Annotated in this window: 39 protein-coding genes, 2 tRNA genes, 1 pseudogene and 1 other annotated feature (2 of these 43 cut by a window edge); of the genes and pseudogenes, 32 read left to right on the top strand and 10 right to left on the bottom strand. The window is 45.7% G+C overall.

All coding sequences use genetic code 11. The annotated features are described in order from the left end of the window. The 3 genes from NSS87_RS25120 to NSS87_RS25110 form a co-directional block, all read left to right on the top strand. Positions 1-122: the final stretch of an SPFH domain-containing protein gene (locus NSS87_RS25120; RefSeq protein WP_042191323.1), read on the top strand. Its footprint begins 814 nt before the window's first position; the window shows 122 of its 936 coding nt (coding positions 815-936); its start codon lies beyond the left edge, outside the window; it ends in the stop codon at positions 120-122. A gap of 101 nt (positions 123-223) precedes the next feature. After that, positions 224-679: a cupin domain-containing protein gene (locus NSS87_RS25115; protein ID WP_042191321.1), complete on the top strand. Its 456-nt coding sequence runs from the start codon at positions 224-226 to the stop codon at positions 677-679. 157 nt (positions 680-836) lie between these two features. Continuing rightward, complete coding sequence (locus NSS87_RS25110; RefSeq protein WP_339243341.1) at positions 837-1,673, top strand: aldo/keto reductase; 837 nt, start codon at positions 837-839, stop codon at positions 1,671-1,673. 63 nt (positions 1,674-1,736) lie between these two features. Here the strand turns inward: NSS87_RS25110 and asnB are convergent, their stop codons facing one another. Then, positions 1,737-3,581: an asparagine synthase (glutamine-hydrolyzing) gene (gene asnB / locus NSS87_RS25105; RefSeq protein ID WP_076300472.1), complete on the bottom strand. Its 1,845-nt coding sequence runs from the start codon at positions 3,579-3,581 to the stop codon at positions 1,737-1,739. A 145-nt stretch (positions 3,582-3,726) separates the two neighbouring features. Between asnB and NSS87_RS25100 the strand changes: the two genes are divergently transcribed. Beyond that, positions 3,727-4,083 (top strand): hypothetical protein, encoded by a 357-nt coding sequence (locus NSS87_RS25100; protein ID WP_042130688.1) that lies wholly within the window; start codon positions 3,727-3,729, stop codon positions 4,081-4,083. A gap of 170 nt (positions 4,084-4,253) precedes the next feature. Beyond that, a tRNA-Arg gene (locus tag NSS87_RS25095) sits at positions 4,254-4,327 on the top strand. Between the two features lie 758 nt (positions 4,328-5,085). Here NSS87_RS25095 and NSS87_RS25090 read toward each other — a convergent pair. Further along, positions 5,086-5,994 (bottom strand): serine hydrolase, encoded by a 909-nt coding sequence (locus NSS87_RS25090; RefSeq protein ID WP_339243340.1) that lies wholly within the window; start codon positions 5,992-5,994, stop codon positions 5,086-5,088. Between the two features lie 402 nt (positions 5,995-6,396). Here NSS87_RS25090 and NSS87_RS25085 point away from each other — a divergent pair, with 402 nt between their 5' ends. From NSS87_RS25085 to NSS87_RS25070, 4 genes are all read left to right on the top strand, one after another. After that, positions 6,397-7,410 carry a LacI family DNA-binding transcriptional regulator gene (locus NSS87_RS25085; RefSeq protein ID WP_076120813.1) on the top strand — a complete coding sequence of 338 codons (1,014 nt, stop codon included), beginning with the start codon at positions 6,397-6,399 and terminating at the stop codon, positions 7,408-7,410. A gap of 62 nt (positions 7,411-7,472) precedes the next feature. After that, positions 7,473-8,222, top strand: coding sequence for an alpha/beta hydrolase family protein (locus tag NSS87_RS25080; RefSeq protein ID WP_339243339.1), 750 nt, complete (start codon positions 7,473-7,475; stop codon positions 8,220-8,222). 44 nt (positions 8,223-8,266) lie between these two features. Further along, positions 8,267-10,435 carry a glycoside hydrolase family 3 N-terminal domain-containing protein gene (locus NSS87_RS25075; protein WP_339243338.1) on the top strand — a complete coding sequence of 723 codons (2,169 nt, stop codon included), beginning with the start codon at positions 8,267-8,269 and terminating at the stop codon, positions 10,433-10,435. Positions 10,436-10,482: 47 nt separating this feature from the next. Continuing rightward, on the top strand, positions 10,483-13,827 hold the full coding sequence (locus NSS87_RS25070) for a cellobiose phosphorylase (protein WP_339243337.1): 3,345 nt from the start codon (positions 10,483-10,485) through the stop codon (positions 13,825-13,827). A gap of 53 nt (positions 13,828-13,880) precedes the next feature. Here the strand turns inward: NSS87_RS25070 and argS are convergent. Continuing rightward, a pseudogene (argS, locus tag NSS87_RS25065) lies at positions 13,881-15,746 on the bottom strand (arginine--tRNA ligase). A 40-nt stretch (positions 15,747-15,786) separates the two neighbouring features. Further along, positions 15,787-16,003 (bottom strand) — a binding site (T-box leader). 282 nt (positions 16,004-16,285) lie between these two features. Between argS and NSS87_RS25060 the strand changes: the two are divergent. The 3 genes from NSS87_RS25060 (at position 16,286) to NSS87_RS25050 (ending at position 21,108) form a co-directional block, all read left to right on the top strand. Next, positions 16,286-16,645, top strand: a complete 360-nt coding sequence (locus tag NSS87_RS25060; RefSeq protein WP_339243336.1) for a hypothetical protein — start codon at positions 16,286-16,288, stop codon at positions 16,643-16,645. A 14-nt stretch (positions 16,646-16,659) separates the two neighbouring features. Beyond that, entirely contained in the window at positions 16,660-19,206 is a 2,547-nt protein-coding gene (locus tag NSS87_RS25055) for a calcium-binding protein (protein ID WP_339243335.1), read from the top strand. Positions 19,207-19,587: 381 nt separating this feature from the next. Beyond that, entirely contained in the window at positions 19,588-21,108 is a 1,521-nt protein-coding gene (locus tag NSS87_RS25050; RefSeq protein ID WP_339243333.1) for an exosporium glycoprotein BclB-related protein, read from the top strand. A gap of 80 nt (positions 21,109-21,188) precedes the next feature. On the opposite strand, the gene NSS87_RS25045 is transcribed toward NSS87_RS25050, so the two are convergent. The 5 genes from NSS87_RS25045 to NSS87_RS25025 all read right to left on the bottom strand — a co-directional run bounded on the left by NSS87_RS25045 (position 21,189) and on the right by NSS87_RS25025 (position 28,294). Further along, positions 21,189-24,533 carry an SNF2 helicase associated domain-containing protein gene (locus NSS87_RS25045; protein WP_339243332.1) on the bottom strand — a complete coding sequence of 1,115 codons (3,345 nt, stop codon included), beginning with the start codon at positions 24,531-24,533 and terminating at the stop codon, positions 21,189-21,191. An 82-nt stretch (positions 24,534-24,615) separates the two neighbouring features. After that, on the bottom strand, positions 24,616-25,305 hold the full coding sequence (locus NSS87_RS25040; RefSeq protein ID WP_081383057.1) for a TetR/AcrR family transcriptional regulator: 690 nt from the start codon (positions 25,303-25,305) through the stop codon (positions 24,616-24,618). A gap of 58 nt (positions 25,306-25,363) precedes the next feature. Then, entirely contained in the window at positions 25,364-26,419 is a 1,056-nt protein-coding gene (locus tag NSS87_RS25035) for an ABC transporter permease (protein ID WP_339243331.1), read from the bottom strand. Beyond that, a complete protein-coding gene (locus tag NSS87_RS25030) occupies positions 26,416-27,153 on the bottom strand; it encodes an ABC transporter ATP-binding protein (RefSeq protein ID WP_156113179.1) in 738 nt (245 codons plus the stop codon). Before NSS87_RS25030 ends, NSS87_RS25035 begins: the two co-directional genes overlap by 4 nt. A 256-nt stretch (positions 27,154-27,409) precedes the next feature. Then, positions 27,410-28,294 (bottom strand): helix-turn-helix domain-containing protein, encoded by an 885-nt coding sequence (locus NSS87_RS25025; RefSeq protein ID WP_042191291.1) that lies wholly within the window; start codon positions 28,292-28,294, stop codon positions 27,410-27,412. Between the two features lie 125 nt (positions 28,295-28,419). Here NSS87_RS25025 and NSS87_RS25020 point away from each other — a divergent pair, with 125 nt between their 5' ends. From NSS87_RS25020 to NSS87_RS25010, 3 genes are all read left to right on the top strand, one after another. Further along, the gene (locus NSS87_RS25020; RefSeq protein ID WP_339243330.1) at positions 28,420-30,510 is read left to right on the top strand and encodes an alpha-glucuronidase family glycosyl hydrolase; all 2,091 of its coding nucleotides are present in this window, start codon (positions 28,420-28,422) and stop codon (positions 30,508-30,510) included. Between the two features lie 96 nt (positions 30,511-30,606). Further along, positions 30,607-34,047, top strand: a complete 3,441-nt coding sequence (locus NSS87_RS25015) for a glycoside hydrolase family 2 TIM barrel-domain containing protein (protein WP_339243329.1) — start codon at positions 30,607-30,609, stop codon at positions 34,045-34,047. Between the two features lie 43 nt (positions 34,048-34,090). Next, complete coding sequence (locus NSS87_RS25010; protein WP_339243328.1) at positions 34,091-35,146, top strand: NAD(P)-dependent alcohol dehydrogenase; 1,056 nt, start codon at positions 34,091-34,093, stop codon at positions 35,144-35,146. A gap of 334 nt (positions 35,147-35,480) precedes the next feature. Here NSS87_RS25010 and NSS87_RS25005 read toward each other — a convergent pair whose 3' ends face one another. Continuing rightward, a complete protein-coding gene (locus NSS87_RS25005) occupies positions 35,481-36,134 on the bottom strand; it encodes a GntR family transcriptional regulator (RefSeq protein WP_339243327.1) in 654 nt (217 codons plus the stop codon). A gap of 222 nt (positions 36,135-36,356) precedes the next feature. Between NSS87_RS25005 and uxuA the strand changes: the two genes are divergently transcribed. From uxuA to pstA, 6 genes are all read left to right on the top strand, one after another. Continuing rightward, complete coding sequence (gene uxuA / locus NSS87_RS25000; RefSeq protein WP_076300702.1) at positions 36,357-37,433, top strand: mannonate dehydratase; 1,077 nt, start codon at positions 36,357-36,359, stop codon at positions 37,431-37,433. After that, the gene (locus NSS87_RS24995) at positions 37,434-39,056 is read left to right on the top strand and encodes a mannitol dehydrogenase family protein (protein ID WP_339243325.1); all 1,623 of its coding nucleotides are present in this window, start codon (positions 37,434-37,436) and stop codon (positions 39,054-39,056) included. A gap of 244 nt (positions 39,057-39,300) precedes the next feature. Then, positions 39,301-40,737 (top strand): stalk domain-containing protein, encoded by a 1,437-nt coding sequence (locus tag NSS87_RS24990; RefSeq protein WP_339243324.1) that lies wholly within the window; start codon positions 39,301-39,303, stop codon positions 40,735-40,737. A gap of 55 nt (positions 40,738-40,792) precedes the next feature. After that, positions 40,793-41,653: a phosphate ABC transporter substrate-binding protein gene (locus NSS87_RS24985; RefSeq protein ID WP_042191274.1), complete on the top strand. Its 861-nt coding sequence runs from the start codon at positions 40,793-40,795 to the stop codon at positions 41,651-41,653. Positions 41,654-41,735: 82 nt separating this feature from the next. Continuing rightward, positions 41,736-42,683, top strand: coding sequence for a phosphate ABC transporter permease subunit PstC (gene pstC, locus NSS87_RS24980; RefSeq protein ID WP_042191272.1), 948 nt, complete (start codon positions 41,736-41,738; stop codon positions 42,681-42,683). Then, positions 42,680-43,561: a phosphate ABC transporter permease PstA gene (pstA, locus tag NSS87_RS24975; protein WP_339243323.1), complete on the top strand. Its 882-nt coding sequence runs from the start codon at positions 42,680-42,682 to the stop codon at positions 43,559-43,561. The genes pstC and pstA overlap by 4 nt, the downstream gene beginning before the upstream one ends. Before the next feature lie 848 nt (positions 43,562-44,409). Here the strand turns inward: pstA and NSS87_RS24970 are convergent. Continuing rightward, positions 44,410-44,483, bottom strand: a tRNA-Arg gene (locus NSS87_RS24970). A gap of 280 nt (positions 44,484-44,763) precedes the next feature. Here NSS87_RS24970 and NSS87_RS24965 point away from each other — a divergent pair. The 11 genes from NSS87_RS24965 to NSS87_RS24915 form a co-directional block, all read left to right on the top strand. Next, complete coding sequence (locus NSS87_RS24965; protein WP_339243322.1) at positions 44,764-45,609, top strand: hypothetical protein; 846 nt, start codon at positions 44,764-44,766, stop codon at positions 45,607-45,609. Between the two features lie 98 nt (positions 45,610-45,707). Beyond that, positions 45,708-47,039: a trigger factor gene (gene tig / locus NSS87_RS24960; protein ID WP_339243321.1), complete on the top strand. Its 1,332-nt coding sequence runs from the start codon at positions 45,708-45,710 to the stop codon at positions 47,037-47,039. A gap of 284 nt (positions 47,040-47,323) precedes the next feature. Beyond that, positions 47,324-47,914: an ATP-dependent Clp endopeptidase proteolytic subunit ClpP gene (clpP, locus tag NSS87_RS24955; RefSeq protein WP_036685049.1), complete on the top strand. Its 591-nt coding sequence runs from the start codon at positions 47,324-47,326 to the stop codon at positions 47,912-47,914. Positions 47,915-47,926: 12 nt separating this feature from the next. Next, positions 47,927-49,183, top strand: a complete 1,257-nt coding sequence (gene clpX / locus NSS87_RS24950; RefSeq protein WP_042130648.1) for an ATP-dependent protease ATP-binding subunit ClpX — start codon at positions 47,927-47,929, stop codon at positions 49,181-49,183. A 109-nt stretch (positions 49,184-49,292) separates the two neighbouring features. Beyond that, positions 49,293-50,420 (top strand): flavodoxin-dependent (E)-4-hydroxy-3-methylbut-2-enyl-diphosphate synthase, encoded by a 1,128-nt coding sequence (gene ispG, locus NSS87_RS24945; RefSeq protein ID WP_060621818.1) that lies wholly within the window; start codon positions 49,293-49,295, stop codon positions 50,418-50,420. A 133-nt stretch (positions 50,421-50,553) separates the two neighbouring features. Next, positions 50,554-51,225 (top strand): type IV toxin-antitoxin system AbiEi family antitoxin domain-containing protein, encoded by a 672-nt coding sequence (locus NSS87_RS24940; RefSeq protein ID WP_339243320.1) that lies wholly within the window; start codon positions 50,554-50,556, stop codon positions 51,223-51,225. 95 nt (positions 51,226-51,320) lie between these two features. After that, on the top strand, positions 51,321-51,446 hold the full coding sequence (locus tag NSS87_RS24935; RefSeq protein ID WP_269321776.1) for a hypothetical protein: 126 nt from the start codon (positions 51,321-51,323) through the stop codon (positions 51,444-51,446). Between the two features lie 571 nt (positions 51,447-52,017). Continuing rightward, on the top strand, positions 52,018-53,727 hold the full coding sequence (gene lonB / locus NSS87_RS24930; protein ID WP_042191261.1) for an ATP-dependent protease LonB: 1,710 nt from the start codon (positions 52,018-52,020) through the stop codon (positions 53,725-53,727). Between the two features lie 293 nt (positions 53,728-54,020). Continuing rightward, positions 54,021-56,384, top strand: a complete 2,364-nt coding sequence (gene lon, locus NSS87_RS24925) for an endopeptidase La (RefSeq protein ID WP_339243319.1) — start codon at positions 54,021-54,023, stop codon at positions 56,382-56,384. Between the two features lie 12 nt (positions 56,385-56,396). Then, positions 56,397-57,053, top strand: coding sequence for a ribosome biogenesis GTP-binding protein YihA/YsxC (yihA, locus tag NSS87_RS24920; protein WP_042191256.1), 657 nt, complete (start codon positions 56,397-56,399; stop codon positions 57,051-57,053). A 104-nt stretch (positions 57,054-57,157) separates the two neighbouring features. Further along, a protein-coding gene (locus tag NSS87_RS24915) for a CpsB/CapC family capsule biosynthesis tyrosine phosphatase (protein ID WP_076300707.1) crosses the window boundary here: on the top strand, positions 57,158-57,671 show its 5' portion. It continues 269 nt past the right edge of the window; only the first 514 of its 783 coding nucleotides appear in the window; it begins with the start codon at positions 57,158-57,160; its stop codon lies beyond the right edge, outside the window.

The raw sequence follows: 57,671 nt of genomic DNA, 5'->3' as shown, positions 1-57,671 counted from the left end.
CTCTGGCTGAAATCGCCAAAGGTCCTGCAAATAAAGTATTCTTGCCAACAAGCGCTGTTGAAACGCTGGGAAGTCTTGGGGCGATTGCTGAGGTATTCAAAGCGAGCAAGGATAGTAAATAGATTTTACAATTCGTGCTTCTTCCGTTAAAGTAAAAGCAAAAACAACCCTATGCATACGAAGCTATTGTTGCTCATGCAAACTTTGAAGGAGAGAAGCTACCGTGACACAAAAAGAAATCTCACCGTTAGTTGAACTGCTCGGATTACAACCCCATGTTGAGGGCGGTTGGTACAAAAGACTTTGGAACTCCGAATTTGAAATTCCGCAGGAAGTGCTTGGGGATAGCTATTCCGGATCGCGCCATTCGGCATCTTCGATTTATTTTTTGCTACACGAGGGGGAACAATCTGATTGGCATACTGTTTTGTCCGATGAAGTTTGGTTCTGGCATTCCGGTAGTCCAATAGTGCTTAGTCTCGGAGGTAATGGAGATAAGCCTGAGGATGTGCAGGAAGTTATTCTGGGTCTCGATATTGCTGCAGGTCAACAGCCGCAGGTCGTAGTTCCAGCAGGCGTATGGCAGGCAGCTCGTCCGTTAGGATCAGAACCAGTACTGGTATCCTGTATCGTTTCTCCTGAATTCCATTTTGATGATTTCAAACTGATTGAGAAATAAAGAAGAGCGGGGGCTTTATATATGCCTCCGTTTTTTTATGAGGATTTTGGGAATGATGAAGCAGTCTGCTATACTTTTGTGGTAGCGCTTGCTTCTGAAGCGTGAATTTAGGTTAAGTAAGATTAATGAAATAACAATAAGCTTGGAGGGTTAAGCGATGAGTGAATTGAATGCACCGTTCTCGGGAGGTCCGACTTTAAATGATGGAGTGACCATGCCGTGGCTAGGCCTTGGCGTGTATCAGACTAAAGATGGGGAAGAGGTTATTCACGCGGTCAAGACCGCAGTGGAGCTTGGATATCGCAGTATTGATACGGCTGCTGGTTACAATAACGAAGAAGGTGTAGGTCAGGCTATTCGTGAATGTGGAGTGGCCCGTGATGAACTGTTTATTACGACGAAAGTGCGCAACCCTGATCAAGGCTATGAATCAACGCTGAAAGCGTTCGAAGTTAGCCGGCGCAAGCTGGGGCTGGACTATATAGATTTGTATCTCATACATTGGCCGGTGGCAGGAAAGTATCGGGAGACATGGAAAGCTCTAATTCATCTGCAAAAAGAGGGTCTCATCAAATCTATCGGCGTGAGCAATTTTCAGATTCATCATCTGAAGGATATCATCGAGGACACTAGCGTGGTTCCAGTGGTGAACCAGGTGGAATTCCATCCGCTATTGACTCAGCGCGAGTTGCTGAAGTATGCCAATGAGCAAGGGATCCAGCTTGAAGCTTGGAGTCCACTAATGCAAGGAAACCTAGATCTCCCCCTTCTTAATGAGCTGGCTGGAAAGTATGATAAGACCCCTGCTCAAATTGTACTTCGTTGGGATTTGCAGCAAGGCGTAATTACGATTCCAAAATCGGTACATGCGGATCGAATCAAGGAGAATGCGGGATTCTTTGACTTCACGTTAAGTGATGAGGATGTTAAAGCCATCGAAGATTTGAACAGAGACCATCGTTTCGGTCCGGATCCTGACAATTTTAATTTCTAAAAATTACGAATACAAGCCAAACAGCAAGCCACCGATACGGGGACTTGCTGTTTGGCTTGTCGCTTACTGGATGGAGACGTTATATTTACGCAGCCAGAGATCTACTTGAGCTAGGTAAGCAAACAGCTGAGGACCGGACATGAGCTGACCGAACCAAGGCAGATTGGTTGAGGACTCTGGGGAGGCAGCGATCTCACGGATTTTGGCGGCATCGATTAAAGGAAGTATTGGCGAAGTAGAGTCATCTAGAATGTTCAATACTTGTGTTCGTACTGCGTTTAAATAGGCTGGATTGTGGGTTTTCGGGTAAGGACTTTTTTTACGATATAGCACATCATCTGGAAGAATTCCCTCAAGCGATTTGCGCAAAATCCCCTTTTCACGACCGTTCAGGTTCTTGATTTCCCAAGGAATATTAAAGACATATTGAACGAGCCGATGATCACAATAAGGAACACGTACCTCTAGTCCGGCGCCCATACTCATTCGGTCCTTACGGTCGAGCAAAGTAGGCATGAAGCGTGTGATGTTTAAATAGGACATTACGCGCATTTGTGCTTGTTTACCTGTCTCCCCATCCAATGTTGGGACTTCCGCTACAGCATCACTATATCTGTCACCCAAATATTCCAGCGGCCGAATCCATTCATTAACTTCAGGGGATAATAGACTTGCACGCATTTTAGGAGCAACTGACCAAGGGAAAGTACCCGAGGAGAGCATCTCCTCCCGATGGAACCAAGGATATCCGCCAAAAATCTCATCTGCAGCTTCGCCGGAAATGGCTACAGTAGCATTCTTTTTGATCTCACGGCAAAATAAATACAAAGAAGAGTCCACATCGGTCATCCCAGGTAAATCGCGTGTGTACAGCGCATTATCAAGTGCTTCTACAAGCTCTGGCGTATCAAATGAGATATAGTGATGGTTCGTATTTAATTCATCGACCATTCGCTTAATCCATGGACCATCTGCTCCGGGCTGAAAAGTATGGCTCTTGAAGTGCTTGTCGTTGTCGACATAATCGACAGAATACGTATCCACTCGTCCCTGGCCGTTTCGGTTGTAGTAGTCCACTGCAAGTGCTGTCAGCGCACTGGAGTCCAGCCCTCCTGACAAGAGCGAGCAGACAGGAACATCTGAAACCAGTTGGCGTTCGAGCGTATCCTGCAGCAGTTCACGTACTTTAGCGGCTGTCTCTGCTTCATTGTCAGTATGTTTTGCGCTTTCCAGCTTCCAATAAGCGTAACTACGCAGACCTTCGCGACTATAGATCATGGCATGCCCCGGACGAAGTTCCTGCATATCCTTATAAACACCGTGTCCTGGTGTACGGGCTGGACCGATAATAAAAATTTCCGCTAACCCTTCGGGTCCGACTATTGGCTGTACCTTGGGGTGCTGCAGCAGTGCCTTAGGCTCTGATCCGAAAACTAAGACGTCATCCACTTTACTATAGAACAGAGGCTTCACACCTAAGCGGTCACGTGCAAAAAAGACCTGATCCCGAAGTCCGTCCCACACTGCAAAGGCAAAGATCCCATTGAGCTTCTCTGCACAATCCGGTCCCCATTCGATATAGGCATGCAGCAGAACCTCGGTGTCACATTGGGTACGGAATTGATGACCCCGCTGCTTAAGTTCTTGTTTGAGCTCGGGTGCGTTATATAATTCGCCGTTGTACACAATCGCGTATACCTGTTCTTCATGGCGGGTGATCATAGGCTGCGCGCCGTTCTCTGGATCGATAACGCTAAGTCTGCGGTGACCGAATGCGCAAGGACCTGAAATCCAAGTTCCAGCTGCATCGGGTCCGCGGTTTGCTAAAGTTTCAGTCATTTTGACCAGCAACTGCGAGTGCTGCGTGAGATCTCCGCGCCACTGGATAAATCCGGTTATTCCGCACATGATGGTTCATCCTCTCTTTTTGTGCGATTGTTGTCCTTACTTTTTTGCCAAGTAATACAGATATATGCCGAAGGAAGGCATAAAATGTATGTCCTTATCCGAACACTAGGGGAGAGAGGAATTTGCCAGGAGGGAAGGATGACAGGTGTATTATATTAAAGATGCCAAAATTCGCAGAATGATGGAGTATGACGGTGCGCCTTGTGCAGAAGTAGGTGTATTGCCGGGTGCTGTTAGTGATCCTGCGCTTTTGGTGTATATCGTAGAAGATCAGCGCGAAGAAGGCTATGAGATTGTCCGTATCCTCACTAACGACGCAGACACTTCTACCGATTGGTTTGATAACAATATGCATGATGCTTTTAAAGATGTGACTTCGAGCGCGTTTACAGGCAGTATGATTATGTCGCCAGAAGATGAACGTTCCAAGTTTCAGAGAGAATTAATGACTTACGGAGATTTAAAAAAGCAGCTGGAGCAGCATTTTCGGAATCTGGAGTAATATGAGTAGAAATGAGGGTATCCGTAAGCTATGAAAATAGCTAGGATACCCTCGTTATTATCAAATTAGGATTAAGATTACTTATTTTCCAAAATGTTTGATCTTGAAAATTCTGCTGAATAAGGTATAATAAATATCGTTGCGTCAATACATATCATTAATTCTTATGTGTCCCGGTAGCTCAGCTGGATAGAGCATGCGCCTTCTAAGCGCACGGTCAGGGGTTCGAATCCCTTCCGGGACGTCAAGTAACAGCCTTCCTTCGGGAGGGCTGTTTTTGCGTGCAGAGAAAGAGAAGCCCGGGTGATCGTCGGAGCATAAGCATCGATAGGATCAGCTTCGCAGTCAGCCCGAAAGGGCTGTATCCCGCTCGGGGCAAGAAACAGCCTTCCTTCGGGAAGGCTGTTTTTGCGTGCAGGGAAAGAGAAGCCCGGGTGGTTCGTCGGAGCATAAGCATCGATAGGATCAGCTACGCAGTCAGCCCGAAAGGGCTGCATCCCGCTCGGGGCAAGTAACAGCCTTCCTTCGGGAAGGCTGTTTTTGCGTGCAGGGAAAGAGAAGCCCGGGTGGTTCGTCGGAGCATAAGCATCGATAGGATCAGCTACGCAGTCAGCCCGAAAGGGCTGCATCCCGCTCGGGGCAAGTAACAGCCTTCCTTCGGGAGGGCTGTTTTTGCGTGCAGAGCATCCTCGCCAAAGTAAGTAAACTGAAGCTCTGACAGATAATTAGGGAAAATCTCCCTATAATTCAGAGCTTTCTGCTCAATAGACCAATAATTAGGGAAATCCTCCCTGTAATTTAACTAATTCGTTGGCGAATATAGATATTCCCCCGATTTTTAGGGAGGATTTCCCTCTTTTCATTCCTTTCAAGCAAATATCGGCTAAATAGAGGGAGCTTTTCCCTAATTACACGAAAAGAAGGTGCCGAGAAAGTAGCCTCCACTACTTTCTCGGCACCTTGAGCCTTCCCGTGAGAAGGCTGTCTTGCATATGCCTACCGCTAAAGAAGCGGCCAGATCTCCTCCCAGACAGTGTCTAGAATAGCCTGCATATTATCTTCCATACTGTTAATAGCGATTACCACTTGTGGATCCGGTGCAACAATGCAGAATTGACCATGAGCACCATCGGCACGATATGCATCGTGCGTGCACAGCCAGAATTGACAGCCGTACCCTTGGCCCCAATCACCAGCTACGTTATTTTCGATCTGCTTTTGTGTAACAAAATCAACCCAAGCTGCGGGAATAAGCTGCTGTCCCTTCCACATTCCTTTTTGCAAAAGAAGCTGTCCAAATCGGCTTAGTTCTTCCGTATTGATCTGAAGTCCGGCACAACCGAGGGTGATCCCTTGAGGTGCCGTTTCCCAATCGACGTTTTCTATGCCTAGTGGGGCAAAGAGACGGGGAATGAGGTAATCCTTTACGGTTTGTCCGACACGGGCCTGAACCATTGCAGAGATCATAATGGTATCCCCGCTGCTGTAGGTAAACTGTTCCCCCGGGGGTCTGTCTAAAGGTAGCGATAGATAATGTTGTATCCAATTTACATCCTTCAAGGCCAATCTTTCTTCAATCCAAAACGGTGGGGAATCATGCCCTGTACTCATACGTAGTAAATCGAACAAGGTCAACTCCCCAGGTTGCATGGAAGGAAGGGCCTCTTTATGAGCAAATGCATAATCTGGAAACACATCCTTAAGTGTTGTATTTAGTGATAGTTTTCCTTCTTCGATGGCTAGACCCACCGCCATGCATGTAAAAGATTTGCTGACCGAATGCTGCAAGCGCCGAATATCCTCTGCGAAATCCACTTTTCCCACTAACGTTCCATTTTGAAGCACACGAACATTGAACACATTCAATCCACGTTCGCGGATCTGGGCTTCGAAGAAAGTCATGTTTAACATAAAATGTAGCCCTCTCTCTCTTAGATTCCAAGCTGGGATTAGGAAGTTTGGTAGTCGAAATGATTGAAAATGATGTGGAAACGTTTCCTCTGACTAGATATTAAATAGCTAAATCGATGCTATTCTATTCTTATTTTAAAGTCAATGCAAGCAGAAAGACTACTATTTAACATCAAAACAATTAAAATTTAAAACGAATTTGAGATACGAATCATTTTTAGTCAAAAATCATAGGTTGACTTCTAAAAAATATCTGTCCATAATGAACGTATTAAGCGATTTAGATCCGAAAACAGTCAAAATGACGTCATGGGAAACGTTTCCCATCATTTTATGCGTTTCCACCAAGCTGATTTCATCAGGTGCAGGGGAGCTCATTATAGGGGTGAAACAGGGGGAATTATGAATATCAAGGATATTGCAAGGCTATCAGGCGTTGGTATCGCCACGGTCTCCAGGGTAATTAATAACTCCGGTGTCGTAAGTGATGCAACCAGAGCTAAAGTAATGGCTGTTGTAAGAGAACATAATTACATTCCAAATGGAAATGCAAGCAATCTGAAAAAAACGCGTTCTAATACGATAGCACTTATGGTTAAGGGGATTGCAAATCCGTTTTTTGCAGACATGATTAAAGAAGTAGAGCGTCAAGTGAATCTGCGCGGCTGCCCGCTTCTGATCCAGCATGTTGAAGATGGAGTGGATGAGATCAATGCTGCTCTTCAGCTTGTGAAGGAAAAGAATTTATACGGGGTAATCTTTATGGGTGGTACATATGACCATTCTGAAGAAAAATTCAAACAATTGCCGATCCCATTCGTTTTGACTACCATCACGACTACGAAGGATGTTGATCCTGCCGTATTCTCTAGTGTGATCATTGATGATATGCAAGAGTCTTATAAAGCTGTGAGCTATCTAATTTCACTCGGACACCGGAACATTTGCTTTTTGGCCAGATTTCCTTTGGTTCAGCATACTACCGGAAACCGTCGTCTTATGGGTTATATTAAGGCCCTTGAGGATCATGGGATTGAGTATGATGCTTCCTTGGTAGAGGATTGTGAATACAGTCCAAGTTCTGGTTTTACGGCTACGAAAAGACTGCTTAATAAGAAAAAAGATATCACCGCTGTATTTGCCGCATCAGATACCATCGCTATCGGAGCTGCCAAGGCTTTATTGTCTTTGGGTCTATCGATTCCAAATGATATTTCGATCATCGGATTTGACGGTATAGAGATGGCAGAATACTATCACCCATCGCTGGATACGATTAGCCAACCTGGGGTGGATATGGCGAAAGCCAGTGTTGAAATTCTGTTTGACCTGATTTCGGGACAATCGGAGAACAAACATGTGGTATTCGAGTCTGTTTTGGTTAAGCGGGGATCTTGCAAGAAGATTAATAAATAAGCATAAACGCCTTCGGCATAATTTCTTATATTTTAAAAAAAGGTTCCGTAAGGAGATGACATATGGCACTTCTAACCGTTGAGACTGGTTCTCCTACCTTAAGAATGACAACGTCCATCAGCATCATCTCCCCCGTTGATTCGGGCAATACCACCGGAGGAACGCTCTATCTGTTACATGGTGCTGGCGACAATGCTAGCACATGGTACAGGCTGACCACCATTGAGCAGTATGCTAACAAGTATGGCTGTACAGTCATAATGCCTCAGGTAGGAAGAAGCTATTATACAGATATGGAGTACGGATTGGATTACTTCCACTATGTTACGCAAGAGCTTCCTGAGCTTTGTGGCCGAATGATGAGACTGGATGATGATCCGCAAAAGACGTATGTTGCCGGACTATCGATGGGCGGATATGGGGCACTAAAATGTGCACTTACCTATCCTGAGCGTTACAGCAAAGTAGTTTCCTTATCAGGCGTTACAGATATTCAGAAAAGATTGAAAGACCCGCAAATGTCTTCGGATATGGCGAGGGAGATGGCAGGTACTTTCGGAAAACGCTTACAAGTTAAGCCGGATCAAGATCTGTATGCTTTAGCGGCTAAATTGGTCGACGATAAACGTAAGCTGCCTTCAATTTTGACCTGCTGTGGCTCGGAAGATCCATTTGTGGAGATGAACCGGGAATTTGCTTCTCATATGCAAGCGAGTCCCTATACATTTCAATATGTAGAGACTCCGGGAACACATGAATGGAGATTCTGGGAGGAGCATCTGAAGACAACTTTTGATTTCTTGAACAACTAAGAGCAATGAGCAATTGCAGAAAGAGATATTATGGAGGATTTGAGATGAAAGACCAGCAACTGACGTCCCTGTTGAACCAGATGACGCTTGAAGAGAAAATAGCACAATTGCAGCAGCTAGCTGCTAATTTCTATGAAGGAGCGGAAGAAGGAGGGCAAATCACTGGCCCTATGGCATCCATGGGGATTACGGATCACATGATTGAGAACAGTGGTTCAGTACTTGGACTTTCGGGCGCAGAGCAAGTCATTGCCGTCCAAGAAGCTCATTTACGTAAAAATAGATTGGGTATTCCACTGCTGATGATGGCGGATATCGTGCATGGCTTTAAGACGATTTTCCCGGTGCCACTGGCGATTGGTTGCTCTTGGGATATGGAACGGGCGGAGCTAAGCGCTGAGATTGCTGCTAAAGAAGCGGCAGTATCTGGTGTACACGTTACTTTTGCACCTATGGCGGACCTTGTTCGGGACCCGCGTTGGGGAAGAGTGATGGAGTCTACCGGCGAAGATCCTTATTTGAATGGTAGGTTTGCCCGTGCATTTGTACGCGGGTTTCAGGGAAATGACTTGACGGGTGATGTAAGTCGTCTGGCGGCTTGCGTTAAGCACTTTGCAGCCTATGGTCTATCCGAAGGCGGACGGGATTATAATACGGTCGATTTATCAGAACGTCAGCTACGGGAATATTATCTGCCAGCCTATCGTGCAGCACTGGATGAGGGTGCAGAAATGGTTATGACTTCGTTCAACACGATTGATGGGATTCCAATAAGCGGAAACGTTAAGCTGCTTCGTCAGCTGCTGCGTGAGGAATGGGGCTTTGACGGCGTGTTGATCTCGGATTGGGGCGCGGTGAAGGAACTGATCCCACATGGTGTCGCCGAGGATGAGGCTGAAGCAGCACTTAAAGCTATCAAAGCTAGCGTGGATATCGAGATGATGACAGAGTGTTATGTGCACCAACTGCCAGTTCTTGTAGCAGATGGGCAAGTGGATGAAAGTATCATTGATGAAGCCGTACTTCGTATTTTGAAATTGAAGCAAAGACTGGGCTTGTTTGAGAATCCGTTACGTGGGGCAGATATAGAGAAAGAGCGCGAGGTAATTTTCTGTGATGCTCACCGGACAGCAGCGAGAGAATTAGCGGTTAAATCCTGCGTTCTACTGAAGAATGATCAGGTTCTGCCGCTTGCGACAGAGCAGCGGATTGCGCTAATCGGACCGTTTGCTAATAACGGAGATATTCTTGGACCATGGTCCTGGTTGGGTTCAACAGAAGAAGCTAGCCGTCTTGCTCCAGCTTTTGAAGCTCGTGCAGCTGCAGGTAAGGTTACCGTTGCAGAAGGCTCCGGGATTGAGAGCTTTACAGAAGAGCAATGGCTGGAGGCGAAAGCGGCAGCGCTGGAAGCCGATGTGATTGTGCTGGCGCTTGGAGAACATTCAGATATGAGTGGAGAAGCTGGAAGTCGTTCAGATATCCGCTTGCCGGAAGCGCAGCGTGAGCTTTTGCAACGTATGAAGACGCTGGGTAAGCCTGTTGTGGTGGTGTTGTTTAACGGACGCCCGCTGGATCTTAGTGGTGTGATCGAGAACGCGGATGCTATTCTGGAAGCCTGGTTCCCAGGAAGCGAGGGCGGCGCGGCGATTACCAGTCTACTGTATGGTGACGAGAATCCGTCAGGAAGATTAACGATGTCTTTCCCTGTATCTGTTGGGCAAATTCCGGTCTATTACAATCATTTCAATACAGGACGTCCTCTTCATGTACCGGGTGCTGACAAGCGTTATGTCTCACAATATCTGGACATTCCTAATGAGCCGTTCCTGCCATTTGGCTTTGGTCTTAGTTATACGACATTTAGCTACAGTGAACCGATCCTTTCCGGTGAAATAATGACGAAGGATCAGCCTATTAAAGTAACTGTTACGGTGACTAATACGGGTAATGTACAAGGTGAAGAGGTAGTGCAGCTCTATATCCGAGACATTTCAGGAGAAGTTGTCAGACCAATGAAGGAACTGAAAGATTTTGCTAAGATCAGCCTCTCCCCGGGAGAAAGCCAGGAAGTGAGCTTTACGCTTACGGAAGAACAGCTTCGTTACTATCATAGCGACTTAAGCTTTAGCAGTGATCCGGGACAATTCAAATTGTTTGTGGGTCCAAATAGCCAAGAGGTTAAAGAACGCGATTTTCGCTTAACATTAGCTTAAGTAGAATATATACGACACAGGTTGTCGTAATAGAGGAGTGCAAGAATATGACTACTAATATGAATTCTAACATCCATTTAAACGCTGGAGACTTATCATTCACTTTTACAAACAGCGGGGACTTGTTCCAAGTTCTCCATGAACGGACAATGATCAATCAATTGCTGCCTAATATTGTGGATGGCTCCTTATCCAATCTATATTTACGTATTCATAGTAATGGAAGCATTCAAGCTGTTCCTTTGCTGGGCATTCATTCTTCAAGCACTGTACGTAAGGCTGGGAACCGCTTGGTTTGGGAAGGTACTGCGGAAAATATCGAGTATCAGGTTATTTTTACTCCGACGGCTCAAGGCGCTTGGTTCTGGGACGTGAAGCTTAAAGGGCAAGATGCAGATGTGGATCTCGTGTACGGACAAGATGTGGGTATTGCCGATATCGGTGCTGTTCGCAGTAATGAAGCCTATCTGTCACAGTATATTGACCACGCCGTATTCGAGGATCAGTCAAAGGGATATGTAGTATGTTCCAGACAGAATCAGCCGCAAGGTGGCAAATTTCCATACCTACAACAGGGTGCAATCACTAAGGCAGCAAGCTTCTCAACAGATGGTTTCCAATTCTTTGGATTGTCTTATAAAGAGACCAATCAACCAGAAAGCCTGAGACGTGAGCAATTAAGTAATGAAATCTATCAATATGAATTCGCTTATACTGCGCTGCAATCGGAGCGGGTGAAGCTGAGTGGGGAAGCCCGGTTTGTATTTTATGGATTGTTCAAGCAAGATCATCCAGAAGCGATTACCTCGTTAGAATTCACGAAGGATGTTACTGCGGCTTGGGAAACGGTAAAAGAGTTGCCTTTAGAAGCTGAAGCACCGCTCGAGCGTTCTTTCTTGACGAAAGAGCTGGGAGCACCACTAGCTGCAAATTCTCTGACGAGCGAAGAGATCGAAGCCTTGTTCCCGGTTCGCTATCAAGAGGAAAAAGAGGGAGACCAGCTTCTGTCTTTCTTCACGGAAAATTATGAGCATGTTGTATTGAAAGAGAAGGAACTTAAGGTAGAGCGTCCTCATGGTCATATTCTAATGAGTGGGGATAATGCCCGACTTAACGATAAGGTCATCACTACGACTTCCTATATGTACGGAATATTTAACTCACAAATCGTTATTGGCAATACCAATTTCAACAAGCTCATGACCAATGCCAGAAATGCACTTAACATTCCAAAGGCTTCGGGACAAAGAATCTATGTACAGTGGAATGGCGAATATCGCCTCTTGACCATGCCTTCATTGTTCGAGGTTGGTTTCAACTATGCCCGTTGGTATTACAGAACAGATGGCGAATGCTTTATTATTACGAACTACACTACTGCAGATTCTCCGGAGATATTCCTGAATGTGCGTACGGAAAGTGGAAAAGCTTATCGCTATCTAGTCACTAATCAAATCACTATGAACGTTAACGAATACGAGCTTCCATATCAATTCAAACAAGAAGAGGGAACCGTAACCTTCTCGGCTGATAGAAGTGCACTAAGTGCAGGAGAATATCCTGATCTGCAATATAAATTCCAGGTACAGGGAGCGGATTTCACTCTTCAAAATGAAGGTAGGCTCGTCTCTCATGCTGACCAGTCAGATGCGCCGCTAGCTATTCTGGAACTGTCGGAGAGCAGTGAATGGACATTGAACATTCAAGGTCTTCTGGATGGTAAGGAGATTCAATCGAGCAGCCGTACAGCCGAAGAGGAGATTTCCGCATACCGCGAGTTCTACAGCGGGGTTATGAATGGCTTCCGCTTGACGTTAGGTGATGGGTCCGAAGGTGAGTTGTTTAAGGTAAATGCTCTAGCTTGGTGGTATACACATAATATGCTCGTCCATTATTCAGTCCCTCACGGATTGGAACAATACGGCGGCGCTGCTTGGGGAACCCGTGACGTGTGTCAGGGACCAGTGGAATACTTCATGGCTACGCAAAAATACGATCAGGTTCGCGAAATATTGCTGACCCTGTATGCTCATCAATATGAAGATGATGGTAACTGGCCACAGTGGTTCATGTTTGATAAATATACGAAGATTCAGCAAGAGGAGAGCCACGGAGATATTATTGTATGGCCACTCAAAGTGCTTGGAGACTATTTGGCGGTAACGCAAGACTACAGTATTTTGCAAGCGACTGTGCCTTATACTCGTAAGCATAGCTTTGATTTTACAGAGGAAAAAGCGACGCTGCTGGATCATGCACGGAAGGAAGTTGCTTATATTAAGAATCACTTCCTGCATGACACGCATTTGTCTTCTTACGGTGATGGTGACTGGGATGATACACTCCAACCGGCTAATCCACAGCTGAAGCAGTACATGGTTAGCAGCTGGACAGTGGCGCTTACCTATCAGACATTGAATCAGTTCTCAGAAGTGCTTCATAAAGTTGATCCAGCAGGTTCGGAAGAGTTGAAAGCGATGGTGGAGGGAATCCGTGAGGATTTCAACACACATATGCTTCAATCTGAGGTAATTCCAGGCTTCTTGTATATGGAGGACCCAGAGCAAGTGAAGCTTATGGTACATCCAAGTGATACGGAAACAGGGATCCAATACCGTCTGCTGCCAATGACGCGCAGTATGATCAGTGAGCTGCTTACACCAGAACAAGCCGAAGCCCACTATGAAGTAATCCAAGATAAACTGTTCTGTCCAGATGGCGTTCGTTTGATGAACCGTCCAGCTCAATATGTTGGCGGCGTAAGCACCCATTTCAAACGTGCGGAGCAAGCTTCTAACTTTGGTCGGGAAATTGGACTTCAATATGTACATGCACACATCCGTTATGTAGAAGCTATGGCTAAGCTAGGGAAAACCGATCAGGTTTGGAATGGCCTAGCGGCGATCAATCCGATCGGAATCCGCGACGTGGTGCCAAACGCTGAACTACGTCAGGCTAACTCTTATTTCAGTAGCTCGGATGGTAAATTTAACACCCGTTACGAGGCACAGGAGAATTTCGATAAACTGCGTAATGGTGACGTAGCGGTTAAAGGTGGCTGGAGAATCTATTCAAGCGGTCCTGGGATCTACATGAACCAGTTGATCTCGAATGCACTGGGGATCCGTACGGAAGGCGGAGATTTAATCGTCGATCCAATTCTGCCGGAGTCGCTGGACGGAATGCGCTTTAGCTTTGAATATGCAGGCACTAAGGTAGACTTTATTTATCACCTTACGGGCTCTGATAACAGTCGGATTACTGTTAACGGTACAGAAGTTCAAGCCGAAGGTACGCTTAATCGCTACCGTAGTGGTGGTATCCGTATCAAACGTGAGGACTTTGATCGTCTCTGCGTAGAAGCTGGAAATGTGATAGACATTTATAAGTAAGATAATAAAAAAGGGCAATCTCCGCGATAAGCGTGGAGATTGCCCTTTTTTTACTACATACGGCTCGGTGTCGGTAACCCAAGCACCTCTAGCACTTCACCTAAAGTGTCCTTAAATCTCGAAGTGAGCCAGAGGCGGAACGCGATGGTAGCCTCCGCACCTTTTAAAATCGGACATATAGAATAGAAGTTATTGAAAAGTGTGGCTAAGGTATGCGCGTATGTGCAGAGTATATTCGGCGTCAATTCTATGCTGGCAGAATACAATGTCTCCTGCCAGAGGCTAAGCTGTCTCAGCAAAGCGAGCTCTGCTTTTTCCATTTCGAGTGGAAATTGAAGCTTTGAGGCATCTGTGCTGAATGGGATTGTAGATTTGCTCAAAACACTGCTGGCACGGGCATAGGTGTACATCAGATAAACCCCGGTATTACCGGATATTTCGGTAGCCTGTTTGAAATCAAACACGATTTCCGTTCCCAGGTTAAACCGCAGCAGATAATAACGAATAGCAGCAGCTGCAATGATATGGCTGGAAAGACCCTCTTTATCAGAGCGCGAATGTTCTATGTTCTGTTCCATAAGCTTTACTAAATCGCTCACCTTAACGCCGATTCATTGGCGCCCGGACATGGCATAAGAAGATTTTCCTTCTGAAGTATCTATCCCCAGCTCAGCAGCAGAGGCCGGACTAAGAGAAACAACGCCATAACTTACATGATGGAGCTTCTCAGCCTGCTCGTTATATCCTAGTGCTCCTAAAGCCTGCTTAACCATTTGTTGCGGATATTCCTGTCTATAATCGATCACGTTAATAACACGGTCGGCATGTCCATAAGGCTCATGGGTTCCAGTTAAACCTGTGGTCCATAAACCAGACGAGAATTCACTGTAGGTGAAATCTTTGGATAGTAGACCGAATTTCCAGAGATGATAAGCAATGTCTTTGGCTGTATACGTCAAAATCCCATTCGAACGAACAAGCACCTTATCCATCTGATGATCCTCTGACTCCGCTCCACTGCTAACCTCTGTCCCTTGCTTTAGCACCCAGCAGCCCGCAAGTTTGCCTTCAGTCTCCTGTACAAAAACTGCCGTTTGCTTCAATAGCTCAGATGCGGCTGTCCAGAATCCCTCTTTTAAAATATTGCTCTCCCACACCAGCAGGTCATAGTGAATACCAAAACGCTTCATTTCCGCTACATGTTCTCTCACAATACGTTCAGCGACTAAGTTGCCCAGCCACGCCTCATTACCATCACCCTGTTCAAGGGCATGCAGCATATCCGTGCGCTTGTGAGTGATCTCTGGATTCCGTGCATATTCTTTGTTCACTTTGGCATATAGATCCCAGCAATAATCACCGAAGCGTTGATGTTCCCCTTCTAAAGGTACATTTAATAAACCAACGACTGTATCTGCCAGCTGGTTGCCCAGATCATCCACGTAGTTATGGACCTCTACGGTATGTCCGGTTCTTTTCATGATTCTGACCAGCGCATCGCCGATGCAAGCATTTCTCAGATGACCTACATGAGCAGCTTTATTTGGATTGATTGAAGTGTGCTCTATGATGACCTTTTCCCTTGTGCTGTCAGGCAGATTAAAGGAATGTTTAGCCCACACCTGCCAATCCATATACAAATTAATAAATCCAGGAGCAGCTACTTCGACTTTTTGTAAAAGACCCGTGTATCTCTCTTGTAATTTAATTTCTGCTTTTACTAACTCTGCTATGACGAGAGGGGATTTACGCAGGAGTTTGGCTAGCTGCATAGCAATATTGCAGGAATAATCACCATGCTCTAGATTAGCTGGCTGTTCGATCAGAATTGCAACATCGTTTGGGTAGGCAACTTCTAAGGTGTGGAATACTTTTTTTACACTTTGTTCAATGCTGTGTTTGATGATTTGACTTAACATTTTATACCCTCCTTTGAAAATACAAAAAAGCCCTCGTCTCAAAAGAGACGAGGGCTTTAGCGCTCGCGGTACCACTCTCGTTGCTAAACAGATCTTTAGCCACCTTACAGGATAACGGTCTTCAGCCGGGACTTCCTACTTAGGTTCAGAAGTCCATCTCACGGGTGCGCTTCATTAGGTGATCTGTACCGGCTTGCACTTACCCGGCTCGCTGTGGACTAGAACACGTTAACTACTCTCCCGCTCATCGATGCTTGAATAATTTTTATCAGTATAACGAATATTTCGAAAAAAGCAATAGGGTGTTGCTCAGTAAAGTCTAGAAGATGCTTGAGTTTTAGATTGTCCGATTAGTAGATTACAAATTCAAAGAATAGAAGGTTGCCTTTTTTTCGGGTGGCAATTCCTTTGCTTAAATGTCCACACATTAATTTTAAATACAGAATATTACTATATAGAGCTATTAGTTATGAACCATGTTACTAGTGTTGTAGTTTTTAATCTTTCAAACTGCTGGTGGAAGGGAGGAGTGAATAAAGATGGCTTTATTTTCAACTGGACCTATAGATAATAGTCCAATTCTGGGGATCAGACAGACGCAAATAGTAACGGTAAAAGTAGTTAATCGTGATTCTCTTAATTCTTATAATCTCGTCATTCAAGGCTTCTTACTAAATGGGTCAAGAACGATGTATGTGAATGAAATGGTAAGTCTCGCACCTAACCAAGTTCTAACTAGGAACTATTTTGCTGATTTAGACGCATTTGAATTTGAGTTTGTAACATTAGAAGAAGTTGAAGCAGAGATAGGGATCTCAGTCTGGGGAAAACAGGCTTCGGGAGAAATGGTAGATTCTCATCGTATAGTAGCGTGGGAAAAACATACAGCAATAATCTAAAGGAGTGTTGAAAATTGAGTTATTTATCTACCGGGCCGATAGATAATACCATGGTGGGAGGTATACGACCTACTCAACATGTTACGATCAAAATCGATAACCGAAGCGATGTTGTTTCTTCTACAGTTCTCGTCCAAGGATATTATATGGATGGGACAAGAACTTTATATGTTAGTGAGCTTGTTAACGTTATGCCTGATCAAGTTATAACAAAGGACTATTATGCGGATTTTGATGCGTTTGAATTTATTTTTACGACTTTAAGCCTGGTAGATGATCCTATTCAAATTTCAGTCTGGGGAAAAAATAGTGTAGGTCAAATTGTGACTGCTCACCGACTTGTCCATGCTGAATTACTTGGAGCAACGGTAGGGGCAACTGGTGCTACAGGGGCAAATGGAGCAACAGGGGCAACGGGTGCGGATGGAGCGACTGGAGCAACTGGGGCCGACGGAGCGACTGGAGCAACTGGAGCCGACGGAGCGACTGGTGCAACAGGGGCCGACGGAGCAGACGGGGCGACTGGAGCGACAGGAGCAACTGGAGCCGACGGAGCGACTGGTGCAACTGGCGCAGCCGGAGTGACTGGCGCAACAGGGGCAGCCGGAGGAGCGACAGGAGCAACGGGAGCGGACGGAGCGACAGGGGCAACAGGAGCCGACGGAGTGACAGGGGCAACAGGAGCAACAGGAGCAGATGGAGTGACTGGAGCAACGGGAGCGGACGGAGTGACCGGAGCAACGGGAGCAACGGGAGCGGATGGAGTGACAGGAGCAACGGGAGCGGACGGAGTGACCGGAGCAACAGGAGCAGATGGAGTGACTGGAGCAACAGGAGCAGATGGAGTGACTGGAGCAACGGGAGCGGACGGAGTGACCGGAGCAACGGGAGCGGACGGAGTGATTGGAGCAACGGGAGCAACGGGAGCGGATGGAGTGACCGGAGCAACAGGAGCGGACGGAGTGACTGGAGCAACAGGAGCAGATGGAGTGACTGGAGCAACAGGAGCAGATGGAGTGACAGGAGCAACGGGAGCGGACGGAGTGACCGGAGCGACTGGAGCGGATGGAGTGACCGGAGCAACAGGAGCGGACGGAGTGACTGGAGCAACTGGAGCGGACGGAGTGATTGGAGCAACGGGAGCAACGGGAGCGGATGGAGTGACCGGAGCAACAGGAGCGGACGGAGTGACTGGAGCAACAGGAGCAGATGGAGTGACTGGAGCAACAGGAGCAGATGGAGTGACAGGAGCAACGGGAGCGGACGGAGTGACCGGAGCGACTGGAGCGGATGGAGTGACCGGAGCAACAGGAGCGGATGGAGCAACAGGAGCGGCAGGTGTAACTGGAGCAACTGGAGCGGATGGAGCCACTGGAGCAACTGGAGCAGTTGGAGTGACTGGAGCAACAGGAGCGGCAGGTGTAACTGGAGTGACTGGGGCAACGGGAGCAGCTGGAGTGACTGGAGCAACAGGAGCGGCAGGTGTAACTGGAGCAACGGGAGCGGATGGAGCCACTGGAGCAACAGGGGCAGCTGGAGTGACTGGAGCAACAGGAGCGGCAGGTGTAACTGGAGCAACGGGAGCCGACGGAGTGACTGGAGCAACAGGGGCAGCTGGAGTGACAGGGGCAACGGGAGCAGTTGGAGCGACTGGTGCAACAGGAGCCGACGGGGTGACTGGAGCGACGGGAGCGGCAGGTGTAACTGGAGCAACAGGAGCGGCAGGTGTGACTGGAGCAACAGGGGCAGCTGGAGTGACCGGAGCAACAGGAGCCGATGGAGTGACCGGAGCAACGGGAGCAGTTGGAGCGACTGGAGCAACGGGAGCCGACGGGGTGACTGGAGCAACGGGAGCGGACGGAGTGACTGGAGCAACAGGGGCAGCTGGAGCGACTGGGGCAACAGGAGTGGCAGGTGTAACTGGAGCAACAGGAGCGGCAGGTGTGACTGGAGCAACAGGAGCGGCAGGTGTGACTGGAGCAACGGGGGCAACTGGAGTAACTGGAGCAACCGGAGCGACTGGTGTAACGGGAGTAACAGGAATAACTGGTGTGACTGGAGCAACAGGGCCGAATATTCAAGCTGAGGGATTCTCAGCGTTCCTATCAGCTTTGTCAGTTTCTACTTCTTCCCAACTGACTGGATGGTCTGTGGCTTCTCCTTTCTATTCTGATCCTTCCTTTAACCCTGTTACGGGTAATTACACAGTTCCGACAACGGGTAGATATTCTATTGAAGCGACCATTAACTATTCCACAACTGCCTCAATCTCAATTAGTCTTGGTAGTGGGGTTAATCCAGCTTTCGTAGTTCAGAGAACTTCTCCTACTTCAACAAATCTGGTAAGTGGATTATTCCCTGTGTTGGATGTGAATGTTGCGCTTATTCTAGATTTGAGAGCTATTTTGGGAAGCGGGACTGTAACGCTGGTTGGAGAATTTGCACTAACAGCAGGTGATGTTATTGGTTTGTTCTATGTTTCTAATGGCTTGACGGTTCCTTTGAATCTGGGCGGTGCCAATACTTCGGGTATAGTTTGGTCTGTTCATGAATTGACGTAAATTTATCTCTGAGTTTGATTGTGAAAATAGAGGATGCACAGTAGCCGTAAGGATGGCTTCCTGAGCTATCCTCTATTTTGTTAACGGGACAAGTTTTGGGCAGAACAGAATAATGCTCCTAAGAGTTACAATCTATTGAATATTGATAGATTTATAGATTTTTCCAATAGCACTCAATATGTATAGTAGTAGCTTTTGATAGATGTCCACACATTAAAAAGAGAAAAGAATATTACTATAAAGAGCCGAAAATTTCCAACTGAAAAATATAATAGGCTCATTGTTAGCGAATTTAGAGTAGATCGGAGGAATGATTATAGTAACGCTACTATTTAGAATTTTTTGCAGGCAATCTATTTAAAAATAAAAGGAGTTGATAACTTGAGTTATTTATCTACTGGACCTATAGAAAACAATCTGGTAAGCGGTGAAAGACCCACTCAGCTTGTTACTATTAAACTTGTTAATCAGAGTGATGTCACTGCGTCGTTGATTCAAGTCGAAGGATATTATATGAACGGTACAAGAACACTATATGTTAGTGAACTTCATACTGTGGGACCTAATGAAGTACTAACAAATGATTATTATGCAAATTTTGATTCATTCGAATTTTCATTTACAACACCAACTTTGATAGACGATCCAATTCAAGTCTCAGTTTGGGGAAAAAGCAGCACAGGTCAATTAGTGACTGCTCATCGGCTTGTCTACTCTGAATTGTATGGTGAAAATATAGGTTATTCAGGAGCCACTGGAGCCACCGGAGCCACTGGAGCCACCGGAGATACCGGAGCGACAGGAAGTACAGGTGCAACAGGAGCAACGGGAAGCGCAGGTGCAACAGGAGCAACGGGAAGCGCAGGTGCAACAGGAGCAACGGGAAGTGCAGGTGCAACAGGAGCGACAGGAAGCGCAGGAGTTACCGGAGCAACGGGAAGCGCAGGTGTAACAGGAGCGACAGGAAGCGCAGGTGTAACAGGAGCAACAGGAAGTGCAGGTGCAACAGGAGCGACAGGAAGCGCAGGAGTTACCGGAGCAACGGGAAGCGCAGGTGTAACAGGAGCGACAGGAAGCGCAGGTGTAACTGGAGCAACAGGAAGCGCAGGTGTAACAGGAGCAACGGGAAGTGCAGGTGCAACAGGAGCAACGGGAAGCGCAGGTGTAACAGGAGCGACAGGAAGCGCAGGTGTAACTGGAGCAACAGGAAGTGCAGGCGTGACTGGAGCAACAGGAAGTGCAGGTGCAACAGGAGCGACAGGAAGCGCAGGTGTAACTGGAGCAACAGGAAGCGCAGGTGTAACTGGAGCAACGGGAAGTGGAGGCGCAACTGGAGCGACTGGAGTGACAGGAACAACCGGAGCAACGGGACCTGCTGGTTCAGGTGCAATCATTCCTTATGCTTCTGGTCTTCCTGTAGCTATGACAACTGTATTAGGAGGCTTGCTGAATACTTCAAGTATCGTAGGATTCGGAAGTAGTGCGACGAATATTAGTGCTGCTGGCGGTACGATAGATCTCACCGGAGCGGCTGGAACCTTGCTGAACTTTGCATTCTCAGTTCCACGCACCGGAACAATTACCTCTTTGGCGGCCTATTTCAGCACAACAGCAGCGCTTAGCTTATTAGGTTCTACAGTAACAATCACTGCTCAATTATTCAGTTCTTCTACACCTAACAATACCTTTGCTGCAGTCCCTGGTGCTGTAGTCACATTAAATCCTCCATTTACAGGTGTCCTTTCACTTGGCACAATTAGCAGTGGTATTACTACAGGCTTGAGCATTCCTGTAACCACTGGAGAGCGGTTGCTGTTGGTCTTCACTTCAACAGTAACGGCCGGAGTCGACGTTGCGACAACCATTGCTGGATACGCTAGTGCAGGAGTTACAATCACTTAATACGATGAATTTGAAAAAGGGATATCCCAAAAGCCATTTGGCTGAAGGATATCCCTATTTTTCTCCAAACATCATTACACCTAGATCATCAGAATTTCTCGGATGTCTTGTTCTGTAAGGGTAGATAACCCTTCCTGACCTGGCTGGATCACTTCATCGATTAAGTTCCTTTTCTTCTGTTGCAGCTCATACATCTTGTCCTCCACAGTGCCTTGGGTGACGAGTCTGATCACTTGCACTACTTTTTTCTGTCCGATTCGGTGAGCCCGATCTGCAGCTTGCTGTTCGACGGCAGGGTTCCACCATAGATCGTATAGAATGACAGTGTCTGCCCCTGTTAAATTGAGTCCGGTTCCGCCAGCTTTTAAGGAGATCAGGAAAATATCCCGCTCTCCTTCATTAAATTGATTACATAAATCTACGCGCTGAGACACAGGCGTTTGACCGTCTAGGTAAAAATATGGAATACCTTGATAGCCGAGTTCACGTCCAATCAAACCGAGCATTTCTGTGAACTGGGAGAATACTAGCATTCGTTTACCTGAACTGCGGCATTCCTCTATGATTTCAAACAGCTGCTCGAACTTGGCAGAGCTTCCTTCATACCCATCCACAAATAGAGCCGGGTGACAGCATAGCTGGCGCAGACGGGTGAGACCAGCAAGGATTTTAATCCGATTATTATTACCGAAGCTATCCTGGGTCAGATGCTTAAGCGCCTCTTTTTTCAAACGGGCGAGATAAGCGACATATAACTTCTTCTGCTCAGGGAACAGCTCACAGGCTTGGAGTGATTCGATTTTCTCAGGCAATTCTTTTAACACATCACTCTTTAAGCGCCGCAGCAAAAAAGGACGTGCCCGTTTAGCGATTGTTTCCCTCGGCAAATCGTGAAAAGCCTTCTTACCTGGAAACAACCCGGGAAACACAGTACCGAAGATGGACCATAGATCTTCTAGCGCATTCTCAACAGGAGTCCCAGTAAGTGCAAAACGATGCCGGGCTTGAAGAGCCATAACTGCTTGAGCGGTCTGCGTCGTATGGTTCTTTATGGTTTGCGCTTCATCGAGAATCAGGGTGTGAAAAGATTTCTTAGCATACAACTGAACATCTCTTCGAAGCAGCGGGTAAGAGGTGATAATTACATCCGCCTTCGCTGCATTTTTTAAAATTCGACCGCGTTCCGTTAAGCTTCCATCTGCAATAACAGCCTTAATCTCAGGCGTGAATTTTTTAAGCTCATTATGCCAGTTGTAGGTGAGAGAGGCAGGAGCGACAATAAGAGCGGGCAGACCACTCTGACGAATATCCGGAAGCTCAGAGAGCAGAAAAGCGATACTTTGCAGCGTTTTGCCAAGACCCATATCATCCGCTAAAATCCCCCCGAAACGGTAATGGGCCAGCGTCTTCAGCCACTGAAATCCATACTGTTGATAATCCCGGAGCACAGGAGCCAGACTATCTGGTATAGGGAAATCAAGGTTCTCAGGATTGTGCATATTCGCAAGTAATCTTTTAAAGGATCTGCTTAGCTTGACTGAGTCACTTTGAGAATCGGAAGAGGTTAAGTGTAACCCACGAACGACTGGTAAAGAAAATTGCGCACCTTTAATCTCACCTTCTCGAATGCCCATCTCGTTCATAAAGGTGATGATTTCTTGGAGCTCCTCGCTCTCCAGAGGTAGCAGTGCCCCTTCGGGCAATCGGTAGTATTTACGTTTATCCTGAAGTGATTTTAAGACCATCACAATCTCAGATTCTGGAATACCACCCATGTCGAATTTAAAATCAAGCCAGTCGGTTTTCTCATTCCAACTAATACTCACTTTTGGTGGCGTGGTTCCCGTGAACAGTCTCTCTTTAACAGCGGTGGTCGCATAGACCGTTAGTAGTGGCTCAAGCAACGGAATCGTGTGGTATAAAAAATCGTACTCACCGTCCTCATCCGTCATAATATACCCGCCTTCGGTTTTGGCGAAGGATTCATGCTCCATCAGCTCCAGAATTCGGGCCTCTCCTTCACCGTCGCGTATAAGAATCAAGTCCGTACCGCGAACATGGGCTTTTTCATCCAAAGGATTGATGATAATGTCGCCATACTGAAACTCTAGCCCGGCGAGCAGTCGATCACGCACACGGTCCAGATAGAGCCTCGCTATAAGCTTATGTTGCACAATTCGATCAGCAATAGATTCGGCAATATGCACGTTTCCCAGTTTTTTCAAACCAGGAATAACCTTGTCCATAAAAGGCTCCATTTGTTCGGGGGCAATGTCGATGCCATCTCGACGAGAGGATTCCAGCATTTTCTTCATCTCAGATAGGCGCATGCATTCCTGAGCAGTTAGCTTCAACAGCTTACCTTCAGACAGCACGAGTCCGTAATCTTCCAGAACTGAGATCTGCTCCAGTCCTTGAATATCCAGATGGTAGCCTTCACCTTCGGCTTGCTCGAACGCAAAGCTAAGGGGCGGTGCTTCATTAGACATATGAATGCCTTCGTACAACACCTCTTCTTGTTGCAGATATACCGACTGAACCTCTGAAAGTGCGGGCTGAAGCGTCTCCCAGAAAAAAGGAGGGATAGCCAGCAGGCGATCTCCCCCCAGGTTGCCACCATATGGAGAGTAGTTAGTGACGTTATCGCGATACATTTTTTCATTTAAGACAATTTCAATTAGCTTCTGAAGAACGATGTTATCTTCCTTCCGAAAGCTGTGAATGGAAGGGTCATAGACGAAATGCTTCGAGAATTCGAAGGTTTCTCCACGATGTACACGTTCCAGAAAACCTCTTATTCTATGAACGACATATAGTCGTTTCGAGCCGATTTTCATTTCTATTCCCAGCATGGTAGTGCTATAGCTGTAAGTGAATGGCTTGCAGATGAACTCGACATTTAAAGGGATCCTATTATCTACAAAAGCCCCAGTACCGCTCGGACGCGGCTTATGGTTACTGAACATGCCTAGCAGGCTGCTCACAAGATGCTGGTCTCTGGACCTTCCTCCCATGTCTCGCGTAGAATCCGTAACATTACGTGGGGTTAAGACTCCAGTATCTTCAATAGTAGAATGGCTGGAAGTTCCGATACGGTCTGGCCGTTCTCCAGCAGTTTCAAGGGCATCAATGCTGATCAGTACGGCTGCGATATGTTTGCAGAAAGGCCCTCCATGCGTGTAAGCAGGACAAGTACATTCTGCCGTGACATCACCGTCGATATCGATGACAACCATGACTTCGTAGCCAATGCCCCCTTGAACGAGCGCTTCATAACGAGAGCGGGGAAGATCTGGGATGGATTCATTACGTTCTTCAACATCTATTATATCGACGCTTCCTGACTGGTAATAAGCTAATCCTTTTTCAAAAATAGACTTGCCGCACAGCAGCTTAATTACCCGTTCTGTCACACTAAAGCCCATAACATAATTCCTTCCTCGTAACTTGTTCTTCGAAAAGTCCGATTATTATATAGTCCTTATGATAACAGAACGGGCGTGCGCATCAAATAGGGGCTGCTACTCCACTAATCCCGTGCATAATAAAACGGATCGTCAGGTCAATCTCTTCCTCATCGTTCCAGTCCTTCTCCGGTTGTAGCAGCAGGCGATTAAGCAGATACCCACCAATGGATGAAATAGTGAAACGTAGAATAGCGGGTGTGGGTAATTCAATGACTTCACCTTTTGCCTTGAAGTGTTCAACAATTTCGATGACGCGCTCCAGCACCTTGCTTAGAATATTTTCTGCGAACTGTTCTCTGAGCAACGGTTGGAAAGGAATCTCCTGTATCAGAATCTTTAGCATTTTAAAATTTCTACGGGCGAACTCCAGACGATTGACGATAAATGACCGTAGGAATTCTTCAAAGCTGTCATATGGAACATCGAGTACCCCGTTGAAATTCCGCAGTACAAAAGGAGCGAGCATACGACTCATGGTGGGGCCAATGATGGAGAGCAGTAAATCTTTTTTGGTTTTGTAATATCGGAAAATCGTCCCCTCTGCTACGCCTGCCTTTTGAGCAATTTCACTAGTCGCAGCAGCAGCGTAACCTTTTTCGGAAAACACCTCAATCGCCGCATGCAAAATGGAAATCTGCTTCGGTGTCAGTTTATCCTCTTCACTTATGGCCAGCAGCTCTTCAATCCACTGCTCTTCTATATTTTGTTCCGTAGAATCATATTCTTTCATTACAATTATCCTCCAAACTTGGTTCATTCCGTTCAACCGATGAAAGTTCTTAGTGAGGCTACATTTTCCGGTGTTTGCGCAGTGCCAATACATTCAGCACCATGAATAATAGTGAAAACCCGATCAGCACATAGACATCCAGAGCGATGGAATTCCATCCTTTGCCACGGATCATGATGTTCATAAGCGCTTCTGATCCATAATAAATTGGGGTTGCGTAGCCGATGCGCTGTAGCCATAGCGGTAGGGTGTCGAGTGGGAACAGTCCGCTGAGGAAAACTTGTGGCACGATAATAAGCGGGATGAACTGAATCATCTGTAGCTCGTTGGCTGCAAAAGCAGATAGTAGCGTGCCCAGCGTCAAAGCTGTCATTGACAGGAGTAAGGTGATCAGCATTACGTAACCAAAGCTTCCCGTCATCATAATGCCAAGAATCTGAATGGAAAACCACGAGATCAACAGCGCTTGAAATACGGTAAAAATGCCGAAGCCACATACATACCCGAGTACAATCTCCCATCTTTTTAAAGGAGTAGAAAGTAAACGTTCAAGGGTGCCTGTAGTCCGCTCTCGCAGGAAAGAAACACCGGCAATCAGGAATACGAAAAAGAAAACAAATACGCCAATCATAATCGGACCGAAGCGGTCAATCGTCTTCATATTCTCAGAACCGTATAAGTAGCTGATCTGGGGCTGTAATTGCAGCTGTTTCTCTGTACTTGGAAGAAGCTTCTGAGAAAGCTTTTGAAGCGTCATAATTACTGCCTTGTTGGCTGTAGGATTGCTACCCTCTAACAACACTTGAGGGATGACTCCTGAATTCCCAACGTTTCCGTCCAAAGTGATTAAAGCGTCAATCTTTCCTTCTACTAGAGCACTTTTCCCTAGCTCTTCGCTGGCATACTCTTTAATTGTGGTATTTTCTTCTTTTAACGCAGCTGAGATATTTAGTGGCACACCGGATACTCCGATTTTTGGCTCATAGGCGTCCCCGTTGAATACCAAGCTCATTAAACTTAGAACGATAAGCGGTGCAATGAACATTAAGGCCATCGTTCTTTTATCATGAATAAATTGTCGCAAAATCCGTAAGGTGATCGCTCGAATTCTCATGAACGGACACCTCCATAATATAGAAAGGCTTCTTCAATAGAAGCTGAGCCAGTGGCTTCAAGCAATCCGGCAGGTGTGTCGGCGGCAAGCAGTTTGCCATCACGGATCATTCCAAGGCGATCACATTTCTCAGCTTCATCCATGACATGCGTAGTGAGTACAATCGTGGTACCTTTCTCGTTCAGAGCTTTTAGTTCTTTCCAGATGGATAGTCGGAGTACAGGATCGATACCAACTGTTGGTTCATCAAGAAGAAGTAGCGGAGGCTCATGGAGCAGCGCAATCGCCAGGGATAGGCGGCGTTTCATTCCGCCAGAGTATTGATCTACTCTTTTGCGCAGATGCTCCTGAAGATCTACTAGTTCCATAACAGCTTTGATGCGTTTTCCGCGCTCCGCACCTTTTAGTCCATATAGCGCAGCGAAGAACTCCAGATTTTCTTTTGCGCTGAGTTCCGTATATAGGGCATCAGATTGAGCCATGTATCCAATTTGCTGCAGCATGGATAACTTAGGCATGGTGACACCAAGCACCTTTACCTCACCTGAGGTCACCTCATCGATACCTGTAAGCAGCTTTACTAGCGTTGTTTTTCCGGAGCCAGAGGGCCCTAATATGCCGAAGGTTTCCGCACGCTCCACTTGAAGTGAAATATCTTCGAGCACCTGTTTGTCTCCAAAGGCTTTACTAACATGGCTCACTGAAATGACTGGAACTTCCGAACCCATATTCATCTCCTCGATTCTGAATAGTCTGGGATACAGTGTGGTGTGACTGAGTGCTCTGCACAACAATAATGAGTGAGCGCTCACTCATTATTGTGCTCCGGAATCCAGTAAATGTAAAGTGCTAGATTTCCGCTACTTGAAACTAACTTACAATTAGGTGTAAATCGCAAAGTAGCGGCATTTTTGCACAAGATGCGAATACCTGCTCACGAATCAACTTGATATGATGTTAATAAGGAATCCAGCTGGGATGTTCGACAACTCAATGATGCAAATGCCATTGCTTCCGAAATTGATTAGGCGTTGTGCCGAAATGGGTTTTGAACAATTTGCAAAAATGAGAGCAATTTGTGATCCCCACTTCCTCGGCGATGTGTGCAACTGTGTATTTGCTTGAAGTCAGAAGATGAACGGCTTCCTGCATTCTTTTGACCGTTAAATAATCGGAAATACTGCTGCCTGTACATTCCTTGAACAAGTGGGATAAATGATGGGGTGAAAGATGCAGAGCCTTGCTCATTTGATCAAGCCGCAAAGGTTCCTTGTAATGCAACTGCAGCCATTCCATAATACGTTCTGCCTGATGTGGTTTACGAAGCAATTGTTCCATGGAGGCCGGCTTCTGCTGTGTATCCCAAAGCGGCTTTAAAGTACGTAGGAACGTGATGAGAAACAATGAGACCTCTTCCATGAAATCATTTTTGTGCAAAGTTGGAAGCGCTTTATCCAGATCCTTCAGAAGAGCTATCAGGGATTGCAGGTCCTGCTGTTCATACCATCGAGGTGAGGCAGAATTGCCGCTGTGAATATGATTGAAAAAGCTCTGTAGGATGGGCCACTTTTCAAAATAAGCTTTAAATATGCTGGGCTCATAATGCACGATCGAACGCACGAACGGAACCGCCTCATTAATTTCAATTTGAATATGATGCAGTTGATACGGCTGGAAAATACAAATCATCCCTGGCTTTATTTCATAGCTATTTTGATCAATAATCAGCGTCCCTTTACCTTCATGAACAATAAGAATTTCAACACCCTGATGAGCATGGAATGTACCTTGATAGTCGTCTGTATTTGTACTTGTTCTTTTATATACAAAATAGAGATGGAACGGTTGTAAGTCCTGCTGCTCATGGTACGTCACATTCGTGTTCCTCCTATTAGTAGGGATGCGGATAACCTATCGTTTACAAAAGTATAAGAGAACCATTGCACAGCTAGCAACATCTAGATTAAAAAGTCTTACTCACTAATGGAGGACATCGAATTATGGCAGAACAAAAGACAGAATTACATAACGCAGGGTATAAAGCTTGGCTCGAATATCCTTATATTCAATCGAGTACCGTAAGAGAGCGCTATGCTTCTTGGTGCAATAACATTTTGATCCCCGAACAGGATCATCCAGTGATCAAAAGTGCTGTGCAAGAACTAACACGTGGCATACAAGGAATGCTGGATATAGATGCTACCATTGCTGAATCTCAGGATAAAGATAAACAAGCTTGTATTGCAATCGGTACGTTTGATAGTAATCATCCGTTGATTACGCATACCTTTAGCGAGGCTACAAGGACAGCAATTGGATCAGAAGGATATGCCATTCGAACAAACACGGAGAAGGACTGTATTGCAATTGGTGCTTCCACACCCGTGGGTTTACTGTACGGTGTATTTGCATTCCTACGCTTGCTTGGAACGGGTCAATCGATTAAGGCGTTGGATATGTTGGATCAGCCGGTAAATACGCTCCGCATGATGAATCAATGGGATAACATCGATGGAAGCATCGAACGTGGTTACGCAGGGAAGTCCATATTTTACTCAGACAACGAAATCACTAAGGACTTTGCTCGATTGGAAGATTATGCGAGAATGCTCGCTTCGATTGGAATCAATGCGATTGCTATAAACAATGTCAATGTACATCGGTTTGAAACGATGTTTATTACGGAGCGCTATCTGCCTGACATCGCGAAGATTGCCGATATCTTCCGTACCTACGGGGTGAAGCTATTCCTAAGTATTAACTATGCTAGCCCGATCGAAATCGGTGGATTGAATACAGCTGATCCGTTAGATACTGATGTACGCCAATGGTGGAAGGCAAAGGCGGTAGAAATTTATAAATTGATTCCAGATTTCGGCGGTTTCCTCGTAAAAGCTGATTCAGAGAATCGTCCAGGTCCATTCACTTATGATCGTGATCATGCAGAAGGTTCGAACATGCTGGCTGAAGCTTTATTGCCTTTCGGGGGAATCGTCATCTGGCGCTGCTTCGTTTACAATTGCAAACAGGATTGGCGGGATCGCTCCACCGATCGTGCACGAGCGGCATATGATCACTTTAAACCGCTGGATGGCCAGTTCATGGAGAATGTTATTTTACAGGTGAAGAATGGTCCTATGGATTTCCAAGTACGGGAAGGCGTATCTCCGCTGTTCGGTGCCATGGAGCATACGAATATGATGATTGAGTTCCAAATTACGCAGGAATATACAGGCCAACAGCGTCATGTCTGCTACCTCGTCCCTCAATGGAAGGAAGTTCTTGATTTTAATACGTACGCAACGGATTCGGAGTCATCGGTGAAACGGGTCGTCGATGGATCCATGTACGGTTATAAATATAGCGGCTTCGCTGCTGTTTCAAATATTGGCAATGATCATAACTGGACGGGGCATTTGTTAGCGCAGGCCAATCTATATGGTTACGGTCGTCTCGCTTGGAATCCGGAATTAAGTGCAGAGCAAATCGCGAAGGAATGGACAATGCTCACGTTCAGTGCAGAGGATGAGCAGTTAATAGATACGATTCGTGAGATCTTGTTAACCTCCTGGAATATCTATGAATCTTATACTTCGCCGCTTGGGGTAGGCTGGATGGTCAATCCTGATCATCATTACGGTCCAAATGTGGATGGATATGAATATTCGAAATGGGGAACGTATCATTTTGCAGACTTACAAGGGATTGGCGTAGACCGGACAATAAAGACGGGTACGGGATATGTTGCTCAGTATCAAGGAGCGAATGTAGATTTTTATGAATCGGTAGCTACTTGTCCAGATGAGCTATTACTGTTCTTTCATCATGTACCGTATACGCATACTCTTAAATCTGGTAAAACGGTCATCCAGCATATTTATGATACGCATTTTGATGGCGTGGATCGCGCAGCAGGGCTGAAAGAGAAGTGGGAATCCCTTGAGGGGAAAATGGACGACAGCAGGTATGGGCAGGTGGCAGACCGTCTGCATGAACAGGTACTACATGCCCGCGAGTGGAGAGATATCATCAATACGTATTTCTATCGAAAAAGCGGTATCCCAGACCAGCATCAACGTACAATATACTAAATATTAGCAGTAGGAGGAGTGTGTCCAGCAGGGCCACTCCTTCTATTGCTCCATCCCTTTGTTTCATAGTCCTATGAGAAGAAAGGAAGATACACCTTGAATCAGAAAAGATTATTTAATGAGGGCTGGGAATTCGCCAAGAGTACTTTAGAAGTGACGAATGCTGAGTCCTTGGATTTCCATCCCGTCGATCTCCCACATGATTGGTTGATTTATAACACGTTAGACTTATATGAGAATAGTATTGGCTGGTATCGAAAGTATTTTATAAATACTAAGAACGATGAGCAGCTATTGCTGTGTTTTGATGGTATTTATATGGACTCCACGATTTATGTGAATCATCAATGGGTTGGGGAGTGGAAATACGGTTATTCTTCCTTTGAATACGAGATTACAGATATGCTCATAGACGGGGAAAATGAAATTCTAGTGAAGGTTGTGCATCAGAGTCCGAATAGTAGATGGTATTCAGGAGCGGGTATCTACCGGAATGTATGGCTCAAGACAAGAGATTGTAATCATATCGTGACAGATGGAATTTACATTCATACGGTACAAAAAAATGACGTTTGGCGAGTGGAGATCGACACCGATGTGAGCATTACAGGAGATATGCGGCTTTCCCAAACCATTCTGTACAAGGATCGAGAGATAAAGACCTGTGTTGAGAAAATCTCGGCTGGAGATCAAACACAAGCCACCTCACGTGTAAGTCAGGTGCTGACTGTAGAGAATGCTTTATTATGGAGCCCCGGTGAGCCGCATTTATATCAGCTAAAAACGGAATTGCAGCATAAGGCACCTGATCAGGGCTCTGATGATGTGTGGACAACAATAGAAGAAGTAACACAGTGTATAAGCTTTCGAACGATTGTACTGGATCCGCAAGAGGGAATGCTTCTGAATGGGTTAAAGATCAAGCTTAACGGAGTTTGTGAGCATCATGATCTTGGAGCATTGGGTTCGGCGTTTCATACAGCAGCATTGCGAAGAAGACTTGAGATCTTAAAGGACATGGGCGTAAATGCAATACGCACCGCTCATAATATGCCTGCTGCAGAGCTTATGGATCTGGCGGACGAAATGGGGCTGCTTGTGGTTTCAGAAGCCTTTGATATGTGGGAGCGATCGAAGACCACATATGATTACGCAAGATTTTTCAAGGACTGGGCGTTAAAAGATGTAAAAAGCTGGGTCATGCGAGATCGTAATCATCCAAGCTTGTTAATGTGGAGTATTGGCAATGAAATTTATGATACGCATGCTGACAAGCGAGGGCAAGAATTGACGAGCATGTTGATGGAAGCCGTGCTTCAATATGATCCGAAAGGCAACGGGAAAGTAACCATTGGATCGAACTATATGCCATGGGAGAATGCTCAGAAATGTGCGGACATCGTAAAGGTGGCAGGCTACAATTATGCGGAAAAATATTACCATCAGCATCACGCGGAACATCCTGACTGGATTATCTATGGTAGTGAAACCGCCTCTATTGTGCAGAGCAGAGGAATATATCATTTCCCATTCGAGCAATCCACCCTGGCTGATGACGATGAGCAGTGCTCTGCGTTAGGCAATAGCTCTACAAGCTGGGGAGCGAAGTCAGCAGAAGCGTGTATTATCGCGGAGCGAGATGGAGCGTTCTCATTAGGGCAATTTATATGGACGGGTTTTGACTATATTGGTGAACCTACACCGTATCACACGAAGAATTCGTATTTTGGGCAGATTGATACAGCGACCTTTAAAAAGGATTCATATTACATCTATCAATCGGCTTGGACAAATTACAAGGAGCATCCGATGGTGCATATTTTTCCCTATTGGGATTTCAATCCCGGTCAAATGATCGATGTTCGAGTCTGCTCGAATGCTCCCAAGATAGAATTGCAGTTCAATGGTGAGACTGTTGGGACCTATGAAATCGATCATGTGCATGGAACGCAGCTAGCGGGCTGGTGGAAGATTCCTTATGAAGCAGGCGAGCTCAAGGCAATCGCTTATGATGAGGCTGACCAAATCATTGCAGTAGAAATCAGGAAATCGTTCGGGGATGCGAGTCGAATCTGCTTAAAGGCTGATAAGGGTACACTCCTTGCGAACGGCACAGATTTAATCTTCATCGAAATTACGATGGAGGATGAGCACGGTAATGCTGTTGAGAATGCAAACAATCGCGTTCAGGTTCAGGTGGGCGGAGCAGGCCGTTTGATCGGTTTAGATAATGGAGACAGCACGGACTATGATCCATACAAAGGAACGAGTAGACGCTTGTTCAGCGGCAAGCTTATGGCGATTGTTGCTGCGAGTTTAGAAGCGGGTACGATAACAGTTGAGGTTACCTCGAAAGGTGTGGTAGGTAGTAAGCTACAGCTTCAATCGCTCCCTGTGGCAGATCGTGGAATAGGCATTTCAGCTAACACTAGAAATCTAGAGTTGCCCTGTGTAATGGGAAATGTAGAAGAAATTCCTTTACGAAAGATAGAAATTATAAGTCATTCTGGACAACAGTTTAATGAAAATAGAAGAGAAATGAATGTACACGCCATCCTTTACCCTAAAGACACTTCCTATACTGAAGTGGATTGGAGTATTGTAAATGATGCAGGGATTGAGTCCAATCTAGCGCGGCTCGAACAACTGGGACAAGAAGCCAAGATCACGGCGTTAGGAGATGGGAGTTTCCGCATTCGCTGTATGAGTAAGAACGGTACGGAAAAGACAAAGCTGATTTCACAGTTGGAATTTACAGCGAGCGGTCTGGGGACGGCTTACAAGGATCCGTATGGATTTATATCTGGCGGTCTATATGACGAGGTTAAAGGCGAAGTCGGGAACGGAAATGAACGAGGCGTAGCAACGAGTCGAGATGGTGAGACGCAGGTTGCTTATCGCGAGATTGACTTTGGAGCTTACGGCTCGGATTTGATAACGATTCCCCTATTCGCATTGTCTAGCGAAGCCTACGAGCTCCAGATTTGGGAAGGCATGCCGGACGAAGAGCATAGTGAGCTTTTGGCAGACGTTATTTATCAGAAGGAATCGCAATGGAATGTTTATCAGGAGGCAACCTATCTATTATCCAAGAGACTCACGGGTATCAGCTCTATTTGTTTCGTATTACAGAAGAAGGTGCACATTAAAGGCTTCTCATTTGTGAAAAAGAACCGAGCGTTCGAGCAGAATAGGGCTGTGGATTGTGATCGCATTTATGGTGATACGTTCACCATCGCGGAACAGGGTGTTGAAGGAATCGGGAATAACGTATCTCTCGTGTTCGAGCAGATGGATTTTACGATGGAAGGTACTTCAAAGCTTGTCATTTGTGGGAGATCTCCGATCGATAAGAATACCATTCATCTTCGCTTCGAAGAGGGTGAAGCATCTAACAATCAACTGATCGAATTTACACAGTCAGATGGATATGTAGAGCGAGTATTTGAGTTGGAGAAAGTGACAGGGGAGCAGAAGGTAACGTTTATCTTCTTGCCTGGAAGTCAGTTCGATTTCGGTTGGTTTCGGTTTGAATGATCGATTGTCCTTTCAACTACTACGATAAATGAGGTGCGTGTACATGTTAACAGGTAAGATGAATGCTGCAATAATGGATGAGCAATTATCGATTTCTGTGAAGCAAATAGATATTCCTGTTCCTAAGGATAATGAAGCGCTAATTAAGGTGTATTGTATCGGAATTTGCGGTTCAGATGTTCATTACTATGAGCATGGAAGAATCGGTCGTTATGTAGTAAAGGAACCGATCATATTAGGCCATGAGCTGGCTGGTGAAGTCGTTGAGGTTGGTAAGCAGGTATCAAATATAGCTGTAGGTGACCGAGTAGCTGTTGAGCCAGGAGTGACCTGTGGACAATGCGACTATTGTAAATCAGGACGTTATAATTTGTGCCCAGATGTGGTCTTTCTTGCAACACCCCCAGTAAATGGGGCTTGGGCAGAATACATTGTCATGCCAAGCGATTATCTATTTAAACTTCCGGATTCTATGAGTTATGAGGAAGGTGCAATGCTGGAGCCATTGTCGGTTGGTTTTCACGCAATGATGCGTGGTAAGGTTCAACCGTTTGATCGAGTGCTAATAACGGGTCTTGGTCCGATCGGATTGCTTGCAGGACAAGCAGCAAAGCTATTTGGCGTTTCTGAAATTTATGGAACAGACTTAGTACCTTTTCGGCGTCAACTTGCAATGGAGATGGGCTTCACTGCAGCATTAGATCCAGTAAAAGAGAATGTTGGACAGCGACTCAATGACTTAACGAACGGATTTGGAGTTACACTCGTCGTAGAATCATCGGGTAACGCAAGAGCGATGGCGGATACAATTAAGTGGGTTCGCCGTGGCGGGAGAATTGTATTTGTCGGTTTACCAGCCGATAGTGCTATTCCGATGGACATGGGACAATTTATCGATGGTGAGATCGATGCTTATGGTGTTTTTCGTTACGCGAATACCTATCCGGCTGCGATCCAAGCGTTGCAGCATTCTTCATTAGATATTGAGAAAATAGTTACGCATCGCTTTGCGCTTACAGATACTCAAGAGGCTCTTGAAGTAGCACGTAAAGAGAAGGATACAAGTATTAAGGTAATGATCTATCCGAATATGCCTTAATGCGTGTTATATAAAAAGAGACCGTCCCAAAAGCCATGAAAATGGCTGCTTGAGGCGGTCTTTTTATGTTTACGTAGGAGCAACTATTGCTTTTTATATGGACGCTCCGCGAACGGACCGTTGTTCCAATCGCTGTGGTCTCCAGATTTAATTTATTTTCCCTACGCGGTAAAAATCCGGAGACCAAGGCGAACGCTATCGCTTTTCCACAATCAGTCCGTCCTCTCCGCTGTTTTAGAGGGGGAAGTTTCAACAAAAACAACGAGTCCGAAGACACATAGATATGCCAAGTTGGACAAATCTTTCTACTGTAGGACAGCAGCCTCTTCGCGTATTACGCTTTAATATAATCTGCAAAATTCTCCAGTAAGTATAAGGAGTTCATATCTTCACGCAAATGATGCTGGACTAGCTCATCCACTTTGTCTGGTTCATGGTTTGTCATACAATCCAGGATCATGTGATGCTCGCTCAAAATTTTCTCCAGCTTTTCTTGCTTTAGCGTATGCAAGCGTCGATATCTTTCATAATGCACATGGGAGAACTTAATTTGCTCCCACAAAAATTCATGTCCTGCTAATGTGAATAACGTCTTATGATAGGCATCATCCAAAGTAAAAAAGTGCTCAATGGCATGTTCTTGATGTATGGCATTTTTTTGTTCTTCTAGGTTCTTCTTAAGTTCTATAATTCCTTTAAGAGTAAGGCTACCGCATAGACCTTTGATAATATCTTTTTCCAAAACACTTCTTAAATAGATCATTTGCTCGACAGATTCCAAATCAATGTATGAAACCAGATTCCCTTTCTTCGGATACACATCAATATAGGACTCGAGGGATAGCTGCTTTAGTACATCGCGCAAAGGTGTTCTGGATATCTGAAACCGTTCGGATAACACGGTCTCACTTAGAATGGATCCAGGCTTTAGTGTTAGGTTAAGAATTTCGTGCTTTAATAGGTTCAAAATATCATTTTTGGTGGACATGAGGTTGCGTCTCCATTGCCGTTGAATTTGTAATGCGGATATCTGAAACGGGATCCTGAAATAAGATAGTGATTTCATTATATAATTTTTTGATCTTGTATACAAGAATGGTAATTATTGATTTTATGTCATTGACAAAAGGTATTATTTAAATCTAATATTTGAGTATATTATCTTGTATACAAGATCTCGACATATGAAATTATAGGAGGTTTTATCTAGATGAACATGACATGGAGATGGTATGGAGAAGGCAATGACAACATTACGCTTGATCATATCCGGCAAATTCCGGGGGTAATGGGTATTGTCTGGTCACTACATCATAAGGTAGCGGGCGAAGTGTGGGAAATGGATGACATACAAAAGGTTGCGGATCAAATTACGAGCAAAGGGTTTAGCACTGCCGTAGTAGAGAGTGTGAACGTCCATGATGATATCAAGATTGGACTCCCGACGCGTGATAAATATATCGATATTTACATAGACACCATACGGAAGCTAGCCAAGGTCGGTACTAAAGTGATCTGTTACAATTTCATGCCTATCTTTGACTGGACTCGGACGGAGCTGTACAAGGAATTGCCAGATGGCTCGAATGCTCTTTTTTATGAAAATGCGGCCATTAATGAGAACCCGCGCGACATGGTGAATCGTATTCTCGAGGGGGCTGGCGAATTTACGATGCCTGGCTGGGAGCCGGAGCGTCTTGCGAAGCTCGATGAGCTATTCGCCGCTTATGCAGATGTAACGGAGGAGAAGCTGTTCGAGAACTTGGTCTATTTTTTGAAGCGCATTATTCCTGTCTGTGAAGAAGTCGACATCAAAATGGCTATTCATCCCGATGATCCTGCTTGGCCGATCTTTGGCTTGCCCCGCATTGTCCGCAGCCGTGATACGATCCGTCGTTTACTTGACGCAGTAGATAGTCCGTATAATGGATTAACCTTCTGCACTGGGTCGCTCGGTACGAATCCTAAGAACGATTTGCCGGCTATGATTCGGGAATTCTGTAATCGTATTCATTTTGCTCATATTCGAAATGTTAAGGTTTTTGAGAACGGAGATTTTATTGAGGTCTCTCATCGTGGACGGGATGGCAGTGTGGATGTGGCAGAGGTTGTTAAAGCGTATCATGAGAATGGATATACGGGATATGTGCGTCCAGATCATGGTCGTCATTTGTGGGGGGAAGAGAAAACTTGCCGCCCGGGGTACGGGCTGTACGATAGAGCAATGGGGATCATGTATTTACTTGGTGTGTGGGATAGTCTCGACAATACGATGGGGGTGAAGTGAATGCTGCTTCTGACAAGAGAGAGTATTCAATCATGTGCAGAGGCGTGGAAGGACGCTGACGTGGAGCTTCCTCAGTTTGATTATGAGCAGGTGGCAGAGAATACGCGCGTTAGGCCGGAATGGGTCCATTTTGGAGCGGGAAATATTTTTCGGGGATTTGTTGCGAATGCTCACCAGAAGCTGTTGGAGCTTGGAAAAGCAGATACAGGTATTATTGCCGCTACCTCCTCTGACTACGAGCTGATTGACAAAATTTATAAACCGCATGATCATTTAACACTTCTCGTACTAATGAATGCGAGTGGCGAGTTTACAAAAAAGGTCATTAGCAGCATTACCGAAGCTATTATGGCAAACAAGAATCGAGCGCAGGATTACTGCCGTTTGGTTGAAATTTTTGAAAACCCGAGCCTTCAGATGGCCAGCTTCACCATCACAGAGAAAGGTTATACCTTGACCGGTCCTGATGGAATGTATCTTGATATCGTGAAGAAGGATATGGAGCAAGGGCCAGAGCAGCCTTCCCACAGCATGAGTGTGATCGCTTCTCTAGCGTACCGTCGATATCTTAAGGGGCAGTATCCGATGACTTTTGTCAGTATGGATAACTGTTCGCACAATGGGGATATGTTGAAAAATAGCGTGATTACAATCGCCAAGTCATGGGCTGCGAAAGGGATTGTGGAGGAAGGTTTTGTTGCGTACCTCGAAGACGAGAGTCGAATAACATTCCCCTTGTCGATGATCGATAAAATCACACCACGTCCATCCGAGGTAGTACGTAATGCTTTACAGGAGCAAGGGATTGGCGGCATGGATATACTTATTACTTCGAGGAACGCCCATACCGCGCCTTTTGTTAACGCAGAAGTTAGTGAATATCTGGTCATTGAGGATAAGTTTACGAATGGGCGACCTTTATTAGAAGAAGCCGGCATTATATTCACAGATCGTGAGACCGTGAACAGGGTAGAAACGATGAAAGTTACCACCTGTCTAAACCCCTTGCACACTGCATTAGCGGTCACTGGCTGTCTACTAGGCTACGCACAGATTTCGGATGAGATGCAGGATCAGACCCTACGTACATTAGCCGAGCGGATTGGGTATAAGGAAGGATTGCCTGTAGTTGTAGATCCTATCATTCTACGTCCACAGCAGTTTTTGGATGAAGTGCTGCAAGAGCGCTTGGCGAATCCATTTATTCCGGACACCCCGCAGCGAATTGCGACAGATACGTCCCAGAAGGTAGGCATTCGTTATGGGGAAACGATCAAATCCTATGTACAACGCGAAGATCTTCATCCAGCTGAATTAACGGCGATTCCACTAGCAATTGCTGCTTGGTGCCGCTATTTGATCGGAGTGGACGATGAAGGGAATTCATTTGAGCTAAGTCCCGATCCGTTAATGGAGTCGCTTCAAGCGCATCTGCAGGGAGTGACTTTGGGAGATTCGACCTCTAATGTGCATAGAATTCTAGATAATGAGAAGATTTTTGGTGTACCGTTATATGAAATCGGCCTAGGTAGCAAGATTGAAAGTTACTTCTATGAGATGCTGAAAGGCCCAGGAGCTGTACGGAGAACGTTGGAAAAGCATTTAAATGAAGAGTTAGTGTAGATCACATTTACAAAAAGCCTCATGGAGTAAAAGCTACTGCACCCCGCAGAGCTATCCCCCATGAGGCTTTTTCGTGTCTAGTCCATTTGGTTTATCTGAATTTAGCAGTCTAGTACGCTAATATACCTACTTTTTCAAAAAAATAATTATAGTTAATATTTCCATAACATTCCTCTGCAACAGAGTTGACAATTGTAGACGAAAATGACATTAGCAGTTACCTATACGAAAAGGGTGAATCTAATTGAAAAACAGTAAATGGATTAGCGCAACGTTGGCTTCAGCACTTCTTGCAACAGTAGGCGTTGGGAGTGTATCTGCAGCTAGCATCGGCAGTAATGTGAAATCTGTGGCTACCAATCAAACCGCTGCAAAAACAGCAGTTAAAGAAGGTACAGCTACTTGGAATGTAAATGGTACGCCGATTGTGTTTAACACCATTAATAGCAGTGGTTACAAGTTGTACTCGCTGAATCAGGTAGCTGGTGAAATTGGAGCTAAGTTAGTACTTGGAGCTGGCGGGTTTGAACTTAATGACAGCAAAGGATTACATAATGTGAAGCTCAAAACAGGCTCAAAGAGCTATCAAGTAGATGGTAATTCCGAGACATTCACAGTTGCTCCAGTATTTTATAACGGTAAAACCTATGTAGAGCTTTCTAAGTTAGTTTATGCATTAGGTGGAGAACTGGATGCTGATGCTAGCACGATTCTAAGCTTTGCTCGTCCTGAAGGATTGTTTGATACTTTGCACTGGACAGCAGCTGGAAGTCTGATTGCGAACAAAAGTGATGCTGAATCTGCTCAACTTATCAAGTTCAGCACAGAGCCAGGTAACTACGAAGTATTTTCATCAAATGACAGTGCAGTGGATTTTGCAGTATCACCGGATGGGCAGTGGGGAGCTTTCAATGATGAGACTGGTTTGTTGAATCTGATTAACCTGTCTAGCGGAGCTACTAAGACACTTGGTACTGACAATAGCGTAAAAACGGATCTGGTGTGGTCGAACGATGGTAAAAGTATTTACTTCGTCCAAGGTGACAAGCAAGAGAAACTCGCAAAAATCGCTGTAGACACTGGTGAAGTTAAATCCGTATTGGCAGACAAAGTAGAAAACAAATCCGAACTGCGCATTTCCGCTGATGAAAAGAGCGCCGTTTATATCGTTAACTTGACGGGTGTTGCTAAAAACGATGCGGACAGCACAGAAGATTCTCTTACTGTAGACTTCAGCTCTGCTGGAGAGCAGCTTTATAAGCTTGACCTGGCTACGAAAGATGCTAAACCAGCTGCACTGACAACTACACCGGATAACAAGCTGTACCCTGAAATTTCTGCTGATGGTAGCGTCATTTACCTGAGTGCAGATGCTGAAGGTAACGCAGCTAACACATTGAAGGTTGTAAAAGCAGATGGAACAAGCAGCAACATTACACTTGATGTTGAAGTAACTTGGTCTACTGGCGTTAAAAACGGCTTAGTTGTAGCAGGTTCAGCGGCAGATGGAAGCACAGTAGTCTATTCCGTTGATAACAATGGAGCTAAGACTGAGCTGTTCCGTTCCACTGAAGATGTATCTGAAGTAGCTGTTTCGAATGATGGAAGCAAGCTTGCTATCGTAAGTGATGGCGGTGTATGGGTGGTTCAAGGCGGTAAAGCATTGCAACTGTCGAAATAATAAATATCCCTAATCATATTTTAACGGCGTAGAGCCGAGAGGAGAAATAATACAAATGAAGATTTTCAAAAAGCTAACAGTAACGGCTCTAACGGCTGTAATTGCGGTAACCGCATCTTTCGCAGGGGTTGCAGCAGCAGCCGATTCACTAAAAGGTAAAATCACAGTTAACGGTTCAACCGCACTTCTTCCATTGACGCTTCAAGCGGCAAAAGAATTCCAAAAGCTGCACCCTAAAGTGAAAATCGCAGCATCAGGTAAAGGTTCAGTAACTGGACCTCAAGCTGTTAAAAAAGGCATCGCCGATATCGGCGCTTGCGACTGGGATGCTAGCATCGACGTACCAGGCTTCAAAGCTTTTGACGGTCAAGTAGCAAACAAAGTAGCAGTTATTCCTTTTGCTACAATCGTAAACAAAAATGTTGGTGTAGATAACCTTACAACTGAACAGCTTAAAGGTATTTTCGCAGGTAAAATCACGAACTGGAAAGAAGTAGGCGGTGCAGATGCTGACATCGTGGTTATCACTCGCTCTTTCGGTTCCGGTACACGCGTTAACTATCAAGCTAAAGCTTTGGATGGCGGAGATATCGTTAAAAAAGCTAAGAACTACAAAGAAACAGGTTCATCCGGTGACATGAAGACTGCCGTAGGAACAACTCCTAACTCTATCGGTTATATCGACCTTGTATATGTAAGTGGTGACGTAAAAGCTGTTAAACACAACGGTATAGCTGCTACTACAGATAACGTAATCAATGGATCTTATAAGATCTGGGCTTATGGTTACTACATGACTAAAGGCCAACCTACTGGCGCTACAAAAGAATTCATCGAATACGTACAAAGCAAGAAGTTCCAACAAGGTTCCCTGAAAAAGCTTAAATTTATTCCGATCGCAGCAATGAAGGGCTAATAACATCTAAAGATCATATTGAACGGTAACAGCGGCCAGCTCCGATCTTGATACGGGGGTGGCCGCTTACAGGAGGGAAAGTATGGGGGCACCAGTCCAAGGCTTGGCAACTAGGGGAAAAGAGAGCGTAACGCAGGTTAGCGCTAATCCCAAACGTCATGGTAGACATTTGTTTAGCAACAAATTGTTTAAGTTTTATTTTTTATTCAGCATTCTTGCGCTTTGCTTCGTGCTTGGACTTGTAATTCTATTTATCGGCAAAACGGCTATGCTTCTGTTCGGCCATCTCTCGCCTGCGGACTTTTTCTTTTCCTTTAACTGGACGCCGGAAGAGGATTCTTTTGGAGCGGCTGCCTTCATTGTAAATACACTTTCACTAACTGCATTAACGCTGCTGATCGCAGTTCCTATTTCGGTAGGGATGGCAGTACTTTGTGCAGAGATTGCTCCAAAATGGATGAAGACTTTTATCCGTCCAGTGCTAGATTTATTGGTAGGTATTCCTTCAATTGTTTACGGATATATAGGCTTAACGGTATTACTTCCTTTCTTGCGCAGAATTAGTGGGGAGAGCTTAGGCGATGGTTTGTTAGCCGCTGCACTTGTGCTCGCATTAATGGTGCTGCCAACGATTTGCCGAATCAGTGATGATGCCATTGTCTCTGTACCGCGCAAATATCGGGATGCTGCATATGCGCTTGGATCTACCCGTTTACAGGTCATCATGCGTGTAGTACTGCCTGCGGCTAGCCGGGGAATTATCTCTGCGGTTATTCTAGGTATGACTCGTGCTGTGGGTGAGACGATGGCTGTAGTTATGGTTATCGGGAATACACCGCAATTGGCGAAGACGTTATTCACGCCAGCATCGGTGCTAACTAGTAACATCGTTATGCAAATCTCCAATGTAGAGTTTGACTCTACATGGAACTATGCGCTACATATGATGGCATTTCTCCTGCTAGTAATATCATTTGTATTAATTCTGATCATCCGCGTGCTGGGTAGAAAAAGGAGGGATGCAGCGTGAACGGATTCGCAAGTACAAAGCATACAGCGCGGGCTCAAAGAAACAATAAAATTGCAACCATAGGGTTTTATACGCTTGGGGCTTTAGTCATGCTGCTGATCTTCTGGCTGCTCTTCACGATTCTTAGTAAAGGTTTACCGGCACTTCGGCCCGATTTCTTGATTAAACAGCCTGAAGAGATTGACGCAGGTGGTGGGATTGGCCCGGTGCTGTTTAACTCCTTTTACATTTTGTTCATCTCGCTGTTTATTTCCGTTCCAATTGGTTTGGGTGCGGGAATCTATATGGCTGAATATGCACCAGACAATAAATTTACAGGCGCACTACGTATTTGCGTAGAATCTCTGTCATCAGTACCATCGATTGTGTTCGGTATGCTCGGACTCGCGATTTTTGCGGAATATTTCGATATCGGTCTGACGATTCTTGGCGGAGGCGTCAGCTTGGCGCTGCTGAATCTACCTATGCTTGCGCGAGTGACAGAGGAAGCGGTACGTGCTGTCCCCGGGGAGATCCGCGAGGCTGGTTATGCGCTTGGGATGACTAAATTCCACGTGATCCGCACGGTAGTCCTGCCTGTTGCAATGTCTGGCATTGTTACTGGGATTTGTCTCGTTGCTGGACGCGCCTTCGGGGAGTCTGCGGTTATTATCCTTACCGCTGGTCTCAGTACCTCGGGCGAAATGTGGGATTTCAATCTGTTCTCGCCGGGTGAAACACTGGCCGTACACCTTTGGTATGTACAATCCGAGGCGATCGTAGAAGATGCGCGTCAAATTGCTGATAAGTCGGCAGCCGTGCTTGTATTTGTAGTTTTGTTTATCAATTTTGTATTTCGATTTCCGTTGTGGCTTAGCAATCGCCGCAAAGGACACTAATTCGTTCAATAGGTACGTAAAAACTGTCACCCGGCAATGGATATCGGTGGGTGACCGTTTTTTTTGTTTTCTTATGATGAATTATTTAATGTAGCATTCCCTCCGGATACGGCCAAAGGAATAACCTCTCGAAACACTCATGGCAAGGCTGAGACAATATCGCACATTTCACTTTCAGTCTAAATTGATAATATTCGCACAAACACATCCTGCACTATTTCTTCCGCGTGCTCCTGCTTCCCAGCATACGAATAGTAAAAACATTTTTTCGTAATGTGCCTCGATTTCCTCAAAGGATAAAGGATAATGTAATGAGTAATGAGTAATGAGTAATGAGTAATGAGTAATGAGTAATGAGTAATGAGTGATGAGTAATGGTGTTAGGGGTGGCTTTAGTTGCACTTTATGCAGCTATTTATCATGGTGTAGGGTTTATTTAGGATTAATTGTACTTTGTGCAACTAAAAATGGAGAAAATGACAATCTAGGAGTAAATCAGAGAATATAAGTGTACGGAATGCAGTTAAACCGAGTTGTTGAGGTCAAAGGGAACCTTTTAGTTGCACAAAATACAATTAAAGTGTTCGAGTTAGGTGGAACCTAAGATTGAACGTTGCCTAATAATCTGACTGCTACGTGGGTGTAAAACGTAGTAGGGGACTTGACGAAGCTTGAGCTCTATAGAAGTCTGAACTCCATTAAAGAGTGAGCTACATCAAAGCCTGAGCCTCATGGAACCCTAAGCCCTAGGCTCTGCTCCTAGCTCTGTCCCTAGGGCTAGGCCCTCCCACTGGTTCGCATCCCCTGAACGCAAAAACAGCCTCCCCGAAGGAAGGCTGTTACTCTGACGTCCCGGAAGGGATTCGAACCCCTGACCGTGCGCTTAGAAGGCGCATGCTCTATCCAGCTGAGCTACCGGGACATGATTGCTGGCTGAAAAGCAAGCAGGAGTTATCATATCATGTACGTCGATGTTTTTCAAGCTGTTTTTTAAAAAGAGTACGGGGTATGCTATAATCTACAATTATTAAGTTTCGGAAGAAGCTTAAGGTCTTAATAACATTTATGACGTTTTAGAATTCAATTCACATAATTAGCTATAAGGAGGTGCCCTCATTAAAGATTCAGATTCCCCCGCCACAAAAGAGAATATCGTCCTGTTTCCCAAGACACTGGACTATTATCAAATCCAGCTTACGGTGATGCTGGAGAGTGAACGATACGGGGAAGCGATGGAGCTGCTGCGTTTTTTGTTGCAGTGTCAAGGACAGGAAGAACGAAATTACGAGGAATGGCGGTCTCTGCTGGAATGGCTCGAAACAGCTTTCCCCTACGCCTCTCAGAATGGAGATGCGGAAGGAGCTGTTCACCCCGAAGACGAAGATTTAAGGGAAGAAGATATGGCCCGTTTCTTGGCCAAATCAAAAATGACTGAGGATGCGGGGTATCCTCAAAAGCTGCTGCAGCGGATAATGAATGAGCCGCTGTCAGAGGCGACAATCCTAGCACTAGAGCAGCTTTCATATCTGGAAGGCGGCGGAGTCGATGAGGCGCTGACGGCATGGCTGCAGGGGGATAATGTTCATCCACTGCTGCAATTTCGGACCCTGCAGACCCTTCGGCGGCGTGGGATGCAGGGAACAGTGAATCTGATTCGTGGTCACGAAACAGCAATTGTAGAGATTGAAAGTGTGCCGCTGCAGACAGAGGATTTTCCACCACAGGTGAGTCAGGTGCTCGAGCGGGTAGCCGAGCAGGCGGAGGTACATGAGCCTACGCTGTATTATTTTGCACAGGAGCTCTGGGGCCAGTTCGTCATGTCTATTTATGGATCGGAAGAGTATCGGAAAATACTGGATGGGGAAGACGCGCTACTAGATATTTGGGCGGGGGCGTTACACCAGTTTGTATCTGAGAGCTTAAACGGTACACGGCAAGAGGAGGAGACTCGTGGAATGTACGGCATTACAGACGGCATGCGCTTTCAATTTGAGGGGGCATATCGTGCGCTCAAGGGTTTTGTAAAGACTTCTCTACTTGATAAATAAAGTAATGTTGTATATAATATAATGGTTATTCTGTGCGTGGATTGTATCATTTTTTGAAGTAAACTTGTGAACCTATATTTTGGAGGGAAAAGTATAATATGAAAGCAACATGGGAAAAAATAGAGAAGAACCTTGGAGTTCTTGAAGTAGAAGTTGACGCAGAACGCGTTGCAGCAGCACTTGATAAAGCTTTTAACAAAGTCGTTAAGAAAGCTAACGTACCAGGCTTCCGTAAAGGTAAAGTGCCACGCCCGATCTTTGAATCCCGTTTTGGTGTAGAAAGCTTGTACCAAGATGCAATCGACATTCTTCTTCCTGAAGCTTACGGTGAAGCAGTTGAACAAACTGACATCTTCCCTGTAGACCGTCCTGAAGTTGATATTGAGCAATTTGCTAAAGGTCAATCCTTTATCTTCAAAGCGAAGATCACGGTTAAACCTGAAGTGAAGCTCGGCGATTACAAAGGTCTGGAAGTTCCAGTACAAAAAGCTGAAGTGACTGAAGAAGAGCTGAGCGCTGAGCTTGCTCGTCTGCAAGAGCGTCATGCTGAACTCGTAGTAGTTGAAGAAGAAGCAGCAGCTAACGGCGACATCGCTGTGATCGATTTTGACGGATATGTTGATGACGTACCGTTCGAAGGCGGAAAAGCTGAGCGTCATTCTCTTGAACTTGGTAGCAACTCCTTCATTCCTGGATTTGAAGAGCAAGTAGTGGGAATGTCCACTGGAGATTTCAAAGATGTTGAAGTTACTTTCCCTGAAGAATACCATGCAGAGAACCTTGCGGGTAAGAAAGCAGTATTCAAAGTGAAACTGCACGAAATCAAACGCAAACAACTTCCTGCACTTGATGATGAGTTCGCTAAAGATGTAAGTGAATTCGAAACTTTGGAAGAGTACAAAGCAGATCTGAAAACTCAGCTCGAATCCCGTAAACAGGATGAACTGAAAGGCCTTCGCGAGAACGCAGTTGTTGATAAAGCAGCAGCAAACGCTGAAGTTGAGATCCCTGAAGCAATGATCAACAGCGAAGTTGAGAACATGGTTCGTGACTTCGACACTCGTCTTCGTCAACAAGGTATGAACATGGATATGTTCCTTAGCTTCTCGGGTCAAACTCGTGAAGACTTGCAGAACCAAATGAAAGGCGATGCTGAAAAACGCGTTCGCAACAACCTGGTACTGGAAGTTATCGCTAAACAAGAGAACATTGAAGTTTCCGAAGAAGAAGTTAACGAAGAGTTGGCTACTATGGCTGAAGCTTACAAACGTACTCCAGAAGAAATTCGCAGCATCTTGGCAGCTAACGGTTCACTGGGCAGCTTGAGCGAAGAACTTTCTTTGCGCAAAACCATTGATTTCCTTGTTAGCAATAGTGTAGAAGTTGAAGCAGTAGAAGAAGCAGCTGCTGAAGACACTAAAGCTGAGTAAGATTTTTTAAACTACCTAGAACGGTCGAGCAATCGGCCTCCATACAGATATGATAAGGCACGTAAGTTTCGTTACGTGCCTTATTTTTATCCTCGGGCACAGATATATGTGATTACATAGGTATCCGTATGAGCGTATGGTATTAAGGAAATTGGCGTGATGACGTCACTATCACAAGCGGTGGACAGGTCTGCTGTAGTGAAAAAATGACATCGGGCCGTGAACGTGTTAAAATATTTTTGAAACGATAAGACTAATCTGTATAGAGAAAAGAGGTTGGTGGCATGAGTCTGGTACCAATGGTTGTGGAATCAACAAGTCGTGGGGAACGTTCATACGATATCTATTCCAGATTGCTCAAGGATCGCATTATTTTCTTAAGCAGTGCGATTGACGATGATGTCGCCAATCTGGTTATTGCTCAACTGCTGTTCCTTGCAGCAGATGATCCCGAGAAGGACATTCACTTGTACCTCAACTCACCCGGTGGTTCAGTAACAGCCGGCATGGGTATATACGATACGATGCAATATATCAAACCGGATGTTTCAACCATTTGTGTAGGGATGGCGGCAAGCATGGGATCGCTCCTTTTAACAGCTGGGGCTCCGGGCAAAAGATACGCGCTGACTAACAGCGAAGTTATGATTCATCAACCGCTCGGTGGTGTTCAAGGTCAAGCGTCCGACATTTGGATTCATACCGACTGGATCCTCAAGACGAAACAGAAGTTGAATCAAATTTATGTAGATCGCACAGGTCAGCCCCTTGAAAAAATCGAACGGGACACAGACCGCGATAACTTCATGAGCGCGGAAGAAGCCAAGGAATATGGGCTTATTGACCAGGTTCTTTCTTCACCGATGAAATCTTAAAGGGGTGGTTAGATGTTTAAATTTAATGATGAAAAAGGGCAATTGAAATGTTCTTTTTGCGGCAAATCACAAGAGCAGGTTCGTAAGCTTGTAGCAGGACCGGGCGTTTATATATGTGACGAATGTATCGAGCTTTGCACGGAAATCGTGGAAGAAGAGCTCGGTCATGAGGAAGAGCTTGATCTGAAGGATATTCCGAAACCAAAGGAAATCCGCGATATTTTGGATCAATATGTAATCGGTCAAGAGCAAGCGAAGAAATCGCTGTCTGTTGCAGTTTACAATCACTATAAGCGTGTGAACAGCCAAAGCAAAATCGAAGATGTTGAACTGACGAAGAGTAATATTCTTTTGCTCGGTCCAACAGGTTCGGGTAAAACTTTGCTCGCACAAACGATGGCGAAGATTATCAATGTTCCATTTGCGATTGCTGATGCTACTTCCCTAACGGAAGCTGGTTATGTCGGCGAGGATGTTGAGAACATTCTGCTTAAGCTGATTCAAGCGGCAGATTATGATGTGGAGAAAGCCGAACGCGGCATTATCTATATTGATGAGATTGATAAAGTGGCACGTAAATCCGAGAACCCGTCTATTACTCGTGACGTATCCGGTGAAGGTGTACAGCAGGCGCTTCTGAAGATTCTCGAAGGAACGGTTGCTTCCGTACCTCCACAAGGTGGTCGTAAGCATCCTCACCAAGAGTTTATTCAAATTGATACGACGAACATCTTGTTCATCGTAGGCGGTGCCTTTGACGGTCTGGAGCAAATGATTAAACGCCGTATCGGTAAAAAAGTCATTGGCTTCAACGCAGCTGTTGAAGGGCAAAAGGATCTCAAGCCTGGCGAATATTTGTCGATGGTATTGCCTGAAGACTTGCTCAAATTCGGATTAATCCCTGAATTTGTAGGCCGTCTACCGGTCATCTCGACTTTGGAGCCGCTTGATGAGAATACGCTGGTGCGTATCCTTTCCGAGCCTAAGAATGCACTCACGAAACAATACATCAAGCTGCTGGAAATGGATAACGTAGCGCTGAAGTTCGAACCGTTGGCACTCGAAGCAATTGCCAAGGAAGCGATCAAACGCAATACGGGAGCCCGTGGACTGCGCGCGATTATTGAGAGCATCATGCTTGATGTGATGTATGAAGTTCCTTCACGCGATGATATTAAGGATTGTGTGATCACGGAGCAGGTCGTTCAAGAGAAGGCTTTGCCTGAATTGAACCTTAAGAAAGACAAAAAGAAAGAGGAAAGCGCGTAAGTCGCTTACCTTAACAATACATGTCACTGTCTCCACCTTTCTTCCGCTTATCCCGCTTCACTAGCGGTTGCGAAGGGGTGGAGCTTTGGCGTTATGGGGGAGAAAAATCATGTTCTTGAGACACCAAACCCGTCCTGTCAATGTTGGCGGGCTCATTATTGGGGGAAACAACGAGGTTGCGATTCAAAGCATGTGTACAACCAAAACAGCTGATGTGGAGGCTACTGTAGCCGAAATTTTACGGCTTGAGGAAGCAGGCTGCCAACTGGTACGCGTTACTGTCAACAATGAAGAGGCAGCCGCCGCGATTAAGGAGATCAAGAAGCAGATTCATATCCCACTCGTAGCGGATATTCATTTTAACTATAAGCTCGCGCTGATGGCTATTGAGAACGGCATCGATAAAGTACGGATTAATCCGGGCAACATCGGTCGTCGGGAGAAGGTAGAAGCGGTAGTTAAAGCGTGTAAAGAAAAAGGGATTCCGATTCGGATTGGTGTAAATGCCGGATCTTTGGAGAATCATCTCTTGGAGAAATACGGATATCCGACTCCAGAAGCTATGGTAGAAAGCGCACTATACCATATTGGGATTTTGGAAGAGCTGGATTTCCACGACATTATCGTTTCCTTAAAAGCATCTGATGTGCCAATGGCCATCGAAGCTTACCGTCAGGCTGCGGAAGTTATTCCTTATCCGCTGCACCTCGGGATCACAGAATCCGGCACCTTGTTTGCCGGTACAGTAAAAAGCTCCGCGGGTATCGGTGCACTGCTCTCTATGGGCATCGGCAGCACCCTGCGTATCTCGCTTAGTGCTGATCCAGTGGAAGAAGTTAAGGTGGCACGCGAGCTGCTGAAGACCTTCGGTCTGATCTCTAACGCGGCAACACTCATTTCTTGTCCGACTTGCGGACGACTTGATATAGATCTCTTCTCCATCGCTAATGAGGTGGAAGAGTACATTTCGAAGCTTAAGGTGCCTATTAAAGTATCAGTGCTAGGATGTGCCGTTAATGGTCCTGGTGAGGCGCGTGAAGCGGATATTGGTATTGCTGGTGCCCGTGGGGAAGGTTTGTTGTTCCGTTACGGTCAGATGATTCGTAAGGTGCCTGAAGCGGAACTCGTGAACGAGCTGAAGAAGGAAATCGATGCGATTGTTGTAGCGTATGAGGAAACTGGTGAAATCCCAGGTCGCGCTCATGCTAATCTTGCACCTCCGGTGCAATCAAAGTAATTTGGTCTTTTACGAATTAATGATTCAATTCATAATATGTGGCGAAGAACGCCCTGTTACCCCCCCCGGTATATCCGGTGGTGGGAACGGGGCGTTTTTTTGCGTGGAATAAATTAATCAGGGGGAACATCGAATGAACTATGAACAAGCCCATGAAGCGTTTATTGAGAAGCATCTAGCAAGCAGGAATGGGGAACGACGAGGGAGGCTGGAGAGAGGGCATCGTCATGCCGAAGAAATGTTTTTACAGAATGTATGGTGGCCGCTTCGTGGAGATTTCAATGATCTACATCCGGAGTATGAAGTGCTGGATTGGCGCGGACGATCTTATTTCGCGGATTATGCTTTTTTGCCGGGGCCTATCAAGCTCTTGTTCGAGATCAAAGGGTATGCAGCGCATGTGAGGGACATGGACAGGCTGAAGTATTGTAATGAGCTAAATCGTGAGACGTTTCTGTACGGAATGGGTTACCAAGTAATTTCATTTGCCTATGACGATGTGGAACAACGCCCAGAGCTATGTATTACACTGCTGCGTGTGGTGCTAAGCCGTTATTTAATTGTAGACGCACCGCATGGAAAATTACTATTTGCTGAGAAGGAAATCATGCGATTAGTGGTTCGCCAAGCGGGGACAGTTCGTCCCAAAGATGTAGCAGAGTATTTTGCTATAGACCCCAAAACGGTACGTTTGATGTTGATGAAGTTGTGTGAAAAGGGCTGGCTAACCCCTGTGACAAGGGGGATCGGTGTCAAATATGTTGAGTATAAGCTGGCTCGTGATGTCCTTTATTACTGGGATTAACATAGTAAGTTTAATGGTTGATGGGCTAATGTTTAAGGAATTACCTGCAGATGGGATGCTGGAAGTGCGAATGACTTGATTAGAAGGAGTGGGGTATGGAGTATGGTAAGGAAGTTGGTATGTTATATGTAGTTAGTATGGAATGTGATAAGGAATGTGATAAGGAATGTGGTGAGGAGTGCCGTAAGATGTGCACTATGGAGCGAAATTTGGAGCATTAATAAATAATTAGGGAAAACCTCCCTGAAAAAAGCCTAATATCGTTCCAAATCGATCTTTTTAGGGAAAACCTCCCTAATAAATGAGCGATTCACCTTATTTATAACCATTTTGGCTGATAATCAGGGAGGAATTCCCTAATTATCAGCCTAGAGTCCATAAACAACATATAATCAGGGAGGAATTCCCTAATTATCCGCTTAGAGATGATAAACAACGAATAATAAAGTGGATTTTCTCGGATTATCGCTTGAAGACCATCTTAAGCTTCTTCCATAGATGACTTAACGCCATTGAGCACACAGTCGACAGAAATAGGGGCCTACCGAACGTGAATGTAGCACCAAGTTCTATGACTGTTCATACCCATCTTCCAGCTAGAGGGGGGAGAATCTAAGGTGCATCTAGCACTCCTTAGAACTTTCAACCCCCCAAATATAAATTCAGCTGCTTGTCTTACACCAACAATTCAACAAATCCTCAATTGTGCGTTTACTAATTACCGAAACGGCTATACTACCTAATAGTAGCCAAAGGTGGAAAGGTAGACTGAACGAAACAGGAGGATGACCTATGGAATTAAGTATAGTTGTGATGATCGTGCAGCTCTTTTTCGCGCTGGTTATCGGCGTATACTTTTGGAATCTGCTGCGGGGTCAGAAGACAAACAAGACGGCGGTAGACCGAGAGTCGCGTAAGGAACTGGATAAACTACGGAAGATGCGTATGATTTCACTAACCAAACCATTGTCGGAGAAAACTAGGCCGGCTTCTATTGGAGATATTGTTGGGCAAAAAGATGGGCTCCGCGCCCTGAAGGCCGCACTATGTAGTGCTAATCCGCAGCATGTGATTATTTATGGTCCGCCAGGAGTCGGCAAGACTGCAGCGGCGCGCGTGGTCATGGAAGAGGCGAAAAAAAATGTCCTTTCCCCTTTTAAAAGTGACGCCAAATTCACTGAAATTGATGCGACGACCGCTCGTTTTGATGAGCGTGGTATTGCCGACCCGTTAATCGGATCGGTGCATGATCCTATTTATCAAGGTGCTGGAGCCATGGGCGTAGCAGGTGTGCCGCAGCCAAAGCCAGGAGCGGTGACGAAGGCGCATGGCGGGATTCTTTTTCTGGATGAGATCGGTGAGCTTCACCCCATTCAGATGAATAAGCTGCTAAAGGTGCTGGAGGACCGGAAGGTTCTACTAGAGAGCGCGTATTATAATTCGGAGGACAATAATACTCCGGCTTATATTCATGATATTTTTCAAAATGGCTTACCCGCTGATTTCCGGTTAGTGGGTGCGACTACGCGTTCCCCGGATGAGATTTCTCCCGCGCTGCGTTCACGCTGCATGGAGATTTATTTCCGTCCGCTATTGCCGGATGAGATTGCGGTCATCGCGCGTGACGCGATACAGAAGATCGGACTGAAGCCAAGCCCTGAAGCAGTAACTGTTGTGCAGCAATATGCAACAAATGGCCGGGAGGCAGTCAATATGATTCAGCTCGCAGCTGGATTAGCGCTAACGGAGCAGAGAGATACGCTAAGTGCTGCTGATGTAGAATGGGTAGCGGGTAGTAGCCAGCTTCCACTTCGAACAGAGCGCAAGATTCCTTCCGCGCCACAGATTGGATTGGTTAATGGACTTGCAGTGTATGGACCGGGAATGGGCACCTTGCTCGAGATCGAAGTATCCGCAGCGCCTGCGCAGAACGGTCAAGGTAGATTGAACGTAACCGGAGTTGTAGATGAGGAAGAGATTGGAGGAGGTTCTCGCACGATTCGGAGAAAGAGCATGGCTAAAGGCTCCGTTGAGAACGTATTGACCGTACTGCGTACCATGAATCTGGAACCAGACCGTTATGATCTGCATGTGAACTTTCCAGGTGGAACACCCATTGACGGACCATCAGCGGGGGTTGCGATGGCAGTTGCTATCGTCTCCGCCATTCGTGGTCTTCCCGTGGATAATACCGTAGCGATCACTGGTGAGATAGGCATACATGGGCGTGTGAAGCCTGTTGGTGGTGTAATTGCGAAGGTGGAGGCTGCTTTTCAGGCAGGAGCTACTACGGTGCTTATTCCAAAAGAAAACTGGCAGTCCCTATTCGCTGACCTCGCCCCACTACGCGTCATTCCAATGGAAACGGTGGAGGAAGTATTCCGTCATCTGTTTGGCGCCGATACAGCAGATGTTAGGCTTCCAGCAGTAGCTGGAGAGCTATTCTCAGCAGCACCTTCACTTTTGAAGGCCGATGCCGCTGGCGAGTCTGCAAAGGGTTGAGCTTAAATTATTACCTAAAATGTAAGCTAGGGTGTGTTATGGTTTCGATAAGTAAATCGTGACTTGCCACTGTGAAATAAAGGGAGCCGCAGGCGTGTCTGCTGCTTCCTTTTTTAAAGTATAGATTCACACTTTCCATAATCCTTACATTTCTTGGAGAAACGTTGCCGTTTTTTAAGGATAATAAGGTTGTTTATTCTTAAATTGCAAGTACTTTGTTGGTGTTTTGGGGCTGCTTTTGTTAGAATGAATGCATATGAGATTAATTGAGAGCCATGGGAGGTGCGAAAGCGATGATGACAAATAAAACAAAAGGTCGTCGTTTTCCTTTATTACCGCTAAGAGGTCTTCTTGTGTACCCAAGCATGGTTCTTCACTTGGATGTGGGCCGTGAGAAGTCAGTTCGGGCACTAGAAAAAGCTATGGTTGAAGATAATTTAATTCTTCTGTGTTCACAGTCGGAAGTGAATATTGAAGAGCCTGGTCAGGACGATATTTTTCGGGTCGGTACTGTCGCGAATGTGCGGCAAATGCTGAAGCTGCCAAACGGTACGATTCGTGTACTGGTTGAGGGTGTAGAACGAGCCGAAATTATTAATTATATCGATAATGATGAGTATTATGAGGTTATGGCGCGCGAGCTACCAGAAGAGGAAGATGGCGATCAAGAGTGTGACGCGCTGATGCGTACAGTACTTAATCAGTTCGAACACTATATAACGTTATCCAAAAAAGTGACACCAGAGACACTGGCTGCTGTATCCGATATTGAGGAGCCGGGTCGTCTTGCGGATGTCATTACGAGCCATCTATCGCTGAAGATCAAGGATAAGCAAGAAATTCTAGAGACGATTGATGTCAGTAAACGGCTAGAGAAGCTTCTTGATATTCTTAATAATGAGCGTGAAGTGCTGGAGCTTGAACGCAAGATCAATCAACGTGTGAAGAAGCAGATGGAGAAGACGCAGAAGGAATATTATTTGCGCGAGCAAATGAAAGCGATCCAGAAAGAACTCGGCGAGAAGGAAGGTCGGGTGGGAGAAGCGGAAGAACTGCGGAATCTCATGGAAGAGAAGAATTTGCCGGAACGCGTGAAAGAGAAGATGGAGAAGGAAATCGATCGTCTGGAAAAAATGCCAGTGAGCTCAGCGGAAGGTGGCGTAATTCGCAACTATGTGGATTGGCTGCTGGGTCTTCCTTGGAATGAACAGACAGAAGATGACCTTGATATCAAGAAGGCAGAACAGGTACTTGATGAGGACCACTACGGTTTGGAAAAACCAAAGGAACGGGTATTGGAATATTTAGCTGTTCAGCAGTTGGTGAAGAAGCTAAAAGGTCCGATCCTATGCCTTGTAGGGCCTCCAGGTGTAGGAAAAACCTCACTCGCTCGCTCCATCGCACGTTCACTTAATCGTAAGTTCGTTCGCATTTCGCTTGGCGGTGTGCGTGATGAAGCGGAGATCCGTGGTCATCGCCGGACTTATGTGGGTGCGATGCCAGGCCGAATCATTCAAGGGATGAAGACGGCGGGAACGATTAATCCGGTTATCCTGCTAGATGAGATTGATAAAATGGCTGCAGATTTCCGTGGCGACCCATCCTCAGCATTGCTTGAGGTATTGGACCCAGAACAGAATAATACGTTCAGTGACCATTTTGTCGAGTTGCCGTTTGATTTATCAAACGTTATGTTTGTTACAACAGCGAATGTAGTGCATAACATTCCGCGTCCGCTACTCGATCGGATGGAAATGCTGTTCATTCCGGGTTATACGGAACTGGAGAAATTGCAGATCGGTAGCCGTTATCTTTTGCCGAAACAGAAGAAGAATCATGGTCTTGCAGAAGACCAGCTGATCATCGAAGACGACAGTTTATTGCGTATCGTGCGTGAATATACTCGTGAATCCGGTGTGCGTAATTTGGAGCAGCAGATTGCAGCGTTATGCCGCAAAGCCGCGAAACAGATTGTGTCCAAGGAAAAAGAAAGTGTAGTCATTCTACCGGATGACATCAAGGATTACTTAGGTGCATCGAAATACCGTTACGGTATGGCGGAGCTTGAAGATCAGATTGGCACAGTAACTGGACTGGCCTGGACTGAGGTTGGTGGCGATACGCTGTTGATCGAAGTGACTGTTGTGCAGGGAACGGGCAAGCTGACACTTACTGGACAACTGGGCGATGTAATGAAGGAGTCGGCGCAGGCCGCTTTCAGTTATACACGTTCGAAGGCGGAGGAGCTGGGACTCCAGCCCGATTTTTATGAGAAGATTGATATTCATATCCACATTCCTGAAGGTGCGATTCCGAAGGATGGCCCGTCTGCAGGGATTACGATTGCTACCGCTTTGATCTCTGCACTCACGAAGCGTTATGTTTCGAAAGATGTGGCTATGACCGGTGAGATCACCCTACGTGGACGTGTATTGCCGATCGGTGGACTGAAAGAGAAGTCTTTAGCTGCACACCGTGCTGGATATAAAAAGATCCTTCTTCCCAAAGACAATGAACGTGATCTGAAAGAAATTCCAGAGAGCGTACGCAATGATGTGGAGTTCATACCAGTATCTAACATGGATCAGGTCTTGCATCATGCGTTAGTTGAGTATCATAATGAAATTAGCAGTGAGCCACCGAGTAGTGTGCATTAGAAAGGAAGTCCTATGAAAGTTAATATTGCCGAATTTATAATCAGTGCCGTTGGCCCTGATCAATACCCTGATGATGCTTTGCCAGAGGTTGCTCTGGCAGGGCGCTCCAATGTAGGGAAGTCATCCCTCATTAACCGAATGATTAACCGCAAGAATCTGGCTCGGACAAGCTCCACTCCAGGTAAGACCCAGCATATGAACTATTACCGTATCAATGAAGACAGCATGTATTTTGTTGACTTTCCAGGTTACGGATATGCTAAAGTGTCGAAGACGCAACGTGCAACATGGGGCAAGATGGTAGAAAAATATCTATCTGAGCGCGATACGTTGAAGCTTGTTCTGCTCATCGTGGATCTGCGTCATCCGCCGACCAGCAATGATAAGATGATGTTCGACTGGTTGAAGCATTATGATCTTCCTATGTGTGTAGTAGCGACTAAGGCGGATAAGATTCCGAAGACTCGCTGGCAAAAGCATATCAAGATCATGAAGCAGGAGCTTGGCGTGCTGCCAGGGGATAATTTCATTCCATTCTCTTCAGAGATTGGCCTTGGTAAAGAAGAACTTTGGGGATTGATTGATGGGTATGTTCTCTCCTCTCCAGATTCTGAAGATGCTGAAATAGATGGAAATGAACCTCAGCAAGAGGAACCTACTGAAGCATAAGACAAGAACTCATTTACAATCAAGCAACCATTCCATTTGGGAATGGTTGTATTTTTTTATGGGTAAAACTAAATTTTCTATGTGAAGGGACCGATAGATAACATATGAAAGATATCCATTGCCACATCTTACCCTTTATGGATGACGGAGCTACTGATTGGGAATCCGCTCTCGCCATGGCGCAAGACGCCTATAGGGACGGGATTACATCCGTCATTGCCACACCACATCACGCCAACGGTCAATATATGAATAACTCCGCTAGTATAAGAGAAGCAGTGGATCTGATGAATGAGAAACTTCGTCAGCATGGCAATCCACTGCTTGTTCTTCCAGGTCAGGAAATCAGAGTGTACGGAGATTTACTGGATGATCTGGAGCGGGGGCAACTGCTAAGTCTTGCAGACTCGCGGTATATTTTGCTAGAAATGCCTTCTTCACGAGTCCCACGCAACATGGAAGAAATCTGTCACGAGTTGATCATTCAAGGGTTCGTTCCGGTCATCGCCCATCCGGAGCGTAATGCTGAAGTAGCTGCCGATCCTTCTAAGTTAGAAAGATTGATAGAGCTGGGATCACTTGGTCAGGTAACCGCACAAAGTCTTGCAGGCGTCTTCG

It is taken from the genome of Paenibacillus sp. FSL F4-0243 (assembly GCF_037963295.1).
Taxonomy (GTDB): domain Bacteria; phylum Bacillota; class Bacilli; order Paenibacillales; family Paenibacillaceae; genus Paenibacillus_AQ.
The sequence above is the reverse complement of the archived record's forward strand: the minus strand, read 5'-3'. Positions and strand labels throughout refer to the sequence as shown.

Coding starts and splice junctions, on each gene's coding strand:
- NSS87_RS25110 (WP_339243341.1), top strand. CDS start 837: ATGAGTGAATTGAATGCACCGTTCTCGGGAGGTCCGACTTTAAATGAT.
- asnB (WP_076300472.1), bottom strand. CDS start 3,581: ATGTGCGGAATAACCGGATTTATCCAGTGGCGCGGAGATCTCACGCAG.
- NSS87_RS25090 (WP_339243340.1), bottom strand. CDS start 5,994: ATGTTAAACATGACTTTCTTCGAAGCCCAGATCCGCGAACGTGGATTG.
- NSS87_RS25085 (WP_076120813.1), top strand. CDS start 6,397: ATGAATATCAAGGATATTGCAAGGCTATCAGGCGTTGGTATCGCCACG.
- NSS87_RS25080 (WP_339243339.1), top strand. CDS start 7,473: ATGGCACTTCTAACCGTTGAGACTGGTTCTCCTACCTTAAGAATGACA.
- NSS87_RS25075 (WP_339243338.1), top strand. CDS start 8,267: ATGAAAGACCAGCAACTGACGTCCCTGTTGAACCAGATGACGCTTGAA.
- NSS87_RS25070 (WP_339243337.1), top strand. CDS start 10,483: ATGACTACTAATATGAATTCTAACATCCATTTAAACGCTGGAGACTTA.
- NSS87_RS25060 (WP_339243336.1), top strand. CDS start 16,286: ATGGCTTTATTTTCAACTGGACCTATAGATAATAGTCCAATTCTGGGG.
- NSS87_RS25045 (WP_339243332.1), bottom strand. CDS start 24,533: ATGGGCTTTAGTGTGACAGAACGGGTAATTAAGCTGCTGTGCGGCAAG.
- NSS87_RS25040 (WP_081383057.1), bottom strand. CDS start 25,305: ATGAAAGAATATGATTCTACGGAACAAAATATAGAAGAGCAGTGGATT.
- NSS87_RS25035 (WP_339243331.1), bottom strand. CDS start 26,419: ATGAGAATTCGAGCGATCACCTTACGGATTTTGCGACAATTTATTCAT.
- NSS87_RS25030 (WP_156113179.1), bottom strand. CDS start 27,153: ATGAATATGGGTTCGGAAGTTCCAGTCATTTCAGTGAGCCATGTTAGT.
- NSS87_RS25020 (WP_339243330.1), top strand. CDS start 28,420: ATGGCAGAACAAAAGACAGAATTACATAACGCAGGGTATAAAGCTTGG.
- NSS87_RS25010 (WP_339243328.1), top strand. CDS start 34,091: ATGTTAACAGGTAAGATGAATGCTGCAATAATGGATGAGCAATTATCG.
- NSS87_RS25005 (WP_339243327.1), bottom strand. CDS start 36,134: ATGTCCACCAAAAATGATATTTTGAACCTATTAAAGCACGAAATTCTT.
- uxuA (WP_076300702.1), top strand. CDS start 36,357: ATGAACATGACATGGAGATGGTATGGAGAAGGCAATGACAACATTACG.
- NSS87_RS24995 (WP_339243325.1), top strand. CDS start 37,434: ATGCTGCTTCTGACAAGAGAGAGTATTCAATCATGTGCAGAGGCGTGG.
- NSS87_RS24985 (WP_042191274.1), top strand. CDS start 40,793: ATGAAGATTTTCAAAAAGCTAACAGTAACGGCTCTAACGGCTGTAATT.
- pstC (WP_042191272.1), top strand. CDS start 41,736: ATGGGGGCACCAGTCCAAGGCTTGGCAACTAGGGGAAAAGAGAGCGTA.
- NSS87_RS24965 (WP_339243322.1), top strand. CDS start 44,764: ATGCTGGAGAGTGAACGATACGGGGAAGCGATGGAGCTGCTGCGTTTT.
- tig (WP_339243321.1), top strand. CDS start 45,708: ATGAAAGCAACATGGGAAAAAATAGAGAAGAACCTTGGAGTTCTTGAA.
- clpP (WP_036685049.1), top strand. CDS start 47,324: ATGAGTCTGGTACCAATGGTTGTGGAATCAACAAGTCGTGGGGAACGT.
- clpX (WP_042130648.1), top strand. CDS start 47,927: ATGTTTAAATTTAATGATGAAAAAGGGCAATTGAAATGTTCTTTTTGC.
- ispG (WP_060621818.1), top strand. CDS start 49,293: ATGTTCTTGAGACACCAAACCCGTCCTGTCAATGTTGGCGGGCTCATT.
- NSS87_RS24940 (WP_339243320.1), top strand. CDS start 50,554: ATGAACTATGAACAAGCCCATGAAGCGTTTATTGAGAAGCATCTAGCA.
- NSS87_RS24935 (WP_269321776.1), top strand. CDS start 51,321: ATGGAGTATGGTAAGGAAGTTGGTATGTTATATGTAGTTAGTATGGAA.
- lonB (WP_042191261.1), top strand. CDS start 52,018: ATGGAATTAAGTATAGTTGTGATGATCGTGCAGCTCTTTTTCGCGCTG.
- lon (WP_339243319.1), top strand. CDS start 54,021: ATGATGACAAATAAAACAAAAGGTCGTCGTTTTCCTTTATTACCGCTA.
- yihA (WP_042191256.1), top strand. CDS start 56,397: ATGAAAGTTAATATTGCCGAATTTATAATCAGTGCCGTTGGCCCTGAT.